Below are 55,410 nucleotides of genomic sequence, written 5' to 3'. Positions count from 1 at the left end.
GCCGGTCGGGAAGACCACCGCCCAGGGCACGTCGGTCAGCCGGCCCCAGAGCTCGCCGTTGATGAAATTGGCGATGCGGCCGAAGAAGAGGCCGAAGGGAACGACGGTGGCGACGATGTCGAACAGGCTCCAGATCGGGATGCCGTTGCGGCGGGCAAAGACGATCATGGCGATCGTCGTACCCGTCAGGCCGCCATGGAAGGACATGCCGCCGTTCCAGATCTCGAGCGCACGGATGGGACTGCGAAGGACGGCGGGGAGATCATAGAAGAAAATATAGCCGAGACGGCCGCCGAGGACGACGCCGAGGGCCGCCCAGACGATGAAATCGTCGAGCTGCGTCTTAGACATCGGCGAGACGTTGCCGGGCCAGAGACTGTCATTGGCGGCGAGGCGGCGCGCATAGGCCCAGCCGAGCAGGATGCCGGCGACATAAGCGAGACCGTACCAATGAATCGCCAGCGGGCCGATCGAAAAGGCGATCGGATCGATGTCCGGAAAAGGCATGATAGCAAGGAGATTGGCTGCTGTCGGCAAGGTTTTCCCACCTGTTTGGTCGCGCGGAACATGCCGCTGCGATCCCGGACGGTCAAGTCCATTGTTCGTGATGGCTCTTTCCCGGCCGGGTACGGCAAGCCGATCCGATGCAAAGCGCTTGCATCGCGGGTGGCGAAGCCCTACCTCAATCCTTGGGGCCCCAAAGGGCTGAAATTCACCTCATGCGAAGGGAGAAAAACGCCATGGCGACCGGAACGAACCGCATCATGGACGAATTCGCCAAGCTGATGACCGATGCGGCAGGTGCTGCCCAGGGCGTCCGCAAGGAGATCGAGACCGCCTTCAACGCCCAGGCCGAGCGTTGGCTGAACAGCATGGATATCGTCAAGCGCGAGGAGTTTGAGGCCGTGCGCGAGATGGCGATCAAGGCGCGCGACGAGAACGAGGCGCTTGCCGCCCGCATCGCGGCGCTCGAGGCGAGGCTTGCCGGCGAAGGGCACTAAAGCGCGCCGCGGTCTTTTTAGATTCGCCCCTTGCGCTGCAGGTCTTCGTTTTCCCGCATGTCGCGCAAAAGCCGCTGAACACTTTTGCGCGACATGGCTGAAAGTCCCGATATGACGCAGACGCGGCGTTGCCTTCATGCCACACGCCGCATCCGTCACAAAAAAATCAGGTGAGTTTTTCCACCTGTGGACACTGCCAAAAAAGCCAATTCGCAGAGTCGCTTATTCTCCCTTCTGAATTGAATTTCGAAGAGCCTTTCCACAGTGGTCCGGCCTATTTTCCCCTCAGGGGGCTGGCAGGGGGCAAGGCGCATTATACACTGATTTTAAATGATGATTCGAAGCGACTTGGTAAGCTCCGGGCAGGTTATCTGCGTTAAGTCTGGCAGCGGTTCAACGATCATCCGAGTGGTGGTTCCGGTATTTGCGTGTGTCTTTCTTGTGTGCGTACACAAAGTTAGGTCGCATTCGTTCCGGTCAAGAAGGTGCTGCATGAACCTGATGGAATTGGAAGTCGAGCGTCAGTCGAACCCGGTCGATATGATCGAGTACGTTGCCTCCAACAACGACTGGTCGTTCGAACGCTCCGGCGAGGACGAGATCGCGATGACGGTCGAGGGTCGCTGGACGGACTATCACGTCTCCTTCTCCTGGATGGAGGAATTCGAGGCGCTGCACCTTGGCTGCGCCTTCGATATCAAAGTTCCCGACATCAGGGTCAACGAGGTGGTCAAGCTGCTTTCGGCGATCAACGGGCAGGTGCTGATGGGGCATTTCGACCTTTGGCGCCAGGAAGATGTCGTCATCTTTCGCCAGTCGCTGCTGCTCGCCGGCGGCGCGGAGCCCACCAACCGCCAGGTGGAAGTGCTGCTTTCCAGCGCGCTCGATACCTGCGAAGCCTATTTCCAGGCATTCCAGTTCGTCGTCTGGTCCGGCATGGAAGCGACGAAGGCGATGGAAGCCGTATTGTTCGAAACAGTCGGCGAGGCATAAGATGCCCGCGAACGCTTTCTCCTCGACAAATCCCGTCGTCCTGATCGGTGCCGGCAACATGGGCGGGGCGATGCTCTCCGGCTGGCTGAAAAGCGGCGTGCCGGGCTCGGCCGTTCTTGTCGTCGATCCTGGCCCGTCGCCGGCGATGCTGGCGACGATCAGCGAGGCCGGCGCGACCCATGTTACCGCGGCTCCGGCGGATTTGAAGGCAAGCGTGCTGTTTCTCGCGGTCAAGCCGCAGGTGATGGAGACGGTGCTGCCGGCGGTGAAGAGCGCCGTCGGGCCGGAAACGGTCGTCGTCTCTGTGGCCGCCGGCAAGACGCTCGCTTTCCTCGAGAAACATCTGGGCAAAGCCGCCATGGTGCGGGCCATGCCGAACACGCCGGCCATGGTCGGGCGCGGCGTCACCGGCGCCTTTGCCAATTCAGGGGTCAGTCATCAGCAGCGCGAACGTGTCCATTCTCTTCTCAGCGTCTCGGGTCCTGTGGAATGGGTGCCTGCAGAGGCCGATATCGATGCCGTGACGGCGCTTTCGGGCAGCGGTCCTGCCTATGTGTTCTATCTCGTCGAATGCATGGCGGAGGCAGGCCGTAAACTCGGCCTGCAGGCGGACCTCGCCATGCGTCTTGCGCGGGAAACAGTCGCGGGGGCTGGTGAACTTTTGCACCAGTCCCCCGACGACGCTTCGCGGCTGCGGCAGAATGTGACCTCTCCTGGCGGCACGACGGCGGCTGCGCTCGCCGTGCTGATGGCCGAAAACGGCATGCAGCCTCTGTTCGACGCAGCACTGGCAGCGGCGCGCAAGCGGGCCGAAGAACTGGCCGGCTAGAGCGCCGCGCGTCTATAAAGACGCGCTAAGGACGCTCTGACATTATGAATTTGCGCATTAATCCTTTGCGAAAACCGATCGCGATTTTCGCAAAGGATTAATGCGCTAGCGGAGACGATATGTCCGAGGAAATTGCCTACGCCGATTTCGAGCGCGTCGACATTCGCGTCGGCACGATTATCGAAGCCAGTCCGTTTCCGGAAGCGCGCAAGCCGGCGATCAAGCTGGTCATCGATTTCGGTCCCGAGATCGGCACGAAGAAATCCTCGGCCCAGATTACCGTGCATTACACGCCGGAAAGCCTGATTGGCCGGCAGGTGCTCGGTGTCGTCAACTTCCCGCCGCGCCAGATCGGGCCGTTCCGCTCGGAAGTGCTGACGCTTGGATTCGAGGACGAGAACGGCGCGATCGTGCTTGCTGATGTCGAGCAGCCCGTGCCGAATGGCCGGAAGATGATGTGAGCCCGCGCCGAACGCTCAGCCGGTTCTGATTTCCTGCAAAAATGGATTGCTGCGCCGCTCATCGCCGATGCGGCTGCCGGGGCCGTGGCCGCAGATGAAGCCGACGTCGTCGCCAAGCGGCAGCACCTTGTCGCGGATCGAGTCGAGAAGCTGCTGATGATTGCCGCCCGGCAAGTCGGTGCGGCCGATCGAGCCGTTGAAGAGCACGTCGCCGAGATGGGCGAAATTCTGCGCACGGTTGAAATAGATGACGTGGCCCGGCGCATGACCGGGCGCATGATAGACCTCGAATTCGTGATCGCCGAAAGAGATCTTGTCGCCATCCTTCAGCCAGCGGTCGGGTAGGACGTTGCGCAATCCCGATATGCCGTATTTTTCGGCCTGGGTCTCGATCCGTTGCAGCAGCGGCAGGTCGTCCTGATGCGGGCCAACCACCTCGATGCCCAGGGCTTCCTTTAGCTCGCTGGCACCGCCGGCATGGTCGAGATGGCCGTGCGTCAGCCAGATCTCCTTGATGATCAAGCCGTTTTGCGCGATCGCCTGAAGGATCAGCGGCACGTCGCCGCCCGGATCGACGACGACGCCTTCCTTGGTCTCGGGATCGAAGAAGATCGTGCAGTTCTGCTGGAAGGGTGTCACCGGAATGATGCCGGCCTGGAGCATGCCCATAAGTGCCTCGCTTGGTGTCTGGGATGCTCAGGGTATAGTCCGAAACCGCGTCAAGGACAGCCGGAATTTTCCGTGTTTGCTGCCTTGCCTCACGGCAAGAAGACGGGCTGCAACAAGAATTTATGCCTTCCGATGGTGTCGTCAGATGCCGAAAAACCTTGTTTTATTGAATTTTTTCAATTGCTTATGAAGTGCATTCTGCAAGCGGTCTTTGATGCTAGGCAGTCGATGGGAACATCGTGGAACGCCGCGCGTTGTCAGCCCATCGAAACCAAGGAGACGCTCAGATGACCTTGAAGAGAAACATTCTATTGGCCGGAGCCGTGCTCCTGGCGAGCGGCGGTCTGGCGCAGGCGGAGATGATGGCGACGACCGTCAACGATCTCAATGTCCGTGCCGGCCCCGGCCCGCAATATCCGGCGGTCGGTCTTGCCACCCGCGGCTCGACCGCGGTGCTCGACGGCTGCATCGAAGGCAGCCGCTGGTGCCGCGTCGACGTCAACGGGATGCGCGGCTGGGTCTACGCCGACTATCTGCAGGTCGACCGCGGCGGCAGCCAGGTCATCGTCGAACAGCACCGCGACGAGATCGGCGTTCCTGTCGTAACCTACGAGTCGACCGCCAGCGTCGTTCCCGTTGACCCGCAGCCGGCCCCGGGCGACGAGTTGCTCGGCCCGGTCGGGGCTGTCGAGACCATCACGCCGCCGGAGACGGTCCGCACCTATATCGACACCAATCCCGGCCAGACGGTGCAGCTCGGCGGCGATGTCGTCGTCGGTGCAGAGGTGCCCGCCGATGTTACCTTCCAGTCGATCCCGGATTACGAGTACCGCTATACCAGGATCAACGACCGACCGGTTCTGGTTGATCCCGGTACACGCCGGATCGTCTACGTTTATCAATAATCGAACCGGGAAAAATACAACGAGGCGGTCGAACCGGCCGCCTCGTTTCACGTCTGTCAACTTCTTCCCTTGCCTCCCGCATGGGTTGATTTTTTCTTAACGCTTTCCTTCGTAATATGATAAAATGCTAATATGCTGAAGGTTCGGCATATAAAGCGGCGATCGGGGAGATCGCCAGAGGAGGAAAGTCATGGAAGCGCTACTTCCGCTCGTCATACAATTGATTGCCGGTGCCATTGGCGGCAATGCCGCGAGCGCCGCCTTGAAGCAGCATGCGATCAATGTCGTCGCTCGAACGATCGCAGGCGCGATCGGCGGTGTCGCCGGCGGCATGCTGCTCGGCATGGTCGGTGGGGAAGCGGCTATGACCGGCCTGATCGCTGCCGGCATCGGCGGCCTGATCGGCGGCGGCATTCTCTCGACGCTCGCCGGTCTGGTCATGGCACGGGCACATCGGTAAATGCCCGCGGGCGTTCAGCCTAGCGCCGCGCGTCTTTTCAGCCGTGCGGCGCCGTAACGCTTTGAATCACTGTGTCGACCGCATGACGCATTTTGCCCGGCCGCGACTGCGGCTGGTAGCCGTTCATCGGCCTTTCGGAAATCGTCGTCACCTCAGCAGCCGAGCCGGTGAGGAAGCATTCGCTGAAGCCGGGGAATTCTTCCGCGGGGTTGCGCGCTCGATGACCTCGATGCCGCAGCGCTTGGCGAAACCGTTTGGTTATATAGGTGAGCTTGAACATCCGGCCAGCGCGCTCGCCCTTAAAGCCGGCGCTTCAAGCGCCAAGCCTGTTGATTGTTGTCCCCATTACGTTTTATCCACAGACGCAAGGGGAAATCGCGTATTGCGTCGGAGTGCCGGGCGGGTCTTGGTTTTCATGGAAATGCTGAGGAAAAAAGTCCGTGCGAGTCTCCCGTAGAGGTCGGAAAACTCACAGTGACGCAATTTATGTCAATAAAGCTGGCATATTTTGGCGAAATTTCCCGCGGGGGCGGGAAGAGAAAGGAAATGCCGCGTGTCACGACAGACCGGCCCGAAAGTAGGCAAGTCAGAGCCGCTGGCCACGCCGATGGAAGATACCGACATCATCGATTTCGAGATCATCGAGCTGTTCTTCTTCGCCTATCGCGACTTCGTTTCCGATCCTGACGCCATCCTCGAAACAAGCGGCTTCGGGCGGGCGCATCACCGCGTCGTGCATTTCGTCAACCGTAACCCCGGCATGACGGTGGCCGATCTTCTCGATACGCTGAAGATCACCAAGCAGAGCCTTGCAAGGGTGCTGAAACAGCTGATCGATTCAGGCTATATTCGCCAGGTGGCGGGGCCGGAGGACCGGCGGCAGCGCAAGCTTTATCCAACGAAATCGGGACGAGAGCTGGCGCTTGCTCTTGCCGAGCCGCAATCGCGCCGCATTGAGCGGGCATTCGAAGGGGCTTCTGCGGAGGTGCGGGAGGGCGTAAAAGCTTTCCTTAGAGGCATGCGGGACAGACAGAAGGCGGATTGAATGGCGGTCAAGACAGGTATTTCCGACGATGCGGCGCATCTGCTGGTGGTCGACGACGACTCGCGCATCCGCGCGCTGCTCAATCGCTATCTCGCCGAGAACGGCTTTCGCGTGACCGTCGCCGCCGACGGCGCCGAGGCGCAGCGCAAGCTCGCGGGTCTCGATTTCGACCTGATCATCATGGATGTGATGATGCCGGGCGAATCCGGCATCGACGTCACCCGCGGGCTTCGCGCCATCAAGAATGTGCCGATCATCATGCTGACGGCGTTGGCAGAGTCCGGCAACCGCATCGAAGGCCTCGAGGCAGGCGCCGACGACTATCTTTCCAAGCCCTTCGATCCGCGGGAACTGGTGCTGCGCATCAACAATATCCTGCGTCGCAATGCCGGCGGGGAGGGACCGAAGATCGAACAAGTGATGTTCGGCCCCTACACATTCTCGCTGACCCGCAAGGAGCTGAAGAAGGCCAGCGAGGTGATCCGGCTGACCGACCGCGAGCAGGAGATCATGCTGCTCTTTGCGCGGCGTGCCGGCGATACGATCCCCCGCCATGAGCTGATCGGCAACGACACCGAGGTGGGCGAACGGACGATCGACGTGCAGATCAACCGGCTGCGGCGTAAGATCGAGGATGATCCGGCCAATCCCGTCTGGCTGCAGACCGTGCGCGGCATCGGATACAGGCTGAGCATCGACTAATGCATGTCGCGCAAAACTGTGCAGCGGTTTTGCGGCAACGACATGCTGAAAACAAAGACCTAAAGCGCAAGGAGCGAATCTGAAAGTCGCGACGCGCTTTAGGTCTAAGGATAGAGGCCAGGACCGGCGCTGATGGTGACGATCGACAGCTTGCGGCGGGAAGACCGCAATTCTGCGCCAGGCTGGCGCTCGGTTGTCCGCTGGCTGCGCCGGCGGCTGCCGACCGGGCTTTACGCGCGCTCGCTGCTGATTATCATCATTCCGATGGTGCTACTGCAATCCGTTGTCGCGGCCGTCTTCATGGAGCGCCACTGGCAGATGGTGACGGAGCGGCTGTCGCTTGCCGTCACCCGCGACATTGCCGCGATCATAGAGATCATCGAGACCTACCCGCAGAATTCGGACTATAGCGAGATCGTCCGCATCGCCCGCGATCAGCTCAGCCTGCAGATCTCGATCGAGCCGGACGGCGATCTGCCGCCGCCGCGCGTCAAGCCCTTCTTCTCGATCCTCGATGGCATCCTCAGCGACGAGATCACCGACGAGATCCACCGGCCTTTCTGGATCGACACGGTCGGCAACTCGAACCTCGTCGAGATCCGCATCAAGCTTGACAACAAGATCCTCAGGGTGCTGACCAAGCGCAGCCAGACCTATGCCTCGAACACCCATATCTTCATCGTCTGGATGGTCGGCACCTCGCTGGTGTTGATCGGCATCTCGATCCTCTTCCTGCGCGGACAAATCCGTCCGATCCTGACCTTGGCGCGCGCGGCCGAAAGCTTCGGCAAGGGGCAGAAACCCGACAATTTCTATCCGCGCGGGGCCGACGAGGTCCGGCGCGCCGGCCTTGCCTTTATCCTGATGCGCGAGCGAATCGAGCGGCAGATCGAGCAGCGCACTGCGATGCTGTCGGGCGTCAGCCATGATCTGCGCACCATCCTGACCCGCTTCAAACTGCAACTGGCGCTCGCCGGCGACAATCCCGATCTGCATGGGCTGAACGACGACGTCGACGATATGCAGGCCATGCTGGAGGCCTATACGGCTTTCGCACGCGGCGAGGTCGAAGAAGATGTCGGCGAGTTAAGACTCAGCGAGGTCTTCGCAAAGCTGGAATCCGATTTCGCCCTGCACGGCAAGACATTCAGCTATACGATCGAAGGCGATGACGACATATCGGTCAGGCCGAACGCCTTCATGCGTCTCGTCACCAACCTTGCATCGAATGCGCGGCGTTATGCGGGCAGGCTCGACATTGAGGCCAAGCACAGTGCCAAATGGTTGACCGTCATCTTCGACGACGACGGGCCGGGCATTCCGGAAAAGAATCGCGAGGACGTGTTCAAGCCGTTCTTCCGGCTGGACGCGGCGCGTAATCTCGATGCCTCGGGCACCGGCCTCGGCCTTGCGATCGCCCGCGACATCGCCCGCAGTCACGGCGGCAACGTCACCCTTGGCGACAGCCCGCTCGGCGGACTGAGGGCAACGATCCGCATCCCGGCCTAAACGCCTGTCACGGTCAGCTTCACGGCCTTGCGCGCATCGAAATCGCCCAAACGTTCGACGATCCAACGCCAGAGGGCGGCAACCTGCATGAGGAGGTCGCGTCCGAGCGGCGTCAACTCATATTCGACGCGCGGCGGCACTTGCGGATAGAGGGTGCGGATGATGAGACCGTCTCTTTCGAGGGTGCGTAGCGTCTGCGTCAGCACTTTCTGGCTGATGCCCTCGACCCTTTCCATGAGGCGCGAGAAGCGCAAGGGTGCACCGGCATCGGCGAGCACGTGCAGGATGCGCAGCGGCCATTTCGCCGCCGCCCGCTCGATCAGTTCGCGAGCGCGCGCATCCTGTTCGTCCGTCATGGAGCAGCAGAAGTCGAACATGTCACTGGTCATGTCAGTTACCTCAAGGTGTGTATAGATCGTCTGGGTACCTTCTTTCGATTGGATACAACAGACCATACATCAGCCGGGAACCAAAGAAGGGAAAGGTTTCCGATGTCCAGGGTCTGGTTGATCACAGGAAGTTCGCGCGGTCTCGGCCGGGCGCTGGCGGAGGCGGTTTTGGCCTCCGGCGACAATCTGGTGGCGACGGCGCGCGATCCCGCCCGCCTTGCCGATCTCTCCGAGCGGTATGGCGGCCAGGTGTTGACGATAGCGCTCGATGTGACCGACGAGACGGCGGCAGCAGTGGCGGTCGAGGCTGGCGTGAAGAGGTTCGGGCGTATCGATGTGCTCGTCAACAATGCCGGCTACGGCAATGTTTCCTCGATCGAAGATACCAGTCTCGCCGATTTCCGGGCACAGGTCGAGGCCAACCTGTTCGGCACGATCATCATGACCAAGGCGGTCATCGCCTTAATGCGCGGGCAGGGGGCGGGGCACATCATCCAGTTCTCATCGGTCGGCGGCCGTATCGGCCCTGCCGGGCGCGGCGCCTATTCGGCGGCGAAATTTGCTGTCGAGGGCTTTTCTGAGGTGCTGTCGAAAGAGGTTGCGCCATTCGGCATCAAGGTGACAGTGATCGAGCCCGGCGGCTTCAGAACCGATTTCGCCGGCGCCTCGACGATGCTTGCCGAAGGGCGGCAGGACTATGAGGAGACGGTCGGCGCTACCGTGCGCTTCCAGCGTGAGTATAATGGCCGCCAGCCCGGCGATCCCGCCAAGGCGGCTGCGGTCATTATCCATATCGCCGGTCTCGACCAGCCCCCGTTCCGGCTGCTGCTCGGCAGCGATGCGGTCAGCAATGTCGAAAAAGCCGATGCCGCGCGTATTGAGGCTGATCGGGAATGGCGCGCCGTCAGCGTCTCGACCGATTTTGAGCCCGATGCCGAGACCCTTTGAGAAACTCGGCTGACAGATGGGCAAAAAGAAAGCGCCGCTAAAAAGCGGCGCTCGGCATCAGCGATGAAGAGAGATCAGCCGGCGGTGCAGAAATGGCTGCGGCCGTCATTGCCGATATAGGTGCCGCTACGCGGATCGAAGGAGCGGTAGCGATAAGAGCAGTAACGCTCCCATTGCGGCGACCAGGGCTCCACTGCCGTGCGGACCGGCGCATAATAGCGCGGCTGTTCGACATATTGCGGCTGCTCGACATAAACGCGGCGCGGGGCGCGATAGACCGGAGCCGGCTCGTAATATCCGGGTTCGTAGGGCGGGTCGATGTAGCGAGGCTCGTCGTAAACAGGGCCGTTATTGGCGTTGGCGATGGCCGAGCCGACGATCAGGCCGGTGGCAAGGCCGACTGCGCCTCCGACGAGCGCGTCGTTATTGCCATGATGCCGCCAATGGCGGTCGCCGGCCGATGCCTCGCCGATAACAGAAAGGGTAAGCGCAGCAGCCGTTGCCGTCAGCAGAAGAGTTTTGGCGAGCCTGTTCATAAGCATAAATCCCAATCCCGGGAACCGAACGCCGGTTCCTATCTCGATGATGATGGTAGTAGAGATCAGTAGCTGAACGAAGGCTGAACGACAAAACCCGGCATTGCTGCCGGGCTTCAACTCGAAATTCGACAGCCTTGTTAAGGGTTCAGCCCGCAATCTGCAGATTGACGGCCTTTGGGCCCTTGCCGCGGCGATCCGGCTCCGTGTCGAAGCTTACCTTCTGATTTTCCGTCAGGCCGGCCAGTCCGGAGGCTTGAACGGCAGAAATGTGAACGAAGATATCGGCGCCGCCCCGGTCCGGCTTGATGAAGCCGAAGCCTTTGTCGGTATTGAAGAATTTTACAGTGCCAGTCTCTGCCATGCGTCAGGTCCTTTTCTCTCCGCCCGCCATCCACACGGGCAGCATCATAGCATTGCCTCCTTGCGGGAGGCGTTGGCAGGCAATTCTTGAAATGTGAGAAAAAGGTCCCCTCTACCTCGGCCTGCTCCAGACAGGACTTTCGCCCGCCATAATCGGAACCGGCTGACCGGGATAATTGGCGTTCCCGGCGCGCAAATACTTTAGGACTTCCCATGCTCGCAAAATGCCCGAACGCGCTGAGAGTGCTGCGTTAAACGAATTTTGGCAAGTAAAAGTTTTTTTCCGTGTCGTTCGAGGCACACCTGCCCGGATATCCAATTTGCGCAAAAACGCAAAATTTCCTTCGCCGATAGGGAATGATTAACGTTTTACATCGTCTGCAATATAAGTTTCGAGCAGATTTTCCCAAAAATGCAACGTGAACGCGTCTTGCCGCTCTCGTTAATTTTTTTTCGGATTCGCCAATCGCCCATATTTGGACGCGTGTTCAGACGGCTGGCAAGCGTCGCCGGGCAAATCCGGGCACGAGTTCGACCACAAGCATAGCGATAAACAGGAGCGCGCAACCTGCATAACCCGTCGCCGGCATCGTCTCCCCGAGCACAAGGGCCGCAAGCGACGAGCCGAAAAGCGCTTCGGAGGAGAGGAAGATCGCGGCCTGCGAGGGCGTCGTGTAACGCTGGGCGATCACCTGCAGCACGAAGGCCAAGCCCGAGGAGAAAATGCCGACATAGAGAATCTGAGGTCCTGCGGCCCATATTGCCGACAGCGTGATCGGTTCAAAGGCTGCGGCAATGGCGAGCGCGCAGACCGCGGTGACGGCGAATTGCGTGGCCGAGAGTGCAAGCGGCCTTCCGGTCGCAGAAACGGTCGTGCCGGCAAGGGTGATCTGGATTGCCCAGAAGACGGCGCAGGCGACTGTCAGGAGATCGCCTGAGGTGAGGGCCGAGAGATGACCGCCGGAGAGGAGATAGATGCCGGCGACGGCCATCAGCGCGCCCGGCCAGATGATCCAATGCGGGGCACGGCGCAGGAAGAACACGGCGATCAGCGGCACGAAGACCACATAGAGACCGGTGATGAAGCTGGAATTCGTCACCGTGGTCGTCTGCAGCCCGACCTGCTGTGTGGCTGCGCCGCTGAAAAGGGCAAGGCCGGTGAGGATATAGAGTTTCGCATGGCGGGCGCTTGTCTTCGCCTTGGCTTTGCGCGCTTCGAAAACGACGAAGGGCAGCACGGCCAATGTGGCGACGGTAAAACGCAGAGCGATGAACCAGAAGGGGCCGATCGCCTTCATCGCCGTCGACTGGGCAACGAAGCCGCCGCCCCAGATGGCGGCTGCGAACAATAGCAGGAGGTTCGCCTGAGCGCGCGTCATGTCGTCCTCTATGGGGAAGGGTAGGCCGGAGCGGTTAGCAGTTGCATTTCCTCCAGGCAAGGGCAAAGACTTCTATCGGCGGAGATGACAGGATGGGACAGGAAGAAAGCCGGCCGGCCGGCGATACGGCTGCAACGTCCGGGACGGCTGGCTATTCAGGCAGGCCGCTCGCCAGCAAGCTCGGCCTTGGGCGCGGGCAGGCGGCTGCTCTTCTCGGCGTTCCCGAAACGATTGGCGATATCCATGGCTTCGATGGTTTTGCCTCGGTCGCCCTTGCGCTGCCGGAGACGCCTCGGCGGGCTTTCGACTACGTGCATCTGTTTGTGACCGAACGGGCAGCGCTGGAGGCTGTCGCGGTTAGGCTCTTCGGCGTTCTCAAACCGGATGGCATGCTCTGGATCTCCTGGCCAAAAAAGAGTTCGCGGGTGCCGACCGATGTCACCGAGGACGTGCTCCGGAAGATCCTCCTTCCGACCGGTCTTGTCGACGTCAAGGTCTGCGCCGTCGACGAAATCTGGTCCGGGCTGAAATTCGTTATCCGCAAGGAACTTCGCGGGACCTTGTGATCTTTCAGCCGTTGTTGGCCTCAGCGCGCGAAACTCTGAGCAGCGCGCCGTTATCCTCGTCCGTCACCATCAGCAGCGCGCCGTCGGGCGCGACGATGACATCGCGAATGCGGCCGTATTCGCCCTCGAACAGCCGCTCCTCGGCGACGAAGGCGCCGCTTTCGTCGCGCTGCATGCGCGATAGCAGCTGGAACTTCAGCGCCGCGACGATGAAATTGCCGTCCCATTCCGGAAACATGGCGCCGCGATAGACAGCGAGCGCACCGGGCGCGATCGACGGATCCCAGTAATGCAGCGGCTGTTCCAGTCCCTTCTTCGCTGTACCTTCTCCGATCTCGGCGCCGGAATAGTCGCGGCCGTAGGTGATGATCGGCCAGCCGTAATTCTTGCCCGCCTCGGGCTCATTGATCTCGTCGCCGCCGCGGGCGCCGTGTTCGACGGTATAAAGCTTGCCGTCCTTGCTATCGAAGGTGATACCCTGCGGGTTGCGGTGGCCTTTCGACCAGATTTCCGGCAGCGCTTTGCCGCCGTCCTTGAACGGATTGTCGGCCGGGATGCTGCCATCGGCATTGATGTGGATGATCGAGCCGGCATCGTCCCGCCAGTCCTGCGAGCGGTCGCGGTCGCCGCGGTCGCCGACGCTGATGAACAGCGAACCGTCACGGGCAATGGCGATGCGCGAGCCGTACTGGATATTGCCCGTGGTGAAGCGCTGCATGGTGAAAACAGGCGTCACCGCATCGAGTGCCTTCTCGTCGGCGGAAAGCGTGGCGGTGAAGGCCTCGGTGCCTGAGCCCTGTTTATTGGCGATGGCAGCGGTGAAATAGAGCTTTCTGGACGTCGCAAAGTCCGGAGCCAGCGCCACATCCATCAGGCCGCCCTGGCCGCGGGCGCTGACCTTGGGCACACCGCCGATCGGGCCGGAGACTTTGCCGTCGCGGACGATGCGCATCCGACCCGGCCGCTCGGTGACGAGGTAGGCGCCGTCGGGCAACACCTCGACCGCCCAGGGATGTTCGAGGCCGTCGGCAAGCTTGTCGACACGGACCGCCAGATCCTGCGTGTTGACGGTGTCGTCCGCACCGGCTGATAAGGCGCCGATCAGAAGCAGCGCTGCGGCGATTTGAAAGGCGGATATTCTGGTCATCTTGCTTCCCCGTCGTCTGTCACGCTGGAACGTGGAGCGGGCAGGGGAGAGCTTCAACCCTCATTCGATCCGATATAACGGCTTTGTGTTTACCGGTTGAACGGAACCTGTCACTTGCCCATCGACCAGTTCGGCTTCGAGGATATAGCGCAACGGCCCGCGTTCGGTCGCATCGAAGGGCCAGCAGGTGGTCAGCACCAGATGGCGGCCGTTGGAGGCGGGATCGATGCCGCTGGCATCCCAGGGGGCGATACGGCCTTCGCCGGCCTTGAAGGTCAGGACCTTGCCGTCACGACGGGTGACCTCGATGGTGTCGCCGGGCTTTATATATTGCAGCCAGCGAAAATGCGTGTCGCGATGGGCGGCGATAACCGCGGTGCCTTCATCGCCTGGCTGCGGCGTGTTGGCGAGCCAGGCAGGACCAAAGGCGAGAGCTTCGCCGGAAGCGCCGGAAAGCACGATCGCCTCCTTGCCGAGGCGCGGTGCGCGCACCTTGGCTTCCGTAGTGAAATCAGCCCAAGGCCAGGGTTTCGTCGCTTCGCCCCTGAGTTCGGCAGCGAAGGCGCGTTTCAGCAGAACCTGGGAAAGCTCCGCCTTCGCCTTCAGCAGGAAACCGTCGCCGATCAGCGCCAAGCCGTAAAGGGCAAGGCCGGCGATACCGACGGCGATCGCTTTTTCGATCGGGGAAAGACGCCAGAGGAAGAAGCCTTTCCTCTGGCGCACCTTGGGCCTGTCGTGGGCCGTGGCGGCCGCCATGGCGAGTTCCAGATAGGTCGGAAGCGGCTCGAATTCGGCCGCTTCCTCGTTCCGGCTTGCTGCTAGCCTAGAGACCATTTGGCTTGGCTCCCACCGCGATCAACCGCTTGATGCGCCGGCGCCAGACGGCCAGCCCGCTTGCCGCCGTCAGCGCCAGGAGCAGCATGGTAAGCCCGCGGATGATCTGCTCGTCGGCGCGCGTCGCCGTCTGCGGCAGGTTCACGGTCGAGCTCTTCTGCGCGATCAGGGTGGCGGCCTTAGCGGTCGGGGCCGCGGCCATCATGTTGGCGAGCTCAGGCGATGCGGCGAGATCCGGTGTTTCGACCACGGCCTGTTGCGGTCCGGCGTTTGCTGCAGGGGTGGCTGCGCCATGACGTTCTCCGCCACCGGAAGGAACAACGTTTTCGCCGAAGACCTTATCGAAATCCCAACCCTCAGGCAGGTTCAGCGGCAGCTTTGCTGAGCCGAGCGGTTCGCTTGCCGGTCGCGACGGCGTGACGTCGACGGCGACCAGGCTGGTGAGGCGGGAGACGAGATGGTGGGCGAGCGCCACCGTCTCGATATCCTTGTCGAGCGCGGCCGGATTCTGACGCTCATAGGCGCGGGCTTCGAAATCATCGATCTTACGCCGCGCCCAGAGCTTGGAGACGCCGTTGCCGTCGGCGGCATTGGCGATATCCATTTGGACGCGCCAGGGCTGGTCGCCCGTCTTGCCGATGATTTCAAGCTTGCCGGCGGGCTTATCCCCCGGCAGTTCCGCTGTGAGAACGACAGGCTCGCCGCTATAAAGGTCCGGCATCGGGTTCGGCGTAATATCCTCGGCCGCGATGCCTTCGAAATTTGCGGCGATATCGATCATGGCGGGGTTCTGCAGCTTGGCGAAAAGCTCGCCCATGCGGCTTGCCACCTGATCGGTCGAGCCGATCTGAGTGAAGGTGCCACGGCCGATTTCGGCGGCCTTGGACATGAAATAGGTGTTCGGGGCCGAGCCGATCCCGACGGTGAAGACGCGGGCATCGCCGCGGCTTGCGGTGATTTCCTGGAAGAGCTGCTGTTCGTTGCCAATCGCACCATCGGTCAGGAACACGACCTGCCGCAGCGCTCCGGTTGCAACCGGTCCCTGATTGCGCAGCGCATCCTCGAGTGCGGGCAGCATTTCGGTGCCGCCGTCGGCGGTCAGGCCCCTGACGTAGGCGATCGCCTTTTCGCGGTTATCCGGGGTGGCGGCGACCAGGCCCTTGAAATAGTCGGTCATCGTGTCGTCGAAACGGACGACGTTGAAGCGGTCGTCGGGGTTCAGCCTGGAAATGGCAAGCGCCAGGCTCTGCCTTGCCTGCTCGATCGACGGCCCGGACATGGAGCCGGAATTGTCGATGACGAAGACCACTTCACGTTTGGCTGGCGGCGCTGCCGCATCCGGCGCCGTCGGCGGGGTGACGAAGGCGAGCAGATAGGTCTTACCATCAATCACTTCGCGGAAGAGTCCGGCGCTCGGCAGTTTGCCGGGCGCGGCCTGCCAGGTCAGTTCGAAATCCTTGTCGGCGGGGACGGCGTCCCCCTTCAGGCTGATCGTTCTCGTCTGGTCGCCGTCCTGGTGGATATCGACCTCGTGGAAGGAGGATTTGACCTCGCCGAGCCGAAAACCGGCCCTGAGGTCGACGGTCAGCGAAACCGGGTTGATCTTGGCATTGTCGCGCGGATCAAGCACCGGGGCTTCGATCTTATCCCGGTTTCCCACCGGGTCGCGCGGCGTGGCGAAACCGGCGCCGTTGTTGAACTCGACGGTCTGGACGATCGGCGCAGGATTGTAGCGCGGGGCGACGACCATCGGGAAGCGCAGCGAGAACTCGCCGCCCGACTGGTGGACGGTTTGCTGATATTCGATCTGCACGACGATCTCTTCCCCGGGCCCGATATTGGCGACCTGGTTGGTGAAGATGTTCGGCCGCTGCTGTTCGAGCAGCGCCGTCTTCTTGCCCTCCGCCTTGGCCTGCTCGTAGATCTCGCGGGCTTCCTGGCGCGGCTTGATCTGGCCTTCGATGAAGCGTTCGCCGATCTGCATCTTCAGCGCATCGACGGCGGAATTGTCCGGCAGTGGGAAGACGTAGGTGCCCTCGACCCAGCCCTTGCTCGGGTTCTGGAAACGCTGCGTCACCTTCACCCTCGCGATCGGGCCGGAGACATCGATCGCGACGTCGCTCTTCAGCCGCGGCGCTTCGACGTAGAAGCCCGGCTCCTTCGAAGGAAACAGCAGCGAACCGCTGTTGACGTCGTTCGGCCGCACCAGTGCTGCAAGCTGGCTGGGCGCCTGCTGCGTCTCGGCGCGAGCGGCGGAGACAAGCCCCAGCATTGCCGTGACACAGGCGACAAAGGCGGTGGCGGCGACAAGAAATGAAATGGAAATCCGGCGCGCACGTATGCGCCCTATGGCATATTCGTCTTCCAGAAACATTGGCATACCCTCAATAACCAATTTTGGATAAGTCAATGATGCGGCTTCGATCTCGGCGCGCTCGCGACCGAATTACGGCGCGGCCCGGCATTTGTTGCGGCTTATTCGTGGCGGCGATGAAATCCTGCGATCTCTCTGATTTCAAAAAGACATAGGTGAGGAAAAACGCGATCATCGCAACCGCGAAGGTGCCGGACGCTGTGGAGATGTCGCCGACCGTCCGCCGCTGTCTTTGTGACAACAACCCTCGCTGATCGGCATGATGACGAAGGTCAGGTCGCGCCAGTTGCCGGCGATAATCCTGATCTTCTCGACATGCCCGCGAATGACTTCGAGGAAACGGAGAACCACAATGGTCTCAGATCTCAGTGCAAGAGTTGCGCCGCGCACTTCAACTGCTGTCCGAAGCGCCGGCAAACTGGGGGGCGGTGCGGCAAAAGGATCAATAAGAATCATTGCCCCCATCACGCCTTTACGCTTGAAATGCCGTCATACATTGGACATAGAGCTAACCGCAGAACTCCGGTCGCGGCTTTCTGCCCGTATCAACCATTAGGACCGATATCATGGCCTTCCTTGCCGATGCTCTTTCCCGTGTGAAGCCTTCAGCCACCATCGCCGTTTCCCAGAAAGCGCGTGAGCTGAAAGCAAAAGGACGTGACGTCATTGGCCTCGGCGCAGGCGAGCCGGATTTCGATACGCCGGAGAATATCAAGACGGCCGCCATCGAGGCGATCAACCGCGGCGAGACCAAGTACACGCCGGTTTCCGGCATTCCCGAACTGCGCAAGGCGATCGCCGCCAAATTCAAGCGCGAAAACGGCCTGGAGTATTCCTGGGAGCAGACAATCGTCGGCACCGGCGGCAAGCAGATCCTGTTCAACGCCTTCATGGCGACGCTGAACCCCGGCGATGAAGTCGTCGTCCCCGCACCTTACTGGGTTTCCTACCCTGAGATGGTGGCGCTGTGCGGCGGCACGCCGGTTTTCGTTTCCGCGACCCAGGAGCATAATTTCAAGCTCCAGGCCGCCGATTTGGAAAAGGCGATCACGCCGAAAACCAAGTGGTTCATCTTCAACTCGCCGTCCAACCCGACGGGTGCGGCCTATACGCATGCCGAGCTGAAGGCATTGACAGACGTGCTGATGAAGCATCCGCATGTCTGGGTGCTGACCGACGATATGTACGAGCACCTGACCTATGGCGACTTCAAGTTCGTTACGCCCGTCGAAGTCGAGCCGAAGCTCTATGACCGCACACTGACGATGAACGGCGTTTCCAAGGCGTATGCGATGACCGGTTGGCGTATCGGCTATGCCGCAGGCCCGATCCAGCTCATCAAGGCGATGGACATGATCCAGGGCCAGCAGACCTCAGGCGCGACGTCGATTGCCCAGTGGGCCGCCGTCGAAGCGCTGAACGGCACGCAGGACTTCATTCCTGAGAACAAGAAGATCTTCGAAGGCCGCCGCGATCTCGTCGTTTCCATGCTGAACCAGGCCAAGGGCATCGTTTGCCCGGTGCCGGAAGGCGCCTTCTACGTCTATCCCTCCTGCAAGGGCTTGATCGGCAAAACCGCACCCTCCGGCAAAGTCATCGAGACGGATGAGGATTTCGTTTCCGAGCTTCTGGAATCGGAAGGCGTCGCCGTCGTTCATGGCTCGGCCTTCGGCCTCGGCCCTAATTTCCGCATCTCCTATGCGACGTCGGAAGATCTTCTCGAGGAAGCCTGCCGCCGCATCCAGCGTTTTTGCGCCGCCTGCAAGTAAGCGGACTGCGATAGTATCGATCGAAGGCCTGCCGGCGACGGCGGGCCTTTTGCTTGTGGCGACGTTGACGATGTGGCTGCATGTAGCTACATTTGTGGCATGAAGACCGTTTCGATCCGCGACGCGAAGAACCGCCTGACCGAGCTTGCCCGCGAGGTCGAGGAAGGCGAGACCATCGTCGTGACGCGCAACGGCCGCCCGGTCTTCGATCTTGTACCGCATCAGAAGCGCGGCGGCTTGGACCTGGAAGCCGGTCAGGCTTATCTGCGTGCGCGGGGCATCACCAATCCTGTACCGTTCATCGCGGATGATTTTGATGATCCGCTGCCGGAGGATTTTCTCCTGAAACCTTTGCCGTAGCGATGAGGCTTCTCCTCGATACCCATATCGTTCTCGCGATCCTGCGCAAGGACGTGGGACAACGGTTCCCAGAGATCGCGGCGCTGCTTGGTGATAGCAAGACCGAGGGCTTCGTCAGCGTCGCAAGTCTCTGGGAAACGGCGATCAAGGCTCGTCTGGGAAAGCTGGATACTGGCATGCCGCTTGAAGACATCGCGCGGTCTCTTGAAGAAATAGGGCTGATATTATTGCGGATCGAAATTCAGCACGTCATCACCGCCGCCGACCCAGAGCCGGACACGCGCGATCCCTTCGACCGATTGCTGCTGGCGCAATGCAAGGTCGAGGGCCTGCAACTTGCGACAGTCGACCGCCTGCTCGTCGATCATCCGCTGGCGCTGCGACTTTAGGCTCATGTCCCGATTCAAGGCCTTAGGGCGTTGATTCCGCTTTGCCTCGCAAGTCGTTGAATTCCGATTCAAAACGTGACGAGGAGCGACGGTTCGGCCGGTGATCTGCGGTTGCGGGCGGCCACCAAACCCACTAGATATCCGGCATCAAGTTTAAGTTGCCGCTTCGGGGGGCCGGGATTTTGCAGCAGAGTGCGGTGATCGTCTGTTCGGATGTCAACATGCTGCCGGCTGCCTGCTGCACGCTGCTTTCGGTCAAGCGCAATCTCGACGCTCCTGGCGTGGAGTTCCTGCTTCTCGGTATCGACCTCAAGCCGAACGAGATCGCCGAGGTCGGTAGTTTCGCGCAGTTGCACGACATGGCGATCACTGTGCTGCCCTATAATACCCCGGATACGGCAAAGCAGGCCCGGGGCCGCTGGTCGGGCGCGACACTGGCGCGGCTCTACATGGATCTGCATATTCCCGATCATATCGAGCGCCTGCTTTACCTTGATGCCGACGTGCTCGCGGTGGCGCCCGTCGACGAACTCTTTACCAGGGATCTCCGAGGCAAGGCGCTTGCCGCGGTCGACGATTATGTCATGGCCTTCCCAGAGAAAGCCGGCGCACGGCAGCGCAAGATCGGTATGGGCGAGGGCGGACGCTATTTCAATGCCGGCGTATTGCTGTTTGACTGGTCGGCCTGCCGCGCGAAGGGGCTTTTCGCCAGAACCCGGGAGATCTTCGAGGAGCGGTCGCATCTGTTCGAAAACAACGACCAGGATGCGCTGAACGTCAGTTTCGACGGCGACTGGCTGGTGCTCGATCCGCGCTGGAACACGCAGACGGGGCTTTTGCCTTTCGTCGATCGGCCGGCCATCTTTCACTTTACCGGCCGCAAGAAACCGTGGCAGGCGACCGTTTCCTGGGTGCATCGGCGGATGGCCAGGCAGTATGTCGAGGATCTCCGCAACACGCCCTGGGCGTCCTTCTGCAGGCAGCCGTCGGCTGCGGGCCGGATCGGCGGATTCGTCTTGCATATGGGAAAGCAGATCGGCGGGCTGGCGCGGCTTGCACGGATGCGCGCCTATTTCAGCAACAGCTAGCAAGGCGCGTCCTTGGAAAGTGCATGTGAGCCGATATGGAATCGATCCCCAGTGATACGCAGAGGCTAGCCGCCGCCGATAGCGGCTTCAATTTCCTGACGCCGGACGCGTGGAAGGCGCTGCTGTCGCGCTATTCCCACATCGTGCTGGTGGCAAACAGCGAGGCTGTCGATTTGGAGCGGCTGCGAAGCGAGCTGCCGGAGACGACGCTCTACGTCTTCTTCAACAACGTCTACAAGGTGCTCGACGAACCCTTCGCCGGACATGCGGTGCTGGTCGCCCGCAGCGGTGTGATGGGCGCCAATATCGTTCACCGGCGCGAGGTGGCGGATGTCTTGCGCTTCTTTGCCGGCGATGATTTTCTGGGTGTGGTCAACATCCGCGTTTCCCCCGAGGAGAACTTCAGCGAGGAGAGCCGCTTCAACGGCACTCGCGCCCGCCACCTCGATCTGACGCAAATGATCGGAGATCTCTATCCGGCAGGCAAGATCGCGACGAGCGGCTTTGCGATGGCGCTCTGGCTCGCCGATCTGCAGCTGCCGGGCAAGATCCTGCTTGCCGGCTTTTCGGCAAAGAGAAGCGAGAAGTGGAAGGTCTTCGACGTACACGATTGGACGTTCGAGCAAATCTTCCTGCGTCTTTTTGCCAGGATGGGCACGATCTCGATGATGGGCGGCGTCGATGCCAGCCCCTATGCGGCGCTCGCCAAACGCTTTCCGCAGGTGCCGCCGGTCGAAATCGCGATGACGGCGGCCGAAGTCCTGTCTGAGCGGCTTCACAATGCGAACAGCCAGATCGACAGGCTGATGTCCGTCACCAAATCCATCCGCGCCGTCGAAAACTTCTTCCGGCGCTTCAAACCAAAAACCCGTAAAGAGCGCTTCCTGGAAAAATCTAAGGATTGACCGACGCAGGACCTCGCCGACGGGCGTGACCTGCCGAGCGCGTGACCGCTCTCTCAAAGCCCCAGTGCCGTCAGCATGACGAAGGTGGCAAAGAGGATGAAGTGCGTCATGCCTTCGATGGCGTTGGTCTCGCCGTCATTGAGGTTGATCGCTGCGGCAATCAGCGTGATCGTCACCATCACCGTCTGCACCGGGGTCATCGCCATGATGAAGGGCTGGCCGGTATAGAGCGCGATCGCCTCCATGACCGGCACCGTCAGGATCACGGTCGAAAGCGAGGCGCCCATGGCGATGTTGACCGTCGCCTGCATGCGGTTTCTGAGCGCTGCCCTCAAGGCGGTCAGGATCTCGGGGGCAGCTGAAATCGCGGCGACGACGACGGCGGTGACGGCGATCGGCGCGCCGCTGTCGCGCAAACCCTCGGTCATCAAGGCCGACATGAACTCGGCCAGCAGGCCGATGATGACGACGCCGACGAGAATGGTGGCGATCGATATCGCGGCCGGTTCGTCAGCGCCGTGCGCATCCGAAGCCCCTTTCTTCCGTTCGGAGCGCGGGTAGCTGTAGCTGAAGAAATAGCTGTGCTGGCCGACCTGCATGCGCAGGAAGAGGCCGTAGAGCGCAATCATCGCGACGATGGTGAAGGCGGAATAATAGTGCCATTTGTCGCGGGGCACGAATTCCGGCACTATCATCGAGATGCCCATGGCGGTGAGGATCATCACGCCGTAGGTCTTGCCCGAATTGTCGTTGTAGGGCTGTTCTCCGTGCTTCAGGCCGCCGAGCAGGGCGGCGAGACCCAGAATGCCGTTGATATCGAGCATCAGGGCGGAATAGATCGTGTCGCGCACCAGTGTCGGCGAACTCTCTCCGCTCATCATGATGGCGAGGATGATGACCTCCACGGCAACAGCCGACAGTGTCAGGATCATCGTGCCATAGGGGTCGCCGACCTTGATGGCGAGCAGTTCGGCATGATGGGCAACGCGGATCGAGGCGAGAACGATGGTGCCGACCAGGGCGGCGGCGGCAATCAACGCGACGCCGCGTCCCATCTCGATCACCGCGTGTTCCAAGAGATAGGCGATCGCTGCAACGGCAATTGAGGCGACCAGAAACTTCTCTTGTTTTAAGCGTGACGCAATCGCCAAGTCTCAGCTCCTGTCCCGATTCATGCGTTTTATCTAAGTCACTGATTTCGCATATCAAGAAAGCCGCGGTCTGGGGCCATTTGCAGTCTTCGGCGTTTAATGGAATACTGAATGTCATCGGGGCCGGAAAGCAGATCGCGGCGTCCTCGAATTCTTGTCAAGCGGCCGCGATGATCCGGATCCTGTCCGGAAGCGTGCGAATGCGCAACAAGAAGATGAGGAGACGGATGCATGATCAAGGTGGTCTACGAAGTCATGCCGCATGACGGCGGTTGGGCTTACAGGCTCGGAGGCGTTTATTCCGAGGCATTCCCCACTCATGCCGAGGCGCTCGAAGCCGCGCGCATCGTCGCGGCCGAACAGCAGGTCGGCGGCGATTCCGCCGAGATCAGTTGGCAGGACGAGAATGGCAAGTGGCATGAGGAATATGCCGAAGGCGGTGACCGGCCGGAAACCGAGGTGGTAGACGGTCAGTGGAAGGACCGCGGGGCCGGGGCCTCGCAAGGCTTTTGAAGTCAGCGATCGTCCGCCAATGCCCGCGCGACGATTGCGTCGACGAATTCGCGCTTATGCGCGGTATAGCCGTCCCCATCCATCCTGAATTCGCCCGCCAGCCTGCGTTTGAGCGCGGCATATTCGGCCGCAGCCTCGGGATGCGCAATGAGATGATCCCGGAAAGCTAGCCTGTTTCGATGCGTGCCATTGCCGGCTGGACAAAGGTAGACCCGCTCCCGCGGCACCAAACCTCTCGATAAAAACGCCCAGACCTCGTCGTCATAACGATTGCCGCGCGGTTCGTAACCTTCGGCCAGAAGCACATCGGTGGCAGCCTCGATATGCCCGAGGCTGGGAAGAACGATGTCGATATCGATCAGCGGCTTGGCGGTCATGCCCGATATGGAGGTGCTGCCGATGTGATCGATGGAGAGCGCCTGCGGCAGCAAGACGAGCAACCTGTCACGGATGCGCCGGAACGCCTGCGACCATTGCGGATCGTAGGGCACGAGTTCAACCGGATCGTGGCTCATCATTTTCTTCCGCTTACAGCGCCGCGCGTCCGACAAGGCAGATTTCGGTTGCTCTCTTGCGTTGAAATGTGCGCATGATTCTCTCCAAAAATCGATTCCGGATTTCGAGGTTATGTGCCGGTCGAATATCGGTGATAATCCTGAAGCCCCTTGACCAGTGCGTCGAAGGTGGCGCGGCAGCGCGGCGAGGTCTTCAGGCTCTCATGCATCGCCACCCAGGTGCCGAGCGGGATCTTGAACGCATCGGGCAGGAGGTGCACCAGATCGGGATTGTCACGTACGAGCCCAATCTGGCAGAGACCGATGCCGACGCCGGCGCGGATCGCCGAAAGCTGGGCAAGATTGCTGTCGGTCCTGTAGGAGAAGTCGATGCCCGGCACCTCATAGCGTTTTGTTACCAGGCGGACATAGGCCGTCTGGCGGTCGAAGCCGATGAGCCGGTGGTTTGCGAGGTCGGCCAGGGTTTGCGGAATGCCGTGTCGTTCGAGGTAGCGGCGATGGGCGTGGAAACCAAGCGGGATATCGCCGATGCGGCGCACGACGAGCGCACCCTGCTGCGGCTCGGCCATGCGCACGGCAATATCGGCCTCGCGGCTCACCAGATCCTCAATCGCATCGGAAGCCGACAGCTCGATCTGGAGTTCGGGATAAGCGTCCTGCAGCGGGCCGAGAATCCCAGGCAGTACTTCGACTGCGATGACCTCGCTGGCGCTGACCCTGACGGTTCCGGCGACGCGCTCGCGCTCACCGGATGCTGTGCGCAAAAGCGCGGCAGTGGTTGCCGCCAGCGTCTCGGCATAGGGCTTCAGCGCCAATGCGGCGTCGGTCGGCAGCAGCCCGTTCGGGGATCGGGTGAAGAGTTCGGCGCCGATTGCCGTTTCCAATGCGTCAATATGGCGGCCTATGGTCGGCTGCGTCAGCCCCAACTCGCGGGCGGCGGCCGAAAGCGACCCTTGCTGGAGCACGGTCAGGAAGGTGCGGTAGAAATCCCAGCTCGGTTCTATGTTCATATATTTTTGTATAGCAGCTGCATTTATTTCGTCAATTTTGTTTACTTGGGGCCGATGGCATAATCCCTCCATTCAAGCGAAGGAGATGATTGTCATGAGCAGCGAAATGAAGAAGACGGCCCTCGTTCTCGGCGCCACCGGCGGTATCGGCAGCGCGGTTGCCCGCAAGCTGCTTGCGCGCGGCTGGCGCATCCGGGCGCTTAACCGTGACGCCGCCAAGGTGTCGAGGCGCGAGCCGGCTTTCGAATGGGTGCAGGGCGATGCGATCAATGCTGGTGACGTCCTGAGGGCGGCCGAAGGCGTCAGCATGATCGTCCACGCCGTCAATCCGCCCGGCTATCGCAATTGGGGAACGCTGGTGCTGCCGATGATGGACAATACCATCGCTGCTGCCCGCACCGTCGGCGCCCGCATTGTACTGCCTGGAAACGTCTACAATTTCGGGCCGGACGCCCTGCCGGCGCCGACAGAGGAAAGCCCGCAGCATCCGCTGACGAAGAAGGGGGCAATCCGCGTCGAGATGGAGAAGCGGCTGGAAGCGGCATGTGAAGCTGGTGTTGGAGCGATCATCGTCAGGGCAGGGGATTTCTTCGGCCCGGGCACGACTGGAAACAGCTGGTTTTCATCGGGCCTGGTCACGCCGGGTAAACCCGTCGGCACGATCAAGAATCCGGGGCAGCGCGGCATCGGCCATCAGTGGGCCTATCTGCCCGATATGGCGGAAACCATGGCCCAGCTCATCGAGCGCGCCGATCGGTTGCCCCCCTTTGCCGTCTATCATATGGAGGGGTTCTGGGATGCAGACGGTATGCAGATGGCCGAAGCGATCAAGCGTGTCGCAGGCGGCAAAGCCAGGATCGCCCGTTTTCCCTGGTGGATCGTGCCGCTCGCCGCGCCGTTCGCTCCGATGCTGCGGGAGATCAAGGAGATGCGGTATCTCTGGAAGGTGCCGCTGAGGATGAGCAACACCAAGCTCACTGCCGAACTCGGCAAGGAACCGCAGACGCCGATCGACGAGGCCGTCAGAGCTTCGCTCGTGGCGCTCGGCTGCCTGCCTGAACCGCATCGTGAGATGGCGGCGGCCTTGATCGCACCTTCGTCCGAGAGTGCGGGTTAAGCCTCGAGTTCTGCCAGCGCAATCCGGGCGACCTTCAACGCCGTCTCGGCCTGCTCAATGTTCGGATCGCCGAGGAACCAGGCGGCGGAAAGGCCGGAATAGGCGGCAATCCACTGCAGCAGCCGCTTCGGCTCGATCCGAGCCTCCGCCGAGACGATGGCGAGCTGGCGGCGGAAGCGAGCCGGATCGGTAATGGTCGGCAGTTCCTCGTTGGCGAAGATGTTGGCGAAATCGAAGCCGCGCTCGCCATGCAGTCGCTTCGGATCGATCGCCAGCCAGCCGCGCGCCTCGAAATCGAGGATATTGTCGTGGTGAATGTCGCCGTGGAGGACGGTGAGGTCGCGCGGATCGGCAAGCAGCGCATTGGCAATCGCCGAGCATTCGGCCAGCGTGCCGCCATGTTTGCCTGCCGCCGGCTCGAGATCGCGGAACCAGCGGCTGAGGGGGATGGGATCGGGAAGCGGTTTTTCGCGCGGCGCATGCAGCCTTGCGGCCGTTCGGCAGAGGATGCGGCTTGCCTCGTCGTCCTCGCCGTTCATCGCCATGGCAAGCAGCGAGCGTTCCCCCATCGCCCGTTCCAGGAGTACCGCGTCGCCCTCATGAGCGTAGACATGGGCTGCGCCGTCGCCATCCCACCATTGCATCAACAGCGCGCCGTATCGTTAGTCGACATCGGCGGCCACTTTCAGCATGGCAGGCTTCTCCTGCCAGAGGACCGGCAGCAGACGGCTTGAATGGGTGATGATGGGCTCGCCGTCTGATATCAGCGACCAGCGATCAAGATGGGGAGCGAACATAGGCACACCCTACAAAGATCCGTGGGAAATGAAAATCCCGCCTTTCGGCGGGATTCGCAATGTGTGTTCCAAAGGTTCAGGCGACCTTTTCGAGAGCGGGATAGTCGACATAGCCCCTGGCGGTGCCGCCATAGAAGGTCGACTGGTCGGGCGTGTTGAGCGGCAGGTTCTTCGCCAAGCGTTCGACGAGATCGGGATTGGCGATGAAGGGCTTGCCGAAGGCGACGAGGTCGACGCGGCCGCTTTCCACAGCATCGATCGCTAGATCGCGGTCATAACCGTTATTGACCATCCAGTCGGCCTTGCCGCCGGCGGTTTCATAAGCCTGGCGCAACGCCTTGTAATCGAAGGAAGGATTGTCGCCCTGGCGGTAGTCGCGATCACCGCCGGTCTGGCCTTCGATCACATGGATATAGGCCAGATCGTATTTGGCCAGCCCCTCGACGACACGGGTGAAAGTCGCCTGCGGATTGGAATCGTAGCTTTCGCCCGACGGTGTCACCGGCGATATGCGGATCGCGGTTCGGCCTGCGCCGATTTCACTGACGACGGCATCGACGACGTCGAAGGTCAAACGGGCGCGGTTTTCGATCGAGCCGCCATATTGATCGGTGCGGTCGTTGACGCCGTCGCGGATGAACTGGTCGAGCAGGTAGCCGTTGGCGCCATGGATCTCGACGCCGTCGAAGCCGGCATTGATCGCCGCACGCGCGGCCTTGCGGTAATCTTCGATGATACCCGGGATTTCAGCGGTATCGAGGGCGCGCGGCTCGGAGGTGTCGGCAAAGCTGCCGGTGCCGTCGCCATTGACCAGGTAGGTCTTGGCCTTGGCGATCCGGTCGGTAGAGGAGACCGGTTTGCCGCCATTCGGCTGCAGCGTAGTGTGCGAGATGCGGCCGACATGCCACATCTGGACGACGATCTTGCCGCCGGCCGCGTGAACGGCGTCGGTGACGCGCTTCCAGCCGTCGAGAGCCTCTTTGCTGTAAAGGCCGGGCACGTCGGCGTAGCCCTGGCCCTGATGGGTGATCGCGGTCGCTTCGGTAATGATCAGGCCTGCCGTGGCGCGCTGGCGGTAATATTCGACATTGAGGTCGTTGGGGATGGCGCCCGGCGAGCGGTTGCGGGTGAGCGGCGCCATGACGATGCGGTTCTTGACTGTAATGTCGCCAACCTTGGTGGGTTCGAAAAGCTTGGCCATGATGGTCCTTTCTTTTGCGGGAGGATCACTCGGCAGGGGCGAGGGCGGCTCGGCCCCTGGCGGAGAGATAGGTGAGTCCAGTCGCGCCGAGGCCGATCAGGGCCATCAAGGCTGCGGCGAGCGGGACGCGGGTAAGATCGAAGCCGGCATCGATGACCAGGCCGCCAACCCAGGCGCCGAGCGCGTTACCGGTGTTGAAGGCGCCGATATTGATGGTTGAAACCAGGTTCGGGGCGTCCTTACCGAAACCGACGACGCCGACCTGGAGCGCCGGCACAGCGGCAAAGCTTGCCAAGGCCCAGAGGAAAAGCGTGATTTCAGCCGGGATGAAGAAGCGGCTGGTATAGCTGAAGGCGATCGACGTAACGGCGATGGCGGCGAAGACACCGGCAAGCGTCGCGCCAAGCCGCCAGTCGGCCAGTTTGCCGCCGACGAGATTGCCGATGGTCAGCCCGAGGCCGATCAGGAACAGTGTCCAGGTGACGCCTTCCGGGGAAATGCCGGTAACGTCACGCAGCAGCGGCGCGATATAGGTGAAGAGCGCGAACATCGAGGCGGCGAAGAAGACGGTGGTGGACAGCGCCAGCCACAGGCCACCATTCCGGAGTGCGGCGATCTCGCGCAGGATACTGCCGTTCTCTTGCTGCTTATCCCTGGGCAGGATGGCGATCAGGCCTGATATGGTGACGACGCCGATGACGGTGACGATACCGAACGTGGCGCGCCAGCCATAAGCCTGGCCGATGGCGGTGCCGAGCGGCACGCCAAGAACATTGGCGAGCGTCAGGCCGGTAAACATCAGGGCGACGGCGCGGGCCTTGCGGTCTTCGGCGACCAGGCTGGCGGCGACGACCGAACCGATGCCGAAGAAGGCGCCGTGGCAAAGCGCGGTCACGACACGGGCAATCATCAGCACCCAGTAGTCGCTTGCCAGCGCGCAAAGCAGGTTGCCGGCGATGAAGAAGGCCATCAGCGCGATCAGGGCGGTGCGGCGCTTCAGCTTGGCCGTCGCAATAGCCATCACCGGGGCGCCGATTGCGACCGCCAGTGCATAACCGGTTACCAGCCACCCGGCCTGCGGGATCGTCACCGAGAGATCGGTGGCGACCTCGGGCAGAAGACCCATGATGACGAATTCGGTGGTGCCTATAGCAAACGAGCTCAAGGCAAGGACGAGAAGGGCGAGGGGCATTTTATAGGTCCTGCGTCAGCTGCTTGAGGAATGCAGCGATCGTTTCTTCGTTGCGCTTGTAGAAGATCCACTGTCCCACGCGTTTGGTGGTGACGAGGCCGGCGCGATGCAGCGTTCCCAAATGGGCCGAGACCGTCGACTGCGACAGGCCGCAGCGTTCGAACTGGCTGGCACAGACACCCATTTCGAAAGGATGCTCCTGCGAAGGAAAATGCTGCTCGGGATTTTTCAGCCAGCTCAGAATGTCCATCCGGGTGGGATGGGCGAGTGCCTTGATAATCTCGTCTTTGTCCATCGTCGTTAGCCGAACTATAAATCGTCTTCGATCGATATATTGATCGTCAGGCGTCGATATGCAAATCACGGAGGCGTGAGGCCGTGCGTTTTATTGAGTGAGCAAAATTTGGGCAAAAAAAGAGGGCCACCGGAAAACCAGGGCCCTTGTAATTGTGAAGGTCAAAAACCTCCAGAGGGGAACAGCTAATGCGGTGGTACTGGGAGAGAAACCACAAGATGCATCAGCTGAGAGAAATATGGTGCTTCCTTGGGCAGGTTTCAATGCTTTTTTGTGCATGCCTGCTATGCGTCGCACAATTTTTTTGCGACGCAGCATTTCCTGGGCGGGCAAGGGCAAAAAAAGAGGGCCACTGGAAAACCAGGGCCCTTATAAGTGTGAAGGTCAAAAACCTCCAGAGGGGAACAGCTAATGCGGTGGAACTGGGAGGAAAAGCCACCATGTGCATCAGCTATGTGCGATATGGTGGTTTAATGGGCAAACGGCAACCCTTATTTGTGCATGCCAGTCATGCGTTCAATGCATAGTATGGAAAACATTCCATAAATCTGGCTTAGATCCGATGATACAAAGCCGATCCGGCCCAAAATCATCCGGATCTAAATCAAAGAAGGTGAGCATGATCTCGTCTGAAAGCCACTCTCACTTTTCGGCATGATATTCTAGAAATTCCAGTTTCTGGCCTTGCTGACGATGAAGTCGCGGAAAGCCTTCAGCTTGGCGGCGTTCTTGATCTCATCGGGATAGCAGAAATAGGTGTCGAAGGAGGGAACGTCGGCATTGATCGCCAGCTGAATGAGGCCAGGATCGCGGCCGACGATGTAGTCCGGCAGGCAGGCGACGCCGATGCCGAGCAGGGCGGCGCGCTTGATCGAGGTCTGGCTGTTGATCTGCAGATGCGGGATGCGCTTGTTGTCCGACGACCGGCCGGCGACCTCAAGCCAGTTGACATCGAGCAGGTAGCTCGGCGCCGGCTCGCCGAAGGTGATGATGCGGTGATTGTCGAGATCCTCGATCTTCTGCGGCTCGCCATGGCGGTTGATGTAGGAGGGAGCGGCATAGACGTGCATGTGCACGGTGAAGAGCTTGCGCTGGATGAGGTCGGATTGCTGCGGCTGACGCAGGCGGATCGCGCAGTCGGCATGGCGCATGTTCACATCCACTTCCTCGTTGTCGAGGATCAGCTGGATCTGCACATCGGGATAAAGCTGCAGGAATTCCTGGATCTTGTCGGTCAGCCAGCCTTGGCCGAGGCCGACCGTGGTGGTGACGCGCAGCTTGCCGGACGGTGTTTCGTTGGTTTCCGTCAGCTGCATCTTCACGGTTTCGAGCTTCAGCAGCACGTCATGGGCTGTGCGGTAAAGCAGCTCGCCTTGTTCCGTCAGGATCAGGCCGCGCGCATGGCGGTGAAACAGCTTGGTGCCGACATCCTGCTCCAGCGCGCTCACCTGGCGGCTGATGGCGGACTGGGACAAATGGAGTTTATCCGCCGCATGGGTGAACGAACCCGCTTCGGCAGCTGCGTGAAAAATACGCAGCTTATCCCAATCCAATGGCATTCCCCCACCCCTCATGCCGATCTTACTCCGCGGCTACGGCGACGGGCATGTGACCCGTCAGATAGCGCTCGGCTTCAAGCGCTGCCATGCATCCAAGACCGGCGGCAGTGATTGCCTGACGGAAGGTATCGTCGGTCACGTCGCCGGCGGCATAGACCCCCTCCAGGCTGGTCGCGGTCGAGTCCGGCGCCGTCCAGAGATAGCCGTTGTCCTTCAGCTTCAATTTGTCCTTGAAGAGCTCGGTTGCCGGCGCATGGCCGATGGCGACGAAGACGCCGTCGATTGCCACCTCGGTGATCGCGCCGGTTTTGACGTCACGCAGGCGTGCGCCGGAGACGGATTGCGGCATCGGCGGCTTGGCCGGCGTGCCGGTGATTTCGGCCACTTCGGTGTTCCACAGCACCTTGACGTTCTCCTTGGAGAACAAGCGTTCCTGCAGGATCTTCTCGGCCCGGAAGAAGTCGCGGCGGTGGACCAGTGTCACCGACTTGGCGATGTTGGAGAGATAGAGTGCTTCCTCGACGGCGCTGTTGCCGCCGCCGACCACAATCACATCCTTGTTGCGATAGAAGAATCCGTCGCAGGTGGCGCAGGCCGAAACGCCGAAGCCCTGGAAATGCTGCTCGCTCTCGATGCCGAGCCACTTGGCCTTGGCGCCGGTGGCGATGATCAGCGTATCGGCGGTCCAGACCTGCCCGCTGTCGGTGCGGGCGACGAAGGGGCGCTGGTTCATGTCGACTTCGGTGACCAGATCGTTGACGATCTCGGCGCCGACATGTTTTGCCTGCTGCAGCATCTGTTCCATCAGCCAGGGACCTTGGATCGGATCGGCAAAGCCCGGATAATTCTCCACATCGGTGGTGATCATCAGCTGGCCGCCCTGTTCGAGACCGGCGATCAAGACCGGCTTCAGCATGGCGCGCGCGGCATAGACCGCGGCAGTATAGCCTGCGGGTCCGGAACCGATGATGAGCACCTTGGTGTGGCGGGCGGGCATGTCATTTCCTTTCGACTGGCAGGAGGGCGGCGGCTAAGTGGCGATTGCGGCCGTTTCGCGGTCCCTGCGCCATTTATGAACGTCCAATGCTTTTATTCAAGGGCAGCCTTGCGTTACCAACAAGGCAAATCGGGCGGATGTGCAAGAATCCGTCATCGGCGTGAAACATTCTTGCGTATTCCGCGGCTTTATATAGAAGCTCCCCGCGGAGAATTAAAGAAAGGCCATGATGTGGGTCGCGCCGAGCTCGACGTCATCGATATTAAGATCCTCCGGGAATTGCAGGCCGACGGCCGCATGACCAATGTGGAGCTGGCCGATCGCGTCGGCATCTCGGCACCGCCATGCCTGCGCCGGGTGCGCAAGCTCGAGGAAGCGGGCATCATCGAGGGCTACCATGCAATGTTGAACAGCCCGAGGCTCGGCTTCGACCTCGTCGCTTTCTGCATGGTCGGCCTCAAGCATCAGTCGGAAGGCAATCTCAAGTCCTTCGCCGCCGCCACCGCCGAATGGCCGCTGGTGCGCCAGGCCTGGATGGTCTCCGGCGACAGCGATTTCCTGCTGCATTGCGTGGCGGAGAATCTCACCCACTTCCAGGATTTCGTCATCGAGGTGCTGACGGCGAACGAACATGTCGATACCGTGCGCACCATGCTGACGATCCGACAGGTGAAGAAGCTGGGACTGGTGGAAGTCTGAAACAGTCTATTTGCGCGCAGTATAGCCACCGCGGTTGATCCCGTGGCGCTGGAGCTTGTCGTAAAACGTCTTTCTCGGTATGCCGAGCGCCTCGATGGTGCTGCGTACGTCGCCGTCATTGGCCGTGAGCGCGTCGCGGATAATCTCCGCCTCGTAGCGTTCCAGCCGTTCGGGCAGGGTGCCGCCGCCGGTCGGCTGAGCAGGGACCGGTGCGGCTGCGCCGCCTTCGACGCCCAGCACCACACGCTCAGCATAATGCGAGAGCTCGCGGACATTGCCCGGCCATGCGTGCGAGGCAAAGTGGCGACGCATCTCGGGCGACAGCTCCGGCACCTCTCTGCGAAAGCGCTCGGCGGCGCGCGCGGCGAAATGAGAAAACAGCAGCGGAATATCGTCGCGGCGCTCCCTCAGCGGCGGAATGGAGATCGTCACCACATTCAGCCTGTAATAGAGGTCCTCGCGAAAATCGCCGCGCAGATCGGGATCGCCGAGATCGATCTTGGCGGCTGCGACGACGCGCAGATCGACCGAGCGTACTTCATTGGTGCCGAGCGGAGTGATTTCGCGCATCTCCAGCACCCGCAGCATCTTGACCTGGGTGGCGACCGGCATGCTCTCGATCTCGTCGAGGAAAAGCGTGCCGCCGCTTGCATGTTCGATGCGGCCGGTGCGGCGTTTCTGGGCGCCGGTAAAGGCGCCGGCCTCGTGGCCGAACAGCTCGCTTTCGATGACGGTTTCGGGGAGCGCGCCGCAGTTCAGCGCCACGAAATTGCCCTTCCGGCGGTGGCTCCACTGATGCAGGATTTGGGCGACGACTTCCTTGCCGCTGCCGGTCTCGCCGGCAACGAGCACGTCGACATCGGTATCGGCGATGTGGCGAAGGATCTTCCGCAGATTTTCCATGACGGGCGTCTGGCCGATCAGCGGCGAATTCTCCTGCGCATCTTCGGCCGCCTTGCGCAGCATGCGGTTCTCCAGGATGAGCCGCCGCTTCTCGCCGGCGCGACGCACGCTCTGGACGAGGCGGTCGGCCGCAAACGGCTTGGCGATGAAATCATAGGCGCCGTCCTGGATCGCCTGAACGGCCATTGGAATATCGCCATGACCGGTCATCAGGATCACCGGCAGGTCGGCGTCGATGCCCTTGAGCATGGCGAACAACTGCAATCCGTCGATCTCAGGCATGCGGATATCGGTGACGACCGGGCCGGCAAAATCCGCGGACAGCTCGGCCAGCGCGGCCTTCGCTCCCTCATAGGCCGAGACGGAAAATCCGGCGAGTTCCAGCGTCTGGGCGGTGGCGCGGCGCAGGTCCTTGTCATCGTCGATCAGCGCAACGGGCATCGGTGCGGCCATGATCTCAAGCCTTCCTCAGATGAACGACGAACCGAGTCCCGCCGCCGTTGCTGTCAACTTCCATCCGGCCGCCGTAATCGCCGACGATATCCTTGGAGATGACCAGCCCGAGGCCGAGGCCGCTTTCCTTCGAGGTGTTGAACGGCGTGAACAGGCCCTTGCGGATCTCAGGCGAAATGCCGGGGCCGTTGTCGGCAACCGTCAGCGTCACCATCTCCCCTTCGCTTGACGTCCTGACCTCGACGCGCGCCTCGTCGGCCTTCGGCGCCACCGCTTCAAGCGCGTTCTGAAGCAGGTTGATCAGCACCTGTTCGAGGCGGATCCTGTTGCCCATGACCTGCAGGTCGGGCGGCGGCAGGTCGATGTCGAGCGTGTCCATGCGGCCGGCAAAGCGGCTGCGCAACAGCATCACGGCCCCCTCGATGACATCCTTCAAGCCGGTTGGTTCGGCGCTGCCGCGGCCTTTGCGGGCAAAACTCTTCAGGTCCTCGGTGATCGAGCCGATACGTTCCGTCAGCGCCGCGATGCTATCGAGATTTTCACCGGCCGGCGCGGTCTGGCCGCGGTAGAGAAAGGTGCGGGCGTTGTCGGCATAGGCACGGATGGTCGCCACCGGCTGATTGATCTCATGGGCGACGCCGGCCGCCACTTGGCCCAGGATCGCCAGCCGGTTGGCCTGCACCAGATCCTGCTGCACCGCCTGCAGCTTCTGCTCGGTGCTCCTGTGGCCGACGATCTCGGCCTGCAGCCGATCCCGCGCCTGGCTGAGATCCTGTGTCCGTTCGGCCACGCGCCGTTCCAATTCCTCCCGCGCCTGCTGTTCGCTCAAAATCCTGAGGGTGACCGCCTGGCGGCGGCGCAACAGGAAGGCGGCGCCCGCCAGCAGCGGCAAGAGCGTGAGCAGCGCCAACATACGGGCCTCGCGAATGCCCGCATCGACGGACGGCCCCAGCGCCACGAGATGCTGCAAATGCCAGGCGGTCGCGGGAACCGGCATCCCGACATCGAGAAAGCTGGTTTTTCCTGCGCTTCCCGGCATGACGACTTCGACGATGTCGAGGTTCTCGCCGAGACTTCGCACAGTATCGAGCGGCAGCGGCTGCAGCGGCGCATCGCCGAATTGCAGACTTTCGCGGATCGTCGTCAGCCGGTCCCCGGGGATCCGGCCGATCGTCATGAACCGCCAGGAGGGAACGCTGGTGATGAGGACGATGCCGCGATCGTCGATGACATAGGAGGGGGCGTCCGTGGCGCTCCAATCCGCTTCGACGTCGTCGAACTCGACCTTGACCACGACGACACCGAGCAGCCCGCTGCTGCCTGATATCCGCTCGGAGATATAAAGGCCGGGTTTCTTGCTGACTGTGCCGAGCGCGAAGTGCTCGGCCTGTCCTTCAGCGACCGCACCCTGAAAATATTCCCGAAAACGATAGTCGTTGCCGACGAAGCTCGTCGGTTCGCGCCAGTTGCTAGCCGCAACCGCCATGCCGTCCTTGTCGATGACATAGATGACCGCAGCCTTGGTTCCCGCCGCCAGCGTCTCCAGCTTCTGGCTGAGCCGCTCGAAGGTGCCGGCATCGTTTCCCGCAAGGGCTGCGGCGAGTGCCGTATCCTGCGACAGCACGAAAGGCAGCGCCCGGTATTTTTCGAGAACCGTGCGCAGCAATGCCGCATTCAGCCTGGCATCGGTGCGGGCCTGTTCTTCGAGGGCCGCCTCGGCATGGCGCCGGCCGATCTCGCCGCTTGCCCACAGACCGAGGGCGGCGGCAACAAGCGCGATCACTGCATAAGCCCACCACATCCGGCGGATGCGGTGCCGCAGGGGCAGGGAAGGCCACAGCGATGACAGGGACAGGGACATGGCGAATTTGTGCATTTTTCTGCACTAGTTGCAAATGGATTTGTGCGGATTTCCGCATTTCTTGATGGGCTTTCATCGGTCGTGGAAATTTTTATTAAATAAAATCAACGCTCTAGTCAGGTACGTCAAAACTGGCACAGTGATTGCGAAGGAGATGGCAACAACGGCTGAGCTGTTGGATTGAAGCGAACGGCTCGGGAGGCCGGAGTTCGTTCCGGACGAGCCTTAAGGAGGACATCATGATCGCAGCACCATTTGATGCAGTCGCAGACAGCAAGGGCAAGAAGCCCTTTTATTCCCATCTTTACGTTCAGGTTCTCGCCGCTATCGCCGCGGGTATCCTTCTCGGCCATTTCTATCCCGAACTCGGCGCGCAGCTGAAGCCGCTCGGCGATGCCTTTATCAAACTCGTCAAGATGATTATCGCGCCGGTCATTTTCCTGACGGTGGCGACCGGCATTGCCGGTATGAGCGACCTGAAGAAGGTCGGCCGCGTCGCCGGCAAGGCGATGCTGTACTTCCTGACCTTCTCGACCTTGGCGCTGGTCATCGGCATGGTCGTCGCCAATGTCGTCCAGCCCGGCGCCGGCATGAATATCGACCCGGCGTCGCTGGATCCCACCGCCGTCGCCACCTACGCCTCGAAGGCGCATGAGCAGAGCATCGTCGGCTTCCTGACCAATATCATTCCGACGACGATCGTCGGCGCCTTTGCCGATGGCGACATTCTGCAGGTGCTGTTCTTCTCGGTGCTCTTCGGCATCGCGCTTGCCATGGTCGGCGAAAAGGGCGAGCAGGTCGTCAATTTCCTCAATGCTCTGACGGCGCCGGTCTTCAAGCTCGTCGCCATCCTGATGAAAGCTGCCCCGATCGGCGCTTTCGGCGCCATGGCCTTCACCATCGGCAAGTACGGCATCGGATCGATCGCCAATCTCGCCATGCTGATCGGCACTTTCTACCTCACGTCGCTGCTCTTCGTTCTCGTCGTTCTCGGCGCCGTTGCGCGCTATAATGGCTTCTCGATCCTGGCGCTGCTGCGCTACATCAAGGAAGAGCTGCTGCTGGTTCTCGGCACCTCGTCGTCGGAGGCCGCACTTCCGGGCCTGATGAACAAGATGGAAAAGGCCGGCTGCAAGCGCTCGGTCGTCGGCCTCGTCATCCCTACCGGCTATTCCTTCAATCTCGACGGCACCAACATCTACATGACGCTGGCGGCGCTGTTCATCGCCCAGGCAACCGGCATCAACCTCTCCTGGGGTGACCAGATCCTGCTGCTCTTGGTAGCGATGCTGAGCTCCAAGGGTGCCGCAGGCATCACCGGTGCCGGCTTCATCACGCTTGCCGCCACGCTCTCCGTCGTGCCCTCCGTGCCGGTCGCCGGCATGGCGCTCATCCTCGGCATCGACCGCTTCATGTCGGAATGCCGGGCGCTGACCAACCTCGTCGGCAATGCCGTGGCGACGATCGTCGTGGCACGCTGGGAAAACGAACTGGATACCGCGCAGCTCGCCAGGGCCCTGGGCGGCCAGACAGAAGAAAGCGCTCCGGCCGCCGGACTGCAGCCGGCGGAATAATCAGCACGATTGTTGGCAATCTTTGCAGCGGCCCGTTATCCGACGGGCCGTTTCGCTTTCTGCTTCAGCGGTTGCCGCCGAGAAGACGGTCGTAAATGGCGCCGATCGCGTTTGCTTCCTTCTCCAGCGCAAAATTCGCTCTGACATGGCGCAGTGCATTCTCGCCATGCGCGACCGCCAGACCGGGATCGGCGATATAAGGCGCGATCGCCCGTGTCAGCGCTTCACTGTCGCCGGCCGCCACCACCGATCCGGTCTCACCTTCGGCTATGAGCTCGGCATAGGCGCCGGCGTCCGATGCCACCACCGCCGTTCGCGAAGCCATGGCTTCGAGCGGGGTCAGCCCGAAACCCTCGTTGCGGGAGGGGGCGACATAAAGCGTCAGGCGGCGATACCAGACCTTGATATCGGGCACTTCGCCGAGGAAGAGGATTCGGTCGCTAAGGCCCGCGGCGGCGACATCCGCCTTGAGCTTGTCTGCGAAGGCGATGTGCTCCGCCGTCACCCGGCCGGAGACGACGGCCGTCCATTCCGGGTGCTGTGGCAAGAGTTCGATCATTGCACGGACGAAAAGATCGGTGCCCTTCTGATGGCGCACGCGGCCAAAACAGCCGACCAGATAACGGCCCGGCAGACCGGTGGCGGCAATGCCGTCTTCTGCCGTTGCCGGCGGATGGAACAGCGAAAGGTCGACGCCGTGTTGGATGACCGTGTGCGGCACCTCGAGGAACGAGCCGGAGCGGTCGCTGGTCGCGATCACCGCGTCCATGCGGCGGATCAGCCATTTCGTATAGGCGGTATGGCGGCGCTGCGCGGCCGAGGTGAAGATGAGTTTCAGCGGCATGCGCAGGAGATGGCGAAGCAGGATGCCGACGGCCATCTCATTGTTGCGGCGGGCGTGCCAGACACGCCGCCGCCGGCGCGGCGGCGGGCGCCAAAGGCCAAGGAGCTGCGACCATCTCAGCTTCGCCAAGCCTTCCGGCAGGCCGGGGCCGAGCGTTGCGATCCTCATGCCGAGCCGGATCTGGCAGGGGATGAGCTGGACGATGGTCGACGTGACGCCGGAGAGCCGGCGCTTGAAATTGGGCGCGATGATCTCGACGTCACGCATATCAGGCAAGGGAGGGGTCTCGTCTGTGGCGGGCGGTCAGCCCCAGGAAACCTGAAGGATTTCGTAGGCCTTGGAGCCGCCGGGGGCATTGACCTCGATGGAATCGCCGACTTCCTTGCCGATGAGCGCGCGGGCGATCGGCGAGGATATGGAGATACGGCCGGCTTTGACGTCGGCTTCCTGGTCGCCGACGATCTGGTAGGTCTTTTCTTCTTCGGTGTCCTCGTCGACGAGCTTCACCTTGGCGCCGAACTTGATCTTGTCGCCGGACATCTTCGTCAGGTCGATGACCTCGGCGCGCGCCGTCAGGTCTTCCAGCTCGCTGATGCGGCCTTCATTGTGGCTCTGGGCTTCCTTGGCGGCGTGATATTCGGCGTTTTCGGAAAGGTCGCCATGGGCACGGGCTTCGGCGATCGCCTCGATGATTCGAGGGCGCTCCTCCTGCTGACGCCAGCGCAGCTCTTCCTGCAGCTTGACGAAACCACCCGGTGTCATTGGTACCTTTTCAACCATTTTTCTGTCCTTCACTCCTTGTATCCACGCAGCAGGCGCGAACACAAAAGAAAACAGGTCCCGAAGGGGAGCTTCGGAACCGTGCCACAATCCTAGTTAAGTGCTTATAGCAGATCGCCAAGGCCGATTTCCAGAAAATTCGCATTAACGAAAAAGCGAGCCGCCGCCACAGCGGGTCATCAGGCGCAAAAACGCGCTCAAGGCCGGATCGCCGCGATTGACTTTGTTCGTAAGAACATATAGTGAACATACTGATGAAGAAATCGCTAACAGAACGCTTGGCCATCCTTTCCGATGCTGCCAAATATGATGCTTCCTGCGCCTCCAGCGGCACGGTGAAACGCGATTCGGCTGCAAGCGGCGGGCTCGGCTCGACCGAGGGATCCGGCATCTGTCATGCCTATGCGCCGGATGGGCGATGCATTTCGCTTCTGAAAATACTGCTGACCAATTTCTGCATCTACGACTGCGCCTATTGCATCAATCGCTCCTCGAGCAATGTCGAACGGGCGCGCTTCACGCCCGAAGAAGTCATTTGGCTGACGCTGGAATTCTACCGCCGCAACTATATCGAAGGCCTGTTCCTGTCCTCGGGCATTATTCGCTCGTCCGATTACACGATGGAAGAGATGGTCCGCATCGTCCGCGAACTGCGCGTGACGCATAATTTTCGCGGATACATCCATCTGAAATCGATCCCCGAGGCGTCGCCGCGTCTGATCGAGGAGGCGGGGCTTTTTGCCGACAGGCTGTCGCTCAACATCGAGTTGCCGACGGATAATGGCATCAGCCGCTTCGCGCCGGAAAAGAAGCCCGCCAATATCCGCCGATCGATGGGCGATCTGAGGCTGAAGATCGAGGCCGCCGGCGAGCCGACGCTGCGCACGAAGAAGCGTCAGCGCTTCGTGCCGGCCGGCCAGAGCACGCAGATGATCGTCGGTGCCGACGGCGCGAATGACGCGACGATCCTTGCGACCAGCGGCCGGCTTTACAGCAGTTACGGCCTGAAGCGTGTCTATTATTCCGCCTTTAGCCCGATCCCGGATTCATCGAAAAACCTGCCGCTGATCAAGCCGCCGCTGATGCGCGAACACAGGCTCTATCAAGCCGACTGGCTCTATCGGTTCTATGGGTTCGGCATCGACGAAATTACCGCCAACCAGACGGGCGGCATGCTCGACCTCAACCTCGACCCGAAGCTTGCCTGGGCGCTCGCCAACCGGGCCGAATTTCCCGTCGATATCAACAAAGCCGAACGTGAACGCCTACTGCGCGTTCCCGGTCTCGGCACCAAGACGGTCAAATCAATCGTTTCGGCCCGCCGCTTTCGCCGGCTGCGGCTCGACGATCTTTCGCGGCTCGGCATCTCGATCAAGAAAGTCCAGTCCTTCGTCTCGGCGGAAGGCTGGTCGCCGCGCCGGCTGATCGACCGCCCGGATCTTCGCGCTATGTTCGAGCCGAAACCTGAACAATTGTCGCTGCTATGATGCGCCGGGTCGTGCTGGCGGGACGGGGCGATCTTGCCGAATGGCGCGATGCCGCGCGCGCCTTTGCCGCCGCCGGCATTTTGCCTGAGGAGATCGACTGGCGGGAAAAAAGCGCAGAGGCGGATCTTTCGTTCCAACGCGACGCCATGCCGCCGGTGCCGGTGACACGCAAGCCGATGACGGTGCCGCCCGCCTTTATCGAGCTTGCCGAGACGGTCCTCTGCCACTCCGACCCGGCGCGGTTCTCCTTGCTTTACCGCCTGCTCTGGCGGCTGCAGATGGACCGGCAACTGCTCGAAGTGGCCTCCGACGAGGATGTCGTGCGGGCTCGCCTGATGGCAAAAAATGTCCGGCGCGACGCCCACAAGATGACGGCTTTCGTCCGTTTCAAAGAGGTTGGTGCGGCAGCTGCTGGCCGTCGAAAATTCATCGCCTGGTTCGAGCCGGACCATCATATCGTCAGGCGCACGGCACCCTTCTTCCAACGGCGCTTCACCGATATGGATTGGCTGATCGCCACGCCCAAAGGGTCGGCGGCCTGGGATGGCGAGCGGCTGACGATCAGCGATGCCCCCTGCGAGAAGCCCAATCTCACCGATACCACCGATGAGCTATGGCGCACCTACTATGCCAGCATTTTCAATCCGGCGCGGCTGAAGCTGAAGGCGATGCAGGCGGAAATGCCGAAAAAATACTGGAAGAACCTGCCGGAAGCCGATCTTATCCCCGGGCTGATCGCCTCCGCCGAGAGCCAGGTGCGGGCGATGGCCGCGCGCGAGGCGACGCAATCGCTGCCCTTTCACGACCGGCTTCAGGAGGCCGCCCGCAACCTTCCCATAGAACGCGAAGCGCCGGCCGGCACGCTCGAAGCCCTCAGCGCCGAAGCCGCCGCCTGCACCCGCTGCCCGCTTCATGCCAAGGCGACACAGACCGTCTTCGGGGAGGGGCCGCGCGATGCAGAGGTGATGTTCGTCGGCGAGCAGCCGGGTGATCAGGAGGATATTGCCGGGCGCCCCTTCGTCGGCCCGGCCGGCAAACTGCTCGACCAGGTGATCGCGGACGTCGGCATCGACCGTTCGGCGCTCTATGTCACCAATGCCATCAAGCACTTCAAATATGAGCCGCGCGGCAAACGCCGTATCCATCAGAAGCCGAATATGGGCGAGGTGAAGCATTGCCGCTGGTGGTTGGATCTGGAACTGGCGCTCGTCAAACCGAAGCTGATCGTCGCCATGGGGGCGACGGCGCTTGCGGCGCTGACCGACGTGAAGGAGCGCCTGCAGGATGTCAGGGGAAAGGCAATGGCGATCGAAGGAGGACGCACGCTCTTCGTGACGGTGCATCCCTCCTATCTGCTGCGCATTCCCGACGAGCGACTGAAAGCGGAGGAGATGGTGCGATTTCGCAATGATATGCTGCAGATTCAGCGGCTTATGGCGTCCGCCGGCTAAAGTGATTCCAGTGAAGACGCGCCATCGCTCACCGAGCGATGGCGCCGCTGGAATTGCTCTATCTCAGGCGAAGTAACTCTGCAGCGGCCGGACTTCGAGATTGCCAGCCTTCAGCGCCTTGATCGCTTGGGCGGCAGCTTCGGCGCCGGCCATGGTTGTGTAGTAGGGCACCTTCTGCATCAGCGTCGCGCGGCGCAGCGACTTCGAATCCGAGATCGCCTTGTTGCCGTCCGTAGTGTTGATGACCAGCTGAACCTGGCGGTTGCGGATGGCATCCTCGATATGCGGGCGGCCTTCGAGCACCTTGTTGATCTTGGTGGCGGTGATGCCGTTTTCACCGAGGAAGCGGGCGGTGCCGCCGGTGGCCAGCACCTTGAAGCCCTGTTCGACGAGGATGCGGATCGCCGGCAGCACGCGTGGCTTGTCCTCGTCGCGCACCGAGACGAACACCGTGCCGTCACGCGGCAGCTCGACGCCGGCGCCGAGCTGCGACTTGGCGAAGGCCAGCGCAAAATCGGTGTCGAGGCCGATGACTTCACCGGTCGAGCGCATCTCCGGGCCGAGCAGCGTGTCGACGCCGGGGAAGCGGGCGAAGGGGAAGACTGCTTCCTTGACGGCGATATGCGTGAGCTTGCGCGGATCGGGCTTTTCGCCATAGGCGGCAAAGGTCGCATCGAGCTTCTCGCCGGCCATAACGCGCGCGGCGATCTTGGCGATCGGCGCGCCGATGGTCTTGGCGACGAAGGGCACGGTGCGCGAGGCGCGCGGATTGACCTCCAGAACGTAGACGGTGCCGTCTTTGATGGCGAACTGGACGTTCATCAGGCCGCCGACATTGAGCGCCTTGGCCATCGCCTTTGCCTGGCGCTCGAGTTCGTCGATCAGTTCGACGGGCAGCGAGCGTGGCGGCAGCGAACAGGCACTGTCGCCGGAATGGATGCCGGCTTCCTCGATATGCTCCATGATGCCGGCGACATAGACGTCGGTTCCATCAGAGAGGCAGTCGACATCGACTTCGATGGCATGGCTGAGATAGCTGTCGAAGAGAAGCGGGTTCTTGCCGAGCAGGGTGTTGATCTGGCCGGTCTTGTCATTGGGATAACGCTGCTTGATGTCTTCGGGCACCAGTTCCGGAACCGTGTCCAGCAGGTAGGTCTGCAGCTGGCCTTCTGAATGCAGGATTTGCATGGCGCGGCCGCCGAGCACGTAGGAGGGACGCACGACCAGAGGGAAGCCGATTTCGGCGGCGACCAGGCGGGCCTGCTCGACCGAATAGGCGATGCCGTTGTTCGGCTGGTTGAGGTCGAGCTTCATCAGAAGCTTCTGGAAGCGATCGCGGTCCTCGGCAAGATCGATCATGTCGGGTGCGGTGCCGAGGATCGGGATGCCGTTCTTCTCGAGCGCCTCGGCAAGCTTCAGCGGCGTCTGGCCGCCGAACTGGACGATGACGCCGACGACTTCGCCCTTTTCCTGCTCGGCCCGCAGGATCTCGATGACGTCCTCGGCCGTCAGCGGCTCGAAGTAGAGGCGATCGGACGTGTCATAGTCGGTCGAGACGGTTTCTGGGTTGCAGTTGATCATGATCGCTTCATAACCCGCATCCTTCAGCGCGAAGGCGGCATGGCAGCAGCAATAATCGAACTCGATGCCCTGGCCGATGCGGTTCGGGCCGCCGCCGAGGATGACGACCTTCTTGCGGTCGGAAACCTCAGCTTCGGAGCGGGCGGCGCCGACGAAAGGTGTCTCGTAGGTCGAATACATATAGGCGGTCGGCGAGGCGAATTCGGCGGCACAGGTATCGATGCGCTTGAAGACCGGGCGGACGTTCAGGCTGTTGCGAAGTTCGGCGACCTGCTTCGGGCGCTTGCCGGTCAGCGTGGCCAGACGGGCGTCGGAAAAGCCCATGGCCTTCAGCATGCGCAGGTTCGCGGCATCCTCGGGCAGGCCGTGCTCGCGGATGCGGGCTTCCGTGTCGATGATGTTCTTGAGCTCGGCGATGAACCAGGGGTCGATCTTGCAGCCCTCATGCACCTCTTCGATGCTGAGACCCATGCGCAGCGCCTGGGCGACCATGCGCAGGCGATCCGGCGTCGGGGTGCCGATGGCAGCGCGGATGGCGTTGTGGCTGGATTCGCCTTCCTCGGAATCGGGGATCTCGATTTCGTCGAGGCCGGTCAGCCCGGTTTCGAGGCCGCGCAGCGCCTTCTGCAGCGATTCGGCGAAGGTGCGGCCGATCGCCATGACTTCACCGACCGATTTCATCGCCGTCGTCAGCACCGGCGAGGCGCCGGGGAATTTCTCGAAGGCGAAACGCGGGATCTTGGTGACGACATAGTCGATGGACGGTTCGAAGGAGGCAGGGGTTGCGCCGCCGGTGATGTCGTTGTCCAGCTCGTCGAGCGTATAACCGATGGCGAGCTTGGCGGCGACCTTGGCGATCGGGAAGCCGGTGGCCTTGGAGGCGAGCGCCGAGGAGCGCGAGACGCGCGGGTTCATTTCGATGACGACCAGGCGGCCGTCCTTCGGATTGACGGCGAACTGGACGTTTGAGCCGCCGGTCTCGACGCCGATCTCGCGCAGCACCGCGATCGAGGCGTTGCGCATGATCTGGTATTCCTTGTCGGTCAGCGTCAGCGCCGGGGCGACGGTAATCGAATCGCCGGTATGCACGCCCATCGGATCGATGTTTTCGATCGAGCAGATGATGATGCAGTTGTCCGCCTTGTCGCGGACGACTTCCATTTCATATTCCTTCCAGCCGAGCACCGATTCCTCGACCAGCACTTCGGTGGTCGGCGAGGCATCGAGGCCGCCGCCGACGATCTCGAAGAATTCCGAGCGGTTGTAGGCGATGCCGCCGCCGGTGCCGCCGAGCGTGAAGGAGGGGCGGATGATGGCGGGCAGGCCGACATGATCGATCGCCTGGGCGGCAATCGCCATGGCATGGCTCATGTAGCGCTGCTTTCGGTCGCTCTCGCCGAGGTTCCACTGGTTTTCCAGTTCGTCCAATGCCTTGTCGAGATCGGGACCCGAGAGGCTTTCGCGCAGCTTGTTGCGTTCGGCCTCATGCGTCTTGCGGTCGAGATCCTTGATATCGGTGGCGTTCGCCAGCATCGAGCGCGGCGTTTCCAGCCCGATGCGGGCCATCGCCTCGCGAAACAGCGCCCGGTCCTCGGCCATGTCGATGGCGGCGGGCTTGGCGCCGATCATCTCGACATTGTAGCGGTCGAGCACGCCCATGCGCTTCAGCGAAAGCGCGGTATTCAAAGCCGTCTGGCCGCCCATCGTCGGCAGCAGCGCATCCGGGCGCTCCTTGGCAATGATCTTGGCGACGACCTCGGGGGTGATCGGCTCGACGTAAGTTGCATCGGCAAGGCCCGGATCGGTCATGATCGTCGCCGGGTTGGAGTTGACGAGGATAACGCGGTAGCCTTCCTCCCTCAGCGCCTTGCAGGCCTGGGTGCCGGAATAGTCGAACTCGCAAGCCTGGCCAATGACGATCGGTCCCGCGCCGATGATGAGGATCGATTTGATGTCTTGGCGCTTCGGCATGGGCGATATCCATTGTCTGGCTGCGCAAAAAGCCGGCCAGGGTGGGAGATCACCGGGTCGGGTCGCGCATTGAAGGTCTTTTCAGGCTAGAAGCGGCTTATAGGCAAATGTATTTGCAAACGGAACCCCATAAATCGCGGAATCGACAGGAATCCAACACGGCGCGGAAGACTATTTCGTCAGGCAGGACTACTAGCCCTCGATGAACTCGCTGGAATTCCAGCCGTCGACGGATATATAGATTCGTTAAGTGCAATCACGGGCATTGCCGGGGAGAACGAAGATGGAATGGAGAGGCCGGCGTCAGTCCGATAATGTCGAGGATCGCCGCGGCGACCCGAGCAGCGGCGGTTTCGGCCGCGGCGGTGGCTTCAACTTTCCTTCCGGCGGCGGCGTTCGCCGCGCCGGCGGCGGCTTGAGCATCGGCACGATCATCTTCCTCGTCGTCATCTATTTCATCTTCAAGATGATGGGCGTCGATCTGCTGCAGGTGCTCGAAGGCGGCGGCATGACGAGCGGCCCCGGCTACGAACAGAGCCAGTCGGAAGGCACGCGGACGCCCGCCAATGATGAGATGACCGCCTTCATGCGGACCGTGCTTGCCGAAACCGAAGATACCTGGACGGGCATCTTCCAGGCGCAAGGCCAGACTTACGAGGAGCCGCGCCTCGTGCTGTTTTCGGGCTCGACGGCATCGGCCTGCGGCTCCGCATCGGCGGCAACCGGACCATTCTATTGCCCCGGTGACCACAAGCTCTATCTCGACACGGATTTCTTCCAGGAACTCTCCAACCGGTTCGGCGCGTCCGGCGATTTCGCCGAAGCCTATGTCGTCGCTCACGAGGTCGGCCATCACGTGCAGAACCTGCTCGGCATCCTGCCGAAGTTCAACCAGGCCCGCCAGCGCATGAGCGAGGAAGAGGCCAACAAGATGTCGGTGCGCGTCGAGCTGCAGGCCGATTGCTTCGCCGGCATCTGGGGCAAATATACCCAGCAGAAGGGCTTGCTGGAGTCCGGCGACCTAGAGGAGGCGCTGAACGCCGCCCAGCAGATCGGCGACGACACGCTGCAGAAGCGGTCCCAGGGCTACGTCGTGCCCGAGAGTTTCAACCACGGCACTTCGGCCCAGCGCGTCAGATGGTTCAAGCGCGGCTTCGACAGCGGGCAACTGTCGGCTTGCGATACGTTCTCGGGGCCGGTGTGAGGGGAAGGGACTGTCCTTCGTTTGCGCTCAGGACTTGGTTCCTTCGTCATTCACCCCTCATCCGACCCTTCGGGCCACCTATCTCCCCGCCGGGGAGAAGAGGACTTGCCGCAGCATCTCATTCCTTCTTCTCCCCTCGGGGAGAAGGTGGCCGTAGGGCGGATGAGGGGGCTGCACGGCAGGACGCTCGTTTTAGTCCTTCGTCCCACTTCACTACCTCTCACTATCCATATGCTGCAGCATATGCTCCGGATAACGCCCGCCGGCAGCCGCATCCTTCGGGACTGCCCGTTCGATCGCGGCGAAATCTTCCGCCGACAGATCCACTGCGCGTGAGCCGAGCGCCTCGGTCAGCCGGTCGCGGCGGCGGGCGCCGATGATCGGGACGATATCCTTGCCCTTGGCGGCGACCCAGGCGATGGCGATCTGGGCGACCGAGACGCTCTTTGCCTCCGCGATCTCACGCAGTTTTTCCACCAAAGCGAGGTTCTGCTCGATGTTGCCCGCCTGGAAGCGCGGGCTATGGGTGCGGAAGTCTCCGGCGGCGGCTTGGCCCTTTTGCCAGTGGCCGCTGATCAGGCCGCGCGAGAGTACGCCGTAAGCGGTGATCGAGATGCCGAGTTCGCGCGTCGTCGGCAGGATCTTCTCTTCGATGCCGCGCGAGATCAGCGAATATTCGATTTGCAGGTCGACGATCGGGGCAACAGCGGCTGCGCGGCGGATGGTGTCGGCGCCGACTTCGGACAGGCCGATATGCCTGACATAACCTGCTTTGACCACGTCGGCGATGGCGCCGACCGTATCCTCGATCGGCACGTTGGGATCGAGGCGGGCCGGGCGGTAGATGTCGATATAGTCGACGCCGAGGCGCTGCAGCGTGTAAGCGAGGAAATTCTTCACCGCGCCCGGGCGGGCGTCGATGCCGCTCCAGCCGCCAGCGGGATCGCGGAGCGCGCCGAATTTGACGCTGATGACCGCATCCTCGCGCCTGCGTCCCTTCAACGCCTCGCCAATCAGCATCTCGTTATGGCCCATGCCGTAGAAATCGCCGGTGTCGAGCAGATTGACGCCGGCATCGAGTGCGGCATGGATCGTCGCGATACTTTCGGCGCGGTCGGCAGGGCCGTACATGCCCGACATGCCCATGCAGCCGAGGCCGATGGCCGAAACATTAGGTCCGGTCTTTCCCAAACGATAGGTCTGCATTGTCTTCTCCCTAATGCGCGCACAAGCGGCGCTGCCGGATGCCGTTTTTACAGCCTTCGCCCCTGCGCGATAATCCGGATGGTCTCGAACGGGCCGTGCGCAGGGCCGCACAATGAACGATCATTCCCCGAATGATCTGGACGTCGTCAATGCGATTGCAAGGGAGCCAATGATCACGTTGCCGCGCCCCAAGGTTGAAGGATTTCATAAATTTCCCGTTCTGCATTATCAAAAACTTTGAAATGTTCACGGATTGTTTCGTTTTGTTTTCTGAGCTATGTCAGTTTCTCGGCGACGAGATCGTCTTTTCAGAACGAACCGCTGTAGAGATGCCTCATGCTTGACCCCAAATTCGTCCGTCGCGGCCTTTTCCTGGTCTTCATCATTCTCTTCCTCGACATTATCGGCATCGCCATCATCATGCCGGTGCTGCCCGCCTATCTGGAACAACTGACCGGCGGCGGCGTCAGCGATGCGGCGATCGATGGCGGCTGGCTGATGCTCGTCTATGCCGGCATGCAATTCCTGTTCGCGCCGCTGCTCGGAAACCTCTCCGACCGGTTCGGCCGCCGGCCGATCCTTCTGCTGTCGGTGCTGACATTCGCGATCGACAATTTCATCTGCGGCATCGCCACCAGCTTCTGGATGCTGTTTGTCGGCCGCGTGCTTGCCGGCATCAGCGGCGGCAGCTTCGCCACGTGCTCGGCCTATATCGCCGATATCAGCACCGAGGAGAACAGGGCGAAGAATTTCGGGCTGATCGGCATCGCCTTCGGCGTCGGCTTCACGATCGGCCCCGTTATCGGCGGTGTCCTCGGCGAATTCGGCCCGCGTGTGCCGTTCCTCGGCGCGGCAGCACTCTCGTTCGTCAATTTCATCGCCGCCTGCTTCCTGCTGCCGGAAACGCTGGAGGTTAGGAATCGCCGCCGCTTCGAGTGGAAACGCGCCAATCCGCTCGGCGCGCTGCGGCAGATGCGCCATTATCCGGGCATCGGCTGGGTCAGCCTCGTGATGTTCCTGTTTTTCCTCGCGCATGCCGTCTATCCCTCGGTCTGGTCCTTCGTCTCGACCTATCGCTACGGTTGGAGCGAGGGACAGATCGGCCTGTCGCTCGGCATTTACGGCATCGGCGCCGCGCTGGTGATGGGATTGGTATTGCCGCGCGTCGTGCCTCTGCTCGGCGAATGGAAGACAGCGCTTCTCGGCCTCTGTTTTTCGGCGGCGGGGCTGACCGGCTATGCCTTCGCGTGGGAGGGCTGGGTGGTCTATGTCGTGATCGTTGCGACCGTCATGGAAAACGTCGCCGATCCGCCGCTGCGCAGTATCGCTGCCGGCAAGGTGCCGCCCTCGGCGCAGGGCGAGCTGCAAGGTGCGCTCACCAGTCTCAGCAGCATCACCACCATCGTCGGACCACTGATCTTCACCCAGTTGTTCAGCTATTTCACCCGGCCAGAGGCGCCTATAACCTTTGCCGGCGCGCCCTACCTGACCGCCGCCCTGTTCATCCTGGTGGCCGCCGGCGTGTTCCTCGTGCGGGTCCGGGTCCGTCAGCCGGCGGATGCGCTTGAGGCGGCGGGCTGATCAATCAGAAATGGTGATGCGATGATGAATTTTTCATCATCTGCCTGTTTTGGGGTAGTTCTTTGCGGGGCTTTCCTCTAAATCCCGATGATATTTCTCCGCAAATTGTGCGGCGGCGCATATTTCAATCACAGGACTAGGTGTCATGGACACGCCGATCGACGCGCGCAGGCTTGCGCCGACAACCGATAATCGTTGGGGCGCACATTTCCGTGCAACGCTGGCGCTCGGCATTCCGTTGATCGGCGCGCAGCTCGCCCAGCTCGGCATCAACACCACCGACGTGATGATCGTCGGCCGCCTCGGCGCCGAGCATCTGGCGGCGATGGTGCTTTCGGCGCAGTTCCTGTTCACGATCCTGATCTTCGGCTCCGGTTTTGCCATCGCCGTCATTCCGATGGTGGCGCAGGCCTATGGCCGCGGTGACGTCGTCTCCGTGCGCCGGGCGCTGCGCATGGGTCTCTGGGTGGTGATCGCATATTGGGTCATCATGCAGCCCGCCTTCTTCAATTCGGAGCAGATCCTTCTCTTCGCGCAACAGAAGCCGGAGGTGGCCAAGCTTGCCCATGGCTACATCATGATCGGCCAGTTTGGCGTGCTGCCGGCGCTGCTTTTCAACGTCATGCGGGCCCTCGTCAGCGCCATCGGCAAGGCGGGCATCATCCTCAATGTCACCATCGCCACGCTGGTGCTGAACGCGATCTTCGCCTATGCCCTGGTGCTCGGCCATTTCGGCTTTCCGGCAATGGGGCTCGAAGGAGCGGCGATCGTTTCTGTCGTCGTGCAGACGGCCGGCTTTCTGTTCATTCTCGCCTTCGTCCAGAAGCGGGAGGAGACACGGCGCTACGAGATCTTCGTGCGGTTCTGGAAGCCTGATTGGCATGCGCTGCTTGAGGTTCTCCGGCTCGGTTTTCCGATCAGCGTCACCGTGCTTGCCGAGGTTAGCCTGTTCACGGTGGCCTCGCTGCTGATGGGCTATATCGGCACCATCGAACTCGCCGCTCACGGCATCGCCCTGCAATGGGCCTCGATCGCCTTCATGATCCCGCTCGGTCTCAGCCAGGCGGCGACGGTGCGCGTCGGCGTCGCCCACGGGCAGGGCGATTACCGCGGGCTGGTGCGCGCCTCGATCATGGTGCTGATTCTTGCCTGCGCCATTTCGGCGGTCGGCTCGGTGCTCTTTGCCACCATGCCGCAATTCCTCGGCAGCTGGTTCCTCGACGTCAATTCGCCGGAGGCGCCTGCCGTGCTTGCCTATGCCGGGCCACTGATCGTCGTCGCCGGGCTTTTCCAGCTGGTCGACGGGCTGCAGGTGGTCGCCAACGGATTGCTGCGCGGTCTGAAAGACGCACGGGTGCCGATGATCATGGCGTTGATTGCCTATTGGCCGATCGGCTTCTTCCTCGCCTGGGCCTTTGCCTTCCCGCTGGGCTTCGGCGGCATCGGCATCTGGTTCGGCTTCCTCGTCGGGCTGGCGGCGGCGGCTGTCATGCTCTGCTGGCGGTTCTATCTTCTCCTTCGCCGGGAGGGCGCGACTTCAGGCGCCTGAGCCGGCAGCGTTATTTTAAGCCGCGACAGGCTTGTAGCTGGCGATATCGGCGCGAATGCCGAGACGCGCAAACATCTCCTGCGGATCGAAATTGGCGGCCTTGTGGGCGGCCGCGACGGTTGCCCGCGCGCGTTCGACGACCTCGGTATTTTCCCATTCGGCAATGGTGACGAAATTGAATTCGCCGGGACCGGCGACCTGCTCCAATACCCTGTGATCGATGAAACCTTCTTGCGCTTCCAGCAGCTTGTGGGTCATCATCACCTTGACGAGAAATTCCTCGCGTGCCGCAGCCGGCACGACGAATTTGTCGACACGAAAGAAAGCTCCGCTCATCCATTTTCCCCTGAATCAGATGTCTTCGGGAGTTTGTAATTCCTCAAGTGTGGTTGAGGTCAATATGGAAGCGAAGACGTCCGGTCACTAACTTGGAATTGCGGGGCGCCCGCTTCCTGAAGCCGTCGTGTTCCAGAGTTCAAGTACGCCTCCGTTGTCTTTTCGACCTCGCGAAATGGGGACGCGACGGGGAGTTAGCCAGGATGGCGCTTCCTGAAGAACCCCTCAATCTGCCTGCATGTAATCCGCCACGCTGTAGCAGTGGCTCGCCTGGTAGGCGTTCCGCCCCCGGTTCATATGCGTCAAGTTGAACGTCCGAATGGCACGCAACACGCGGCGGTTAGTGAGGAATTTGCGGATCGAGACAGAGCCACGCACATTGATGCCGAAAATGTCCGCACCACGCGGGAAGAAATAGCTGATGTGCTCTGGCATCGCGACGCTTTGCTCGAGAAAGGGTTCGTCGACTCGGCTCGGCGTGGCTGAACGATCTGTGGTGAAATCCGAAAGATGCACGATGAATCGGGAGCGGATATCTTCGTCTTGGGCATAGAGCGCAAAAAGCTCCATCCAGCTCGCATTGACGCGTACGAGCGGCTTGTCCGAGGTCGACGGCAGACAGGAAACCGACCAGTAGTAGCGCTCGGTCTTGCGCAGGATCGGAATGCAGTTTGGACCGTATAGCTTGAGAATCTCCAGGACTTCCCCTGCTTGCGGGCGGCTAAGCAGTTTCTCAAATCGAGCGACATATTTGAAGCGCTGTTCCAGGGACTCTAATCGGTCGCCCGTGTCCGGCAAGTCGATCTTGCCCGCTATCCAATCGCGCTGCTGCTCAAGGTCGAGGAATTGCCGCAGGCCAGTGGTTCTCGGGCGAGAGGTCGCGCCCATGTCGGACGTCCTGCGAATGCGCGTCATCGGCCGACTCCTGTATTCTCGCTTAGGCGTGCGAATTTAATATCCCGCCCAATGTGCCTCCGAATGATACCTCGCAGATGGTGAATTTGGAACTTCTGCGCGACCAAGAGGAGAAAGTTGCATGACTGTTCGCCGTCTTGGCAACGGCTCAAGACTGGCATTGCTAGCGCTGCAGGGCGGCACTTCCAGGACCAAAGTTCGATCTACTTGACGGCCGCAATGGAGGGTGCGAGGCGGGCGGTGTGATGGCCTTGAGTTACTCACCAGCGCGTCTTTGACCCCACACCGCCACCGACCGCGGGCTAAAGCGATGCGAATGGGGCAGGCGTGTTGTCGCTACTGCGCGCACTGTTTGCAAACAATTAGCTCCTGCCCACAAAACTGCTGTCACAGCCTTTGAATTGTGTCGACCTCTGATAGTGGTGAAGCCTGCCGTCCACTTTTGCCTCGCGCTCCTCGATTGGAAAAGTCGAGATGGGTCGATACCCGAAATTCGAGAATGCTGAACAAAATTCGGGAGCACGCCAACAAGCAGAAATCGCATGAGCTTGATCTCTACTATGGAATTTCAGCATAGCGGATGATGCTCTGATTTTGCACGTTGGCGACTAGTTCATCAGAACGAGCCAAAAATCGGCGGAGCAAAGGTGAGGAATTTGAATCGTTGTATCCCAAGGTGAGATCAATTGTCGGAGGCACACCCTCAAGTGCTCTGGCAACGACATTTGGCGTCAGCATATTTTGCGCATAAAGCGGAATAAGCGTTATTCCACCCGTAGACACGACGAGCGACATTGCTGATGGCAGGCCGTCACCTTCGTACTCTGCCTTGAGTGTGATCCCGATTTCCGCCGCGTAATCCTGGATCACGGATTGCAATACGGGAGAAATTCTAGCCGAACTGACGTAAGTTTCGCGGGCAAGATCCTGCGGCCGGATCTTTTTGCGCGACGTCAAGCGATGGTCCGCCGGCAGTACGGCGATCAGTGGCTCCTTGGCTAAAAACTTGAAGGACACACCAACACTCTGCGTCTCGGGGCGAAGGAAAGCGACGTCCAGCTTGCCTCGCATCAGTGCCAGAGCAAGGTCCGGGGAAGACTGACTGGACAGTATGATTTCAACCTCCGGCGCTTCCTCACGAATAATGCGCAATGCATGGGGTAGCCACACGACCTCCTGTCCTGCGAGAAAACCGATAGTGAACGACTGCTTTTCCGGCCGTTCTGCCCGCCGGGCCCCTTCCGCAGCCGCCTCGACTTGCAACAAAGCCAGCCGCGCGTGATCAAGAAACACTTTACCGGCGGCGGTGAGCGCCACGCCGCGCGGCTGCCGTTCCAGCAGTTTTACACCGATTTCGGTTTCCAGATCGCGAATTTGCCTGCTGAGTGAGGGCTGGGAAGTGTGTAGCCGCCGCTCGGCTGCGGTCAGCAAGCTTCCCTCTTCCGCAACAGCAACAAAATAGCGCAAATGCCTGAGTTCCATCCGGTCCTCGCTATACATCTAAGGCATAGCTCGAACGTACAAGGTATTTGTCCTTGATAAAGAGGGGATTTAGTCAACGTCGCAGTTTTGAGATATGATCGAATACGCCTCACCGGAGGTATTTCGCAATCAGCTGTATCGAAAAACGAATGTTTAACAGGGCAGATGGAGCGACACGATGCCTACAATTACTACAACGGACGGCGTAAAAATCTTCTACAAGGACTGGGGCTCAGGCCAGCCGATCGTTTTCAGCCACGGCTGGCCGCTGTCGGCGGATGACTGGGACGCCCAGATGACCTTCTTTCTTGGCCACGGCTACCGGGTGATCGCCCACGACCGGCGAGGCCACGGCCGGTCCGACCAGCCCGGCACCGGCAACGACATGGACCACTGGGTTGCCGACCTCGCGGCCCTGACCGCGCACCTCAACCTGCGCGACGCGATCCACATCGGCCACTCCACAGGTGGCGGTGAGGTGGCTCGCTATGTCGCCCGCCACCCGGAGCGCGTCGCGAAGGCGGTACTGGTCGCTTCCCTGACGCCGAACATGTACCGGAGCGAGGAAAACCCGTCCGGCCAGCCGCCGGAGTGGTTCGAAGCGATCCGCGCGGGCGTGCTGGGCAACCGGTCGCAGTTCTTCCGGTTCGTCCCTGAGAACCCGTTCTACGGTTACAACCTCGACGGGGCCGAGCCTTCGGAGGCGATCATTGCGAACTGGTGGCGCCAGGGCATGGCCGGCGGTGCTCTCGCTCACTATGCGACTGTCGCCTCTTGGCTCGAAGATTATACCGAAGACCTCAAGAAGATCACCGTGCCGGTGCTGGTGATGCATGGCGAGGCCGATCAAGTCGTCCCCTTCGCAAGTTCCGTGCCGCGTGCGGTCGACCTGCTCAAGAACGGGTCGCTGAAGACCTATCCGGGCTACCCCCATGGCATGCTGACCACACATGCAGATGTCCTCAACCCCGACCTGCTCTCGTTCGTCAGGTCTTGACGACATCGACCGGACCGCGGCCTTCATCCAACGTCGTCAGGACGATCTGTCACCCGGCAGTGCCGGGTGACACCTGTTGGTGCTGGTACGTGGAGCGTTCCCGGAGGGGGCTTCCGAGTGTGGCAATTTGCTTGGCGCGTCGTGAAAAATGCAACTTGCCGCGCTTAAATTTTACGTTGCGGTGGCCGATGACTCCACCGGCCGAAATGGCTCGGCGTCTCGGCTTCGACATCTAGGAATTAAGAGCGGGGGTGTCCGTCGCTGCCGTTCGAGGTCGATCCGAGGAACGTGCGGTATGTGCTAGAATGCGGCCGAAGACGGAACGCGACAGACGCACTGCGAGGGGCGGTGTGATCGAAGCGGAATTCGCGCGACCGAGTGCCAACGTTATGCTCTTGGAAGGGGGAGACGAGGACGATGCCGACACCAGAGCAACCCAGTCTAATAGTTCGACAGAAATCCCCTGAGAATATCGAGTTTCCGTTTGCGTCGCTCTCCGATTGGCTGATCCCAACCGAGCTGTTCTTCGTGCGAAACCATTTCCCGTCGCCGGACCTCGATGCCCGAG

At 61.3% G+C, this 55,410-nt stretch carries 54 protein-coding genes and 2 pseudogenes (1 of these 56 only partly in view); 27 read left to right on the top strand and 29 right to left on the bottom strand.

Annotated features, from left to right (window positions below; genetic code table 11):
- On the bottom strand, positions 1–537 hold the 5' portion of the coding sequence (gene lgt, locus K6N12_RS28060; RefSeq protein WP_097626718.1) for a prolipoprotein diacylglyceryl transferase. 312 nt of this gene lie to the left of the window's left edge; the window shows 537 of its 849 coding nt (coding positions 1–537); the start codon lies at positions 535–537; the stop codon falls past the left edge of the window.
- 203 nt (positions 538–740) lie between these two features.
- Between lgt and K6N12_RS28055 the strand changes: the two genes are divergently transcribed.
- The 4 genes from K6N12_RS28055 to K6N12_RS28040 all read left to right on the top strand — a co-directional run bounded on the left by K6N12_RS28055 (position 741) and on the right by K6N12_RS28040 (position 3,284).
- Positions 741–1,001, top strand: coding sequence for an accessory factor UbiK family protein (locus K6N12_RS28055; RefSeq protein ID WP_097626720.1), 261 nt, complete (start codon positions 741–743; stop codon positions 999–1,001).
- Between the two features lie 492 nt (positions 1,002–1,493).
- Positions 1,494–1,994, top strand: a complete 501-nt coding sequence (locus K6N12_RS28050; protein ID WP_003541709.1) for a type III secretion system chaperone family protein — start codon at positions 1,494–1,496, stop codon at positions 1,992–1,994.
- A gap of 1 nt (position 1,995) precedes the next feature.
- Positions 1,996–2,823 (top strand): pyrroline-5-carboxylate reductase, encoded by an 828-nt coding sequence (gene proC, locus K6N12_RS28045; RefSeq protein WP_097626722.1) that lies wholly within the window; start codon positions 1,996–1,998, stop codon positions 2,821–2,823.
- Positions 2,824–2,942: 119 nt separating this feature from the next.
- On the top strand, positions 2,943–3,284 hold the full coding sequence (locus K6N12_RS28040) for a tRNA-binding protein (protein WP_097626724.1): 342 nt from the start codon (positions 2,943–2,945) through the stop codon (positions 3,282–3,284).
- A gap of 15 nt (positions 3,285–3,299) precedes the next feature.
- On the opposite strand, the gene K6N12_RS28035 is transcribed toward K6N12_RS28040, so the two are convergent.
- Positions 3,300–3,953: an MBL fold metallo-hydrolase gene (locus K6N12_RS28035; RefSeq protein ID WP_097626726.1), complete on the bottom strand. Its 654-nt coding sequence runs from the start codon at positions 3,951–3,953 to the stop codon at positions 3,300–3,302.
- A gap of 72 nt (positions 3,954–4,025) precedes the next feature.
- On the opposite strand from K6N12_RS28035, the gene K6N12_RS28030 reads away from it, so the two are divergent.
- The 3 genes from K6N12_RS28030 to K6N12_RS28020 all read left to right on the top strand — a co-directional run bounded on the left by K6N12_RS28030 (position 4,026) and on the right by K6N12_RS28020 (position 5,318).
- Positions 4,026–4,244 carry a hypothetical protein gene (locus K6N12_RS28030; RefSeq protein ID WP_131711514.1) on the top strand — a complete coding sequence of 73 codons (219 nt, stop codon included), beginning with the start codon at positions 4,026–4,028 and terminating at the stop codon, positions 4,242–4,244.
- Positions 4,241–4,858 (top strand): DUF1236 domain-containing protein, encoded by a 618-nt coding sequence (locus tag K6N12_RS28025; protein ID WP_012558489.1) that lies wholly within the window; start codon positions 4,241–4,243, stop codon positions 4,856–4,858. Before K6N12_RS28030 ends, K6N12_RS28025 begins: the two co-directional genes overlap by 4 nt.
- A gap of 190 nt (positions 4,859–5,048) precedes the next feature.
- Positions 5,049–5,318 (top strand): hypothetical protein, encoded by a 270-nt coding sequence (locus K6N12_RS28020; RefSeq protein ID WP_097626728.1) that lies wholly within the window; start codon positions 5,049–5,051, stop codon positions 5,316–5,318.
- 133 nt (positions 5,319–5,451) lie between these two features.
- On the opposite strand, the pseudogene K6N12_RS35045 reads toward K6N12_RS28020, so the two are convergent.
- Positions 5,452–5,564, bottom strand: a pseudogene (locus K6N12_RS35045) (branched-chain amino acid aminotransferase); the annotation flags it as partial.
- A 307-nt stretch (positions 5,565–5,871) separates the two neighbouring features.
- Between K6N12_RS35045 and K6N12_RS28010 the strand changes: the two are divergent.
- The 3 genes from K6N12_RS28010 to K6N12_RS28000 all read left to right on the top strand — a co-directional run bounded on the left by K6N12_RS28010 (position 5,872) and on the right by K6N12_RS28000 (position 8,574).
- Positions 5,872–6,363, top strand: a complete 492-nt coding sequence (locus tag K6N12_RS28010) for a MarR family winged helix-turn-helix transcriptional regulator (RefSeq protein ID WP_097626732.1) — start codon at positions 5,872–5,874, stop codon at positions 6,361–6,363.
- Positions 6,364–7,065, top strand: coding sequence for a response regulator (locus K6N12_RS28005; RefSeq protein ID WP_003581129.1), 702 nt, complete (start codon positions 6,364–6,366; stop codon positions 7,063–7,065).
- Positions 7,066–7,197: 132 nt separating this feature from the next.
- Positions 7,198–8,574, top strand: a complete 1,377-nt coding sequence (locus K6N12_RS28000) for an ATP-binding protein (RefSeq protein ID WP_097626734.1) — start codon at positions 7,198–7,200, stop codon at positions 8,572–8,574.
- Here K6N12_RS28000 and K6N12_RS27995 read toward each other — a convergent pair.
- The gene (locus tag K6N12_RS27995; protein WP_097626736.1) at positions 8,571–9,029 is read right to left on the bottom strand and encodes a winged helix-turn-helix transcriptional regulator; all 459 of its coding nucleotides are present in this window, start codon (positions 9,027–9,029) and stop codon (positions 8,571–8,573) included. The two genes, K6N12_RS28000 and K6N12_RS27995, sit on opposite strands and share 4 nt — an antisense overlap.
- 36 nt (positions 9,030–9,065) lie before the next feature.
- On the opposite strand from K6N12_RS27995, the gene K6N12_RS27990 reads away from it, so the two are divergent.
- Positions 9,066–9,911: an oxidoreductase gene (locus K6N12_RS27990; RefSeq protein WP_097626738.1), complete on the top strand. Its 846-nt coding sequence runs from the start codon at positions 9,066–9,068 to the stop codon at positions 9,909–9,911.
- Between the two features lie 74 nt (positions 9,912–9,985).
- Here K6N12_RS27990 and K6N12_RS27985 read toward each other — a convergent pair whose 3' ends face one another.
- The 3 genes from K6N12_RS27985 to K6N12_RS27975 form a co-directional block, all read right to left on the bottom strand.
- Positions 9,986–10,447, bottom strand: coding sequence for a BA14K family protein (locus K6N12_RS27985; protein WP_097626829.1), 462 nt, complete (start codon positions 10,445–10,447; stop codon positions 9,986–9,988).
- Positions 10,448–10,595: 148 nt separating this feature from the next.
- On the bottom strand, positions 10,596–10,811 hold the full coding sequence (locus tag K6N12_RS27980; protein ID WP_003561293.1) for a cold-shock protein: 216 nt from the start codon (positions 10,809–10,811) through the stop codon (positions 10,596–10,598).
- Positions 10,812–11,298: 487 nt separating this feature from the next.
- Positions 11,299–12,189 carry a DMT family transporter gene (locus K6N12_RS27975; RefSeq protein ID WP_097626740.1) on the bottom strand — a complete coding sequence of 297 codons (891 nt, stop codon included), beginning with the start codon at positions 12,187–12,189 and terminating at the stop codon, positions 11,299–11,301.
- Positions 12,190–12,281: 92 nt separating this feature from the next.
- Here K6N12_RS27975 and K6N12_RS27970 point away from each other — a divergent pair, with 92 nt between their 5' ends.
- Positions 12,282–12,755 (top strand): DUF3052 domain-containing protein, encoded by a 474-nt coding sequence (locus K6N12_RS27970; RefSeq protein WP_097626742.1) that lies wholly within the window; start codon positions 12,282–12,284, stop codon positions 12,753–12,755.
- 4 nt (positions 12,756–12,759) lie between these two features.
- Here the strand turns inward: K6N12_RS27970 and K6N12_RS27965 are convergent, their stop codons facing one another.
- The 4 genes from K6N12_RS27965 to K6N12_RS27950 all read right to left on the bottom strand — a co-directional run bounded on the left by K6N12_RS27965 (position 12,760) and on the right by K6N12_RS27950 (position 17,566).
- Positions 12,760–13,902: a PQQ-dependent sugar dehydrogenase gene (locus tag K6N12_RS27965; RefSeq protein ID WP_097626745.1), complete on the bottom strand. Its 1,143-nt coding sequence runs from the start codon at positions 13,900–13,902 to the stop codon at positions 12,760–12,762.
- Positions 13,903–13,962: 60 nt separating this feature from the next.
- The gene (locus K6N12_RS27960) at positions 13,963–14,736 is read right to left on the bottom strand and encodes a class GN sortase (RefSeq protein WP_097626746.1); all 774 of its coding nucleotides are present in this window, start codon (positions 14,734–14,736) and stop codon (positions 13,963–13,965) included.
- A complete protein-coding gene (locus K6N12_RS27955; RefSeq protein ID WP_097626748.1) occupies positions 14,726–17,110 on the bottom strand; it encodes a marine proteobacterial sortase target protein in 2,385 nt (794 codons plus the stop codon). The genes K6N12_RS27960 and K6N12_RS27955 overlap by 11 nt, the downstream gene beginning before the upstream one ends.
- Before the next feature lie 171 nt (positions 17,111–17,281).
- Positions 17,282–17,566 carry a hypothetical protein gene (locus K6N12_RS27950; protein ID WP_131711515.1) on the bottom strand — a complete coding sequence of 95 codons (285 nt, stop codon included), beginning with the start codon at positions 17,564–17,566 and terminating at the stop codon, positions 17,282–17,284.
- 110 nt (positions 17,567–17,676) lie between these two features.
- Here K6N12_RS27950 and K6N12_RS27945 point away from each other — a divergent pair, with 110 nt between their 5' ends.
- The 5 genes from K6N12_RS27945 to K6N12_RS27925 all read left to right on the top strand — a co-directional run bounded on the left by K6N12_RS27945 (position 17,677) and on the right by K6N12_RS27925 (position 21,621).
- Positions 17,677–18,879: a pyridoxal phosphate-dependent aminotransferase gene (locus K6N12_RS27945; RefSeq protein WP_097626750.1), complete on the top strand. Its 1,203-nt coding sequence runs from the start codon at positions 17,677–17,679 to the stop codon at positions 18,877–18,879.
- Positions 18,880–18,978: 99 nt separating this feature from the next.
- Positions 18,979–19,239: a type II toxin-antitoxin system Phd/YefM family antitoxin gene (locus K6N12_RS27940; RefSeq protein ID WP_064839929.1), complete on the top strand. Its 261-nt coding sequence runs from the start codon at positions 18,979–18,981 to the stop codon at positions 19,237–19,239.
- Positions 19,240–19,241: 2 nt separating this feature from the next.
- A complete protein-coding gene (locus K6N12_RS27935; RefSeq protein ID WP_097626752.1) occupies positions 19,242–19,628 on the top strand; it encodes a type II toxin-antitoxin system VapC family toxin in 387 nt (128 codons plus the stop codon).
- Between the two features lie 182 nt (positions 19,629–19,810).
- Complete coding sequence (locus tag K6N12_RS27930) at positions 19,811–20,716, top strand: glycosyltransferase family 8 protein (RefSeq protein WP_097626754.1); 906 nt, start codon at positions 19,811–19,813, stop codon at positions 20,714–20,716.
- Positions 20,717–20,751: 35 nt separating this feature from the next.
- Positions 20,752–21,621 carry a 3-deoxy-manno-octulosonate cytidylyltransferase gene (locus K6N12_RS27925; protein ID WP_097626756.1) on the top strand — a complete coding sequence of 290 codons (870 nt, stop codon included), beginning with the start codon at positions 20,752–20,754 and terminating at the stop codon, positions 21,619–21,621.
- 53 nt (positions 21,622–21,674) lie between these two features.
- Here the strand turns inward: K6N12_RS27925 and K6N12_RS27920 are convergent, their stop codons facing one another.
- Positions 21,675–22,772: a calcium:cation antiporter gene (locus tag K6N12_RS27920; RefSeq protein ID WP_097626758.1), complete on the bottom strand. Its 1,098-nt coding sequence runs from the start codon at positions 22,770–22,772 to the stop codon at positions 21,675–21,677.
- A 231-nt stretch (positions 22,773–23,003) separates the two neighbouring features.
- On the opposite strand from K6N12_RS27920, the gene K6N12_RS27915 reads away from it, so the two are divergent.
- A complete protein-coding gene (locus K6N12_RS27915) occupies positions 23,004–23,285 on the top strand; it encodes a DUF2188 domain-containing protein (RefSeq protein ID WP_222149021.1) in 282 nt (93 codons plus the stop codon).
- A 2-nt stretch (positions 23,286–23,287) separates the two neighbouring features.
- Here the strand turns inward: K6N12_RS27915 and K6N12_RS27910 are convergent, their stop codons facing one another.
- Both K6N12_RS27910 and K6N12_RS27905 read right to left on the bottom strand, forming a co-directional pair.
- Entirely contained in the window at positions 23,288–23,803 is a 516-nt protein-coding gene (locus K6N12_RS27910; RefSeq protein ID WP_097626762.1) for a GrpB family protein, read from the bottom strand.
- 107 nt (positions 23,804–23,910) lie between these two features.
- On the bottom strand, positions 23,911–24,810 hold the full coding sequence (locus tag K6N12_RS27905) for a LysR family transcriptional regulator (protein WP_097626764.1): 900 nt from the start codon (positions 24,808–24,810) through the stop codon (positions 23,911–23,913).
- Between the two features lie 94 nt (positions 24,811–24,904).
- Here K6N12_RS27905 and K6N12_RS27900 point away from each other — a divergent pair, with 94 nt between their 5' ends.
- A complete protein-coding gene (locus K6N12_RS27900) occupies positions 24,905–25,927 on the top strand; it encodes an NAD-dependent epimerase/dehydratase family protein (protein ID WP_131711516.1) in 1,023 nt (340 codons plus the stop codon).
- Here K6N12_RS27900 and K6N12_RS27895 read toward each other — a convergent pair.
- The 6 genes and pseudogenes from K6N12_RS27895 to trxB form a co-directional block, all read right to left on the bottom strand.
- Positions 25,924–26,724: pseudogene (locus K6N12_RS27895) on the bottom strand (aminoglycoside phosphotransferase family protein). The gene K6N12_RS27900 and the pseudogene K6N12_RS27895 overlap by 4 nt on opposite strands.
- A 76-nt stretch (positions 26,725–26,800) precedes the next feature.
- Positions 26,801–27,925 (bottom strand): alkene reductase, encoded by a 1,125-nt coding sequence (locus tag K6N12_RS27890; RefSeq protein WP_097626770.1) that lies wholly within the window; start codon positions 27,923–27,925, stop codon positions 26,801–26,803.
- A gap of 25 nt (positions 27,926–27,950) precedes the next feature.
- The gene (locus tag K6N12_RS27885) at positions 27,951–29,117 is read right to left on the bottom strand and encodes an MFS transporter (protein ID WP_097626772.1); all 1,167 of its coding nucleotides are present in this window, start codon (positions 29,115–29,117) and stop codon (positions 27,951–27,953) included.
- Between the two features lies 1 nt (position 29,118).
- Positions 29,119–29,412, bottom strand: a complete 294-nt coding sequence (locus K6N12_RS27880; protein WP_097626774.1) for an ArsR/SmtB family transcription factor — start codon at positions 29,410–29,412, stop codon at positions 29,119–29,121.
- Positions 29,413–30,074: 662 nt separating this feature from the next.
- Positions 30,075–30,971, bottom strand: a complete 897-nt coding sequence (locus K6N12_RS27875) for a LysR family transcriptional regulator VtlR (protein WP_003593139.1) — start codon at positions 30,969–30,971, stop codon at positions 30,075–30,077.
- 22 nt (positions 30,972–30,993) lie between these two features.
- Positions 30,994–31,968: a thioredoxin-disulfide reductase gene (trxB, locus tag K6N12_RS27870; RefSeq protein ID WP_097626776.1), complete on the bottom strand. Its 975-nt coding sequence runs from the start codon at positions 31,966–31,968 to the stop codon at positions 30,994–30,996.
- 231 nt (positions 31,969–32,199) lie between these two features.
- Here trxB and K6N12_RS27865 point away from each other — a divergent pair, with 231 nt between their 5' ends.
- Complete coding sequence (locus K6N12_RS27865; RefSeq protein ID WP_003593144.1) at positions 32,200–32,667, top strand: Lrp/AsnC family transcriptional regulator; 468 nt, start codon at positions 32,200–32,202, stop codon at positions 32,665–32,667.
- Between the two features lie 6 nt (positions 32,668–32,673).
- Here K6N12_RS27865 and K6N12_RS27860 read toward each other — a convergent pair whose 3' ends face one another.
- Positions 32,674–34,023, bottom strand: coding sequence for a sigma-54-dependent transcriptional regulator (locus K6N12_RS27860; RefSeq protein ID WP_097626778.1), 1,350 nt, complete (start codon positions 34,021–34,023; stop codon positions 32,674–32,676).
- Positions 34,024–34,027: 4 nt separating this feature from the next.
- Positions 34,028–35,899: a sensor histidine kinase gene (locus tag K6N12_RS27855; protein WP_097626780.1), complete on the bottom strand. Its 1,872-nt coding sequence runs from the start codon at positions 35,897–35,899 to the stop codon at positions 34,028–34,030.
- A 224-nt stretch (positions 35,900–36,123) separates the two neighbouring features.
- Here K6N12_RS27855 and K6N12_RS27850 point away from each other — a divergent pair, with 224 nt between their 5' ends.
- On the top strand, positions 36,124–37,458 hold the full coding sequence (locus K6N12_RS27850) for a dicarboxylate/amino acid:cation symporter (RefSeq protein ID WP_097626782.1): 1,335 nt from the start codon (positions 36,124–36,126) through the stop codon (positions 37,456–37,458).
- Positions 37,459–37,522: 64 nt separating this feature from the next.
- Here K6N12_RS27850 and K6N12_RS27845 read toward each other — a convergent pair whose 3' ends face one another.
- Positions 37,523–38,578, bottom strand: a complete 1,056-nt coding sequence (locus tag K6N12_RS27845; protein ID WP_097626784.1) for a glycosyltransferase family 4 protein — start codon at positions 38,576–38,578, stop codon at positions 37,523–37,525.
- 27 nt (positions 38,579–38,605) lie between these two features.
- The gene (greA, locus tag K6N12_RS27840; RefSeq protein WP_003565408.1) at positions 38,606–39,082 is read right to left on the bottom strand and encodes a transcription elongation factor GreA; all 477 of its coding nucleotides are present in this window, start codon (positions 39,080–39,082) and stop codon (positions 38,606–38,608) included.
- 254 nt (positions 39,083–39,336) lie between these two features.
- On the opposite strand from greA, the gene K6N12_RS27835 reads away from it, so the two are divergent.
- Positions 39,337–40,569, top strand: a complete 1,233-nt coding sequence (locus K6N12_RS27835) for a putative DNA modification/repair radical SAM protein (protein ID WP_097626786.1) — start codon at positions 39,337–39,339, stop codon at positions 40,567–40,569.
- Positions 40,569–42,020 (top strand): UdgX family uracil-DNA binding protein, encoded by a 1,452-nt coding sequence (locus tag K6N12_RS27830; RefSeq protein ID WP_097626831.1) that lies wholly within the window; start codon positions 40,569–40,571, stop codon positions 42,018–42,020. The genes K6N12_RS27835 and K6N12_RS27830 overlap by 1 nt, the downstream gene beginning before the upstream one ends.
- A gap of 63 nt (positions 42,021–42,083) precedes the next feature.
- Here the strand turns inward: K6N12_RS27830 and carB are convergent, their stop codons facing one another.
- Complete coding sequence (carB, locus tag K6N12_RS27825; protein ID WP_097626788.1) at positions 42,084–45,572, bottom strand: carbamoyl-phosphate synthase large subunit; 3,489 nt, start codon at positions 45,570–45,572, stop codon at positions 42,084–42,086.
- A 283-nt stretch (positions 45,573–45,855) separates the two neighbouring features.
- Between carB and ypfJ the strand changes: the two genes are divergently transcribed.
- Positions 45,856–46,776, top strand: coding sequence for a KPN_02809 family neutral zinc metallopeptidase (ypfJ, locus tag K6N12_RS27820; RefSeq protein WP_097626790.1), 921 nt, complete (start codon positions 45,856–45,858; stop codon positions 46,774–46,776).
- Positions 46,777–46,989: 213 nt separating this feature from the next.
- On the opposite strand, the gene K6N12_RS27815 is transcribed toward ypfJ, so the two are convergent.
- Entirely contained in the window at positions 46,990–47,982 is a 993-nt protein-coding gene (locus K6N12_RS27815) for an aldo/keto reductase (protein WP_097626792.1), read from the bottom strand.
- A gap of 336 nt (positions 47,983–48,318) precedes the next feature.
- Here K6N12_RS27815 and K6N12_RS27810 point away from each other — a divergent pair, with 336 nt between their 5' ends.
- Positions 48,319–49,563: a TCR/Tet family MFS transporter gene (locus tag K6N12_RS27810; protein ID WP_097626794.1), complete on the top strand. Its 1,245-nt coding sequence runs from the start codon at positions 48,319–48,321 to the stop codon at positions 49,561–49,563.
- A gap of 145 nt (positions 49,564–49,708) precedes the next feature.
- Positions 49,709–51,112 (top strand): MATE family efflux transporter, encoded by a 1,404-nt coding sequence (locus K6N12_RS27805; protein WP_097626796.1) that lies wholly within the window; start codon positions 49,709–49,711, stop codon positions 51,110–51,112.
- Positions 51,113–51,127: 15 nt separating this feature from the next.
- Here K6N12_RS27805 and K6N12_RS27800 read toward each other — a convergent pair whose 3' ends face one another.
- The 3 genes from K6N12_RS27800 to K6N12_RS27790 all read right to left on the bottom strand — a co-directional run bounded on the left by K6N12_RS27800 (position 51,128) and on the right by K6N12_RS27790 (position 53,845).
- A complete protein-coding gene (locus tag K6N12_RS27800; protein ID WP_097626798.1) occupies positions 51,128–51,448 on the bottom strand; it encodes an antibiotic biosynthesis monooxygenase family protein in 321 nt (106 codons plus the stop codon).
- Positions 51,449–51,673: 225 nt separating this feature from the next.
- Positions 51,674–52,363 (bottom strand): hypothetical protein, encoded by a 690-nt coding sequence (locus K6N12_RS27795; protein WP_245426847.1) that lies wholly within the window; start codon positions 52,361–52,363, stop codon positions 51,674–51,676.
- A gap of 558 nt (positions 52,364–52,921) precedes the next feature.
- A complete protein-coding gene (locus K6N12_RS27790; RefSeq protein ID WP_097626801.1) occupies positions 52,922–53,845 on the bottom strand; it encodes a LysR family transcriptional regulator in 924 nt (307 codons plus the stop codon).
- Positions 53,846–54,023: 178 nt separating this feature from the next.
- Here K6N12_RS27790 and K6N12_RS27785 point away from each other — a divergent pair, with 178 nt between their 5' ends.
- Positions 54,024–54,842 carry an alpha/beta fold hydrolase gene (locus tag K6N12_RS27785; RefSeq protein ID WP_097626803.1) on the top strand — a complete coding sequence of 273 codons (819 nt, stop codon included), beginning with the start codon at positions 54,024–54,026 and terminating at the stop codon, positions 54,840–54,842.
- Positions 54,843–55,410 lie beyond the last annotated feature (568 nt).

The sequence above is a fragment of the Rhizobium redzepovicii genome (assembly GCF_019793435.1).
Lineage (GTDB): Bacteria > Pseudomonadota > Alphaproteobacteria > Rhizobiales > Rhizobiaceae > Rhizobium > Rhizobium redzepovicii.
This window is presented reverse-complemented; position numbering and strand designations above follow the sequence as displayed.

Bases quoted from the DNA above. Each gene is read 5' to 3' on its own strand.
- K6N12_RS27885 (WP_097626772.1), bottom strand. From the start codon at position 29,117: ATGCCCCTCGCCCTTCTCGTCCTTGCCTTGAGCTCGTTTGCTATAGGC.
- K6N12_RS28035 (WP_097626726.1), bottom strand. From the start codon at position 3,953: ATGGGCATGCTCCAGGCCGGCATCATTCCGGTGACACCCTTCCAGCAG.
- K6N12_RS28020 (WP_097626728.1), top strand. From the start codon at position 5,049: ATGGAAGCGCTACTTCCGCTCGTCATACAATTGATTGCCGGTGCCATT.
- K6N12_RS27795 (WP_245426847.1), bottom strand. From the start codon at position 52,363: ATGACGCGCATTCGCAGGACGTCCGACATGGGCGCGACCTCTCGCCCG.
- K6N12_RS27975 (WP_097626740.1), bottom strand. From the start codon at position 12,189: ATGACGCGCGCTCAGGCGAACCTCCTGCTATTGTTCGCAGCCGCCATC.
- K6N12_RS27995 (WP_097626736.1), bottom strand. From the start codon at position 9,029: ATGGTCTGTTGTATCCAATCGAAAGAAGGTACCCAGACGATCTATACA.
- K6N12_RS27960 (WP_097626746.1), bottom strand. From the start codon at position 14,736: ATGGTCTCTAGGCTAGCAGCAAGCCGGAACGAGGAAGCGGCCGAATTC.
- K6N12_RS27925 (WP_097626756.1), top strand. From the start codon at position 20,752: ATGGAATCGATCCCCAGTGATACGCAGAGGCTAGCCGCCGCCGATAGC.
- K6N12_RS27945 (WP_097626750.1), top strand. From the start codon at position 17,677: ATGGCCTTCCTTGCCGATGCTCTTTCCCGTGTGAAGCCTTCAGCCACC.
- greA (WP_003565408.1), bottom strand. From the start codon at position 39,082: ATGGTTGAAAAGGTACCAATGACACCGGGTGGTTTCGTCAAGCTGCAG.
- K6N12_RS27835 (WP_097626786.1), top strand. From the start codon at position 39,337: ATGAAGAAATCGCTAACAGAACGCTTGGCCATCCTTTCCGATGCTGCC.
- K6N12_RS27890 (WP_097626770.1), bottom strand. From the start codon at position 27,925: ATGGCCAAGCTTTTCGAACCCACCAAGGTTGGCGACATTACAGTCAAG.
- K6N12_RS27900 (WP_131711516.1), top strand. From the start codon at position 24,905: ATGAGCAGCGAAATGAAGAAGACGGCCCTCGTTCTCGGCGCCACCGGC.
- K6N12_RS27910 (WP_097626762.1), bottom strand. From the start codon at position 23,803: ATGATGAGCCACGATCCGGTTGAACTCGTGCCCTACGATCCGCAATGG.
- K6N12_RS27860 (WP_097626778.1), bottom strand. From the start codon at position 34,023: ATGGCCGCACCGATGCCCGTTGCGCTGATCGACGATGACAAGGACCTG.
- K6N12_RS27785 (WP_097626803.1), top strand. From the start codon at position 54,024: ATGCCTACAATTACTACAACGGACGGCGTAAAAATCTTCTACAAGGAC.
- K6N12_RS27790 (WP_097626801.1), bottom strand. From the start codon at position 53,845: ATGGAACTCAGGCATTTGCGCTATTTTGTTGCTGTTGCGGAAGAGGGA.
- K6N12_RS28040 (WP_097626724.1), top strand. From the start codon at position 2,943: ATGTCCGAGGAAATTGCCTACGCCGATTTCGAGCGCGTCGACATTCGC.
- K6N12_RS27915 (WP_222149021.1), top strand. From the start codon at position 23,004: ATGATCAAGGTGGTCTACGAAGTCATGCCGCATGACGGCGGTTGGGCT.
- K6N12_RS28055 (WP_097626720.1), top strand. From the start codon at position 741: ATGGCGACCGGAACGAACCGCATCATGGACGAATTCGCCAAGCTGATG.
- K6N12_RS27950 (WP_131711515.1), bottom strand. From the start codon at position 17,566: ATGATTCTTATTGATCCTTTTGCCGCACCGCCCCCCAGTTTGCCGGCG.
- K6N12_RS27905 (WP_097626764.1), bottom strand. From the start codon at position 24,810: ATGAACATAGAACCGAGCTGGGATTTCTACCGCACCTTCCTGACCGTG.
- K6N12_RS27935 (WP_097626752.1), top strand. From the start codon at position 19,242: ATGAGGCTTCTCCTCGATACCCATATCGTTCTCGCGATCCTGCGCAAG.
- K6N12_RS27985 (WP_097626829.1), bottom strand. From the start codon at position 10,447: ATGAACAGGCTCGCCAAAACTCTTCTGCTGACGGCAACGGCTGCTGCG.
- carB (WP_097626788.1), bottom strand. From the start codon at position 45,572: ATGCCGAAGCGCCAAGACATCAAATCGATCCTCATCATCGGCGCGGGA.
- ypfJ (WP_097626790.1), top strand. From the start codon at position 45,856: ATGGAATGGAGAGGCCGGCGTCAGTCCGATAATGTCGAGGATCGCCGC.
- K6N12_RS27810 (WP_097626794.1), top strand. From the start codon at position 48,319: ATGCTTGACCCCAAATTCGTCCGTCGCGGCCTTTTCCTGGTCTTCATC.
- K6N12_RS27980 (WP_003561293.1), bottom strand. From the start codon at position 10,811: ATGGCAGAGACTGGCACTGTAAAATTCTTCAATACCGACAAAGGCTTC.
- K6N12_RS27805 (WP_097626796.1), top strand. From the start codon at position 49,709: ATGGACACGCCGATCGACGCGCGCAGGCTTGCGCCGACAACCGATAAT.
- K6N12_RS27815 (WP_097626792.1), bottom strand. From the start codon at position 47,982: ATGCAGACCTATCGTTTGGGAAAGACCGGACCTAATGTTTCGGCCATC.
- K6N12_RS28000 (WP_097626734.1), top strand. From the start codon at position 7,198: ATGGTGACGATCGACAGCTTGCGGCGGGAAGACCGCAATTCTGCGCCA.
- K6N12_RS27940 (WP_064839929.1), top strand. From the start codon at position 18,979: ATGAAGACCGTTTCGATCCGCGACGCGAAGAACCGCCTGACCGAGCTT.
- K6N12_RS28050 (WP_003541709.1), top strand. From the start codon at position 1,494: ATGAACCTGATGGAATTGGAAGTCGAGCGTCAGTCGAACCCGGTCGAT.
- K6N12_RS27880 (WP_097626774.1), bottom strand. From the start codon at position 29,412: ATGGACAAAGACGAGATTATCAAGGCACTCGCCCATCCCACCCGGATG.
- K6N12_RS27965 (WP_097626745.1), bottom strand. From the start codon at position 13,902: ATGACCAGAATATCCGCCTTTCAAATCGCCGCAGCGCTGCTTCTGATC.
- K6N12_RS28005 (WP_003581129.1), top strand. From the start codon at position 6,364: ATGGCGGTCAAGACAGGTATTTCCGACGATGCGGCGCATCTGCTGGTG.
- K6N12_RS27990 (WP_097626738.1), top strand. From the start codon at position 9,066: ATGTCCAGGGTCTGGTTGATCACAGGAAGTTCGCGCGGTCTCGGCCGG.
- K6N12_RS27850 (WP_097626782.1), top strand. From the start codon at position 36,124: ATGATCGCAGCACCATTTGATGCAGTCGCAGACAGCAAGGGCAAGAAG.
- K6N12_RS27830 (WP_097626831.1), top strand. From the start codon at position 40,569: ATGCGCCGGGTCGTGCTGGCGGGACGGGGCGATCTTGCCGAATGGCGC.
- trxB (WP_097626776.1), bottom strand. From the start codon at position 31,968: ATGCCCGCCCGCCACACCAAGGTGCTCATCATCGGTTCCGGACCCGCA.
- K6N12_RS28025 (WP_012558489.1), top strand. From the start codon at position 4,241: ATGACCTTGAAGAGAAACATTCTATTGGCCGGAGCCGTGCTCCTGGCG.
- K6N12_RS27800 (WP_097626798.1), bottom strand. From the start codon at position 51,448: ATGAGCGGAGCTTTCTTTCGTGTCGACAAATTCGTCGTGCCGGCTGCG.
- K6N12_RS27875 (WP_003593139.1), bottom strand. From the start codon at position 30,971: ATGCCATTGGATTGGGATAAGCTGCGTATTTTTCACGCAGCTGCCGAA.
- K6N12_RS27855 (WP_097626780.1), bottom strand. From the start codon at position 35,899: ATGCACAAATTCGCCATGTCCCTGTCCCTGTCATCGCTGTGGCCTTCC.
- proC (WP_097626722.1), top strand. From the start codon at position 1,996: ATGCCCGCGAACGCTTTCTCCTCGACAAATCCCGTCGTCCTGATCGGT.
- K6N12_RS27970 (WP_097626742.1), top strand. From the start codon at position 12,282: ATGGGACAGGAAGAAAGCCGGCCGGCCGGCGATACGGCTGCAACGTCC.
- K6N12_RS27955 (WP_097626748.1), bottom strand. From the start codon at position 17,110: ATGTTTCTGGAAGACGAATATGCCATAGGGCGCATACGTGCGCGCCGG.